Here is a 57,671-nt window from a genome sequence, read left to right on the forward strand (position 1 = left end):
TTGATGCAATGCATCAGGGGTAGGGGAGCGTTGAATGCGGGTTGAAGGTGTACCGTAAGGAGCGCTGGACTGCATTCAAGTGAGAATGCCGGTATGAGTAACGAAAAGATCTGTGAGAATCAGATCCGCCGAAAGCCTAAGGGTTCCTGAGGAAGGTTCGTCCGCTCAGGGTAAGTCGGGACCTAAGGCGAGGCCGATAGGCGTAGTCGAAGGACAACAGGTCGAAATTCCTGTACCACCGTAATCCGCTATGAGCAATGGGGTGACGCAGTAGGGTAGTGACGCGGACTGATGGATGTCCGTCTAAGCAGTGAGGCTGATGTGTAGGCAAATCCGCACATCGTTAAGGCTGGGCTGTGATGGGGAGCGAAAATTATAGTAGCGAAGGTCATGATCTCAGACTGCCAAGAAAAGCCTCTAGCCAGGAGAAGGTGCCCGTACCGCAAACCGACACAGGTAGGCGAGAAGAGAATTCTAAGGCGCGCGGAAGAACTCTCGTTAAGGAACTCGGCAAAATGACCCCGTAACTTCGGGAGAAGGGGTGCCTCGGTAGGGTGAATAGCCCGAGGGGGCCGCAGTGAAAAGGCCCAAGCGACTGTTTAGCAAAAACACAGGTCTGTGCGAAGCCGCAAGGCGAAGTATACGGGCTGACGCCTGCCCGGTGCTGGAAGGTTAAGGGGAGTGGTAAGCCCTTCGGGGCGAAGCTATGAACCGAAGCCCCAGTAAACGGCGGCCGTAACTATAACGGTCCTAAGGTAGCGAAATTCCTTGTCAGGTAAATTCTGACCCGCACGAATGGCGTAACGACTTGGGCGCTGTCTCAACGAGAGATCCGGTGAAATTTTAATACCTGTGAAGATGCAGGTTACCCGCGACAAGACGGAAAGACCCCATGGAGCTTTACTGCAGCTTGATATTGAATTTGGGTACGATCTGTACAGGATAGGTGGGAGCCGTAGAACTTTGAGCGCCAGCTTGAAGGGAGGCATCCTTGGGATACCACCCTGATCGTATCTAGGTTCTAACTTGGTACCGTAATCCGGTGCGAGGACAGTGTCAGGTGGGCAGTTTGACTGGGGCGGTCGCCTCCTAAAGAGTAACGGAGGCGCCCCAAGGTTCCCTCAGAATGGTTGGAAATCATTCGAAGAGTGCAAAGGCAGAAGGGAGCTTGACTGCGAGACCTACAAGTCGAGCAGGGACGAAAGTCGGGCTTAGTGATCCGGTGGTACCGCATGGAAGGGCCATCGCTCAACGGATAAAAGCTACCCTGGGGATAACAGGCTTATCTCCCCCAAGAGTCCACATCGACGGGGAGGTTTGGCACCTCGATGTCGGCTCATCGCATCCTGGGGCTGAAGTAGGTCCCAAGGGTTGGGCTGTTCGCCCATTAAAGCGGTACGCGAGCTGGGTTCAGAACGTCGTGAGACAGTTCGGTCCCTATCTGTCGTGGGCGTAGGAAATTTGAGAGGAGCTGTCCTTAGTACGAGAGGACCGGGATGGACGTACCGCTGGTGTACCAGTTGTTCCGCCAGGAGCACCGCTGGGTAGCTATGTACGGAAGGGATAAGCGCTGAAAGCATCTAAGCGTGAAGCCCCCCTCAAGATGAGATTTCCCAGTATGTAAGACCCCTTGAAGACGACGAGGTAGATAGGTTGGGGGTGGAAGTGCAGTAATGCATGGAGCTGACCAATACTAATCGGTCGAGGGCTTATCCTAAGATAAGACGCAAATGAGTTTCGGATCCAGTTTTCAGGGTGTAACCTTGAAAGTATGTACAAGTGACATACAATAAGCGCATGGCTATTCATTCACACGATAAGTGATGAAGCGAATAACCGTACGGAAGAATTTGCGTAGCAAATTCATGTTTGGTGGCGATAGCGGAGGGGTTCCACACGTACCCATCCCGAACACGACCGTTAAGCCCTCCAGCGCCGATGGTACTTGGACCGCAGGGTCCTGGGAGAGTAGGACGTCGCCAAGCAACAGGTAAAGAGGACCATGATCTCAATGAGATCATGGTCCTCTTTTGCATATACGTATATTTTAGAAATACCCTTACAAAAGGAAGGTAACATTTTTGTTACGGAATGTAAGAGTAAACCCTGTATAATATAGGTATTGAATCCCATACACACACGCTGCATTGTTGCAGAATTATGCAAACTCCATCATAGGATTTTTGTATAATCAATCAGGCTGGTAAGGAGGGAAGATCATGCGGCGAAATAAATGGCTTGCTCTATTGGTGCTATTCAGTGTCGCTGTCGCGATTCTTACCGGGTGCGTGGAAGAGGAGCCTTCTTGGACATCGTTTGAGGGTGCTGCCAACGAGAAGACGTTTCCGGTTCCCAAAGAAGCTAGTAAAACCGATCGGGCCAGCAGTAATTCGGACATGGACTATGTTCGCTATGCACTGCCAGCGTTGAAGGAAAGTGATAGTCTACCTGCTCCTTATCTAGAGGAGATTGCAGCTTGGGGGTGGACTGAGGAACCGAATCTATCCACCTCCAATCAGAAGGTGTTTCAGAAAAATAAACACATGGTGCATTTGTCTGTGCATGATGGTTCTTTTACTGTATTGGTTCCAAAAGACAGAAAGGCTGTTGTGAAGAGCAAAAGCGTGGATCTTAATTAGGAGTACGGTTTTCAACCGGTAAGCAGCATAGGACTTAATGTAGATCATATTTATAGTAAACTCATAGCGTATCGTATGCTGTGTATAATGATGAATGATGAGATTGGATGTGGGGAAGCACTCAGGACTGCCGTTGAGTAGGGAGTAGCTTCCTTTTATATATTTGCATGTTGAATAATTGCTCTACATTAATAACGAGGATAAAGGTGAGGAAAAGTTTACTTGATAAGAGAATAAAGCGATTATGGTTGTTAAGTCGCAAAAAAAGGAGTAACCGATTGAGGTTGCTCCTTTTTGCTTCAGTCTAGATCGTTGTAGGTAGTTCAGATCCGAAATTTTTATCTGTACGGATATGAGTGGTTAGATTTACTGTTGATAATATGAGGCATCTTCATCGGTAAACTTCAACATGCCGTCTTTTCTCTCGCCCGTAAGCCGACTGAGGATGTATAGACGCGGTGCAATAAGCCATAGATGCCAGAAGAGTAAGGATACCGTAAAGGCTGGTGGAGACCAGAGAATGAATACGCCTGATAAGCAGATACCGATCCAGAGGGTATGTATGTGCACACGACGAAAGATGCTATAGCCTATGTACTGGTCTGTCATATAGCCTAGCCATGGTAACTTACGGTGGAATGCCCAGCGTTTGCGGAAGGATGCTCCGCCACCGATGTATAGGACAGATCGTGAGATTACGAAGTGTACCCATAAGGTAAGGAAAAAGGCAAGAGCAAACAAAAACACGCTAGTCCAGGAAAAGGCAAGAAGCAGAAAGAGAAGCATAATAATAGGCAGTGAAATATGACTCCATACTAGTTGACGCGGTATACTGATTTTTTTAATGAGCTTGTAGTGATAGTAGGTAGCTTTGGTTCCGGTTTCCTCTGTCATGCGAACAGTCCTTTCATTAATCTACTGCATCACAAGTGGCTTCCCGTCCACAGCCGGAAAAAGGGACGGTACTTCGCTCATGCCGCTTTAAATAAGCATTTAATCGTTTTTGTAGAAATACAGAATGATCGACATCCAGTGTTAGCTAGCCTACTCTATAATTACTGGAAAAGCTATCACTGATGAAGTGTTCAAGGCTCCGATGAAAGGGTATCCATACATAAGAGCTTTTCTTATTATATCGGCATAGACGGCTGTTTTTTAAACATACGGGGTACAAACACCATAATGGCCCAGGAGGAATATATATAGAGTATATCGTCAAACTGAGCTATGAAAAGGTTTAAAATAGTAGAAAGTGCCCCATACTAATAGTAAAAGAAACAAGGTGGGATGGATATGCATGATCAAGGCGGCCACCGCTGTATTATATGCGGACAGCACAAGCATGAAGGCATTTTTATCGTTTCCGAGTTTATCTGTGATACGTGTGAAGCTGAAATGGTACACACGGATGCAACTGATGCCAAATATCATTTTTTTATTGATCAACTAAAGCAAATCTGGGTACAGAAAAATGCATAATATCCTTTGCTAATTAGTCTTTGAAGGATTGGCATTCAAGGTCTGTCGATACGGGCCTTTTTTTCTGTGAGTAAAAGTAGGATTCCGCTTGATTTTACGATAAAATAAGGTAGATATAAAGCTTTGTTTGGAAGGATTGCAGAATGATGGGGAAAAAGGCGGTACACGCACCATTAATGGAAGCCCTAATACGTTACCGGACTCAGGGCAATGCTTCTTTCCATGTGCCCGGTCATAAAAATGGACAAGTATATGAGCATGAAAATATTGCATCTCTGTTGCAAGAAGTGATGTCTATTGATGCGACAGAAATTACTGGACTGGATGATTTGCATCACCCAGAAGATGTGATTCGTGAAGGGCAAGAGCTGGCTGCAAAGTGTTTTGGTGCTGAAGAGAGCTTTTGGCTAATTGGAGGAAGCACCGTCGGTAATTTGGCTATGATTTTAACTGTATGTACGGAGCCGGGAGATCTACTGCTGGTACAGAGAAATGTACACAAATCTGTCCTGAACGGTCTCATGCTGTCAGGGGCTAATGCGGTATTCCTGGATCCGGAAATAGATACACTGAGCGGATTGGCGGTTACCCCAACGACGGATACAATAAAGGCTGCACTGAAGACATATCCTTCGGCTAAAGGGGTGTTACTTACACTACCTAATTACTATGGGATGGGGCATGACCTGAAGGCAACGGCTAAGGCCTGTCATGCAGCCCATGTGCCGCTATTGATAGATGAGGCCCACGGTGCCCATTATGGGCTGCATCCTCGTTTGCCAGCCTCTGCGATATCCTGTGGGGCTGATGTAGTCGTCCAATCGACACATAAAATGCTCCCAGCCATGACCATGGGGGCCATGTTACATGTGCAGGGAAAGAGAATTCATCGGGAACTACTTCGTCAGCGGTTGGCGATGGTGCAAAGCTCTAGCCCTTCTTATCCGTTAATGGCTTCATTGGATTTGGCAAGATGGTATATAGAGGCGCATGGAGCAGATGCTTTTACCATGGGCTTAGCGGCGGTAGATACTTTTAGAAAGGGCCTGGAGCAGCTCCCGCGCTTTCGCTTGTTAGAACCTACACAGCAGGCACTAGAGGGGGAATACGCTCACAGAGGAATCTCTGAGGTCCTAGAAAGGGCTGAGGAGGGAATAAGCAGATATTCAACCCAGGATCCTTTTAAATTGGTGCTGTATGATACATGGGGTATACTGGATGGATTTGAACTCAAGCACGAATTGGAGACTTACGGATGTGTTCCAGAGATGAGCGACGAGAAACATGTTGTTTTATTGTTTACGTTAGGCTCTACGGCTAAGGATGCGAGTCACCTGTTGCAGACTCTTGTGCATATAAATAATGATATAAGATTTAAGGAGACGGCTGGTGAGCCGGGGCCAACGGAAAAAGAGCAGCAAAGACTCGAATTAGATTTTTCCACGTGGAACAATGATAGAATGAAGGGATACTCTATTCCGGTGCCGTTTGGGCTTCGACCGATTAGCCCCGATCAGATGGAGACGGTGCCTGTAGAGGAATGCGCTGGCAGGGTAGCGGCCGAAATGATTATCCCGTATCCTCCAGGTATTCCACTGCTATATGCAGGAGAAACGATCACAGAAGCGATTGCACTGCGGATGGGTCGTCTACGTAAGCTGGGAGCCAAATGGCACGGGGTAGCAGATGAAAGTATGCTTACAATTCGGGTATTCCGATTACAATAAAGATTAGATACTAGAGACTTAACAAATACAGAAGACTGAATAAAAGAAGCATACGTAGCCTGTGGGTGACTTTTATTTTTCAGACAGGAAAGCAGGGAATAACATGAATCGCAAAGGCATTTTTATTACACTGGAGGGGGGAGACGGCTCCGGTAAAACAACTATGATTCAACGGCTGGCGAAGTTTATGGAGGAAGAAGGCTACCCAGTCATCACGACAAGGGAGCCGGGTGGCATCGAAATTTCCGAAAAGATTCGTTCTATCATTTTGGACCCTGCTCATACCAGTATGGATGCTCGAACAGAGGCACTTTTATACGCGGCGGCACGGCGTCAGCATTTGGTGGAGAAGGTAAAGCCGGCTATTGAACAGGGAGCTATCGTATTATGTGATCGTTTTGTGGATAGTAGCTTAGTCTATCAAGGATTTGCAAGAGGAATCGGAATTGAAGAGGTAGCTTCAATTAATCGCTTTGCGGTAGATGATTGGGAGCCGGATGCCACATTTTATCTAGATATTGAGCCCGAACTGGGATTGGCAAGAATTAGTGCATCACGAGGAGCAGAAATGGACCGCCTCGACATGGAGAGTATATCGTTTCACCATAAGGTGCGAGAGGCATATTTGGAGTTGGCTCGCAAATTTCCGGAGCGAATTACAATTGTTGATGCATCTCCGGCGCCAGAGCAGGTGGAGCAAGTATTGAAGGATTTGCTGAAAACACGGTTTGCTCAGAATTTTAGCATATAATTGTCGAAGGATATACGGTAAAATTGAGCTAGGGACAAGGTTGTCTCTAATATGACTTGAAGGAGGAATACAGGATGAAGCTGATTATTGCGATTGTACAGGATAAGGACAGTAATAGATTATCCAGCGGACTGGTGAAAGCTAATTTCCGTGCTACCAAATTGGCGAGCACAGGAGGATTTCTGCGTGCAGGTAATACGACATTTATGATCGGTGTTGATGACAATCAGGTGGACTCATTAATGAACGTCATTCGCAGCAGTTGCAAGGTTCGTGAACAGCTGGTCACACCCGTTACCCCTATGAGCGGGACGACGGACTCCTATTTACCGTTGCCTGTTGAAGTGCAGGTGGGTGGAGCGACGGTATTCGTGATGCCTGTAGACCGTTTCGAGCATTTCTGAATCTACACAATAGGGCCTATTCTGCCGATATGATAGGGGAATCGCCTGTATCTTCCTGCATGATGGGAATGAGGGCAGATACACTAAAACGGCAGCGCTATAGCGCAGTCCCCGGAAAGCCGAAGAAACCCTGAGGTCTAGGTTGAACTGTTCATGAAGGGGGAAAGTGGAAGCATCCGGGGAGAAAGCAGGTTTATATGAAAATAAATCCGGGCTATCGCCCTTTACAAAGTACATTGTCTACAAATGAAATGAGTGCAAAGCCAATTCAGCCCAAGAGCTTCTCCGACGTTATGCAGCAAAATGGTGAGCAGGCTTCGCAGGAGGAATTGAATCGGCGCTTTAAGGAAATACAAATGCAGGGAGATCGTCTTGCACGTTCAATGACGATTCGTGAGCTGAAGGCCTATAAGATGCTGGTTAAACGGTTTTTGGAAGATACCGTTCGGCGAGGCGTGTCCATGAAGGACACGAAGGGCTGGGATCGCCGGGGACGCAGCAAACGTTATAAGCTGATTGATGAAGTGGATGAGCTGTTGCTCAAAATGGCAGATGAACTGCTCGAAACCGAGCAAGGCAAGATTGAGCTTTTGCAAGGGGTCGGTGAGATCAGAGGATTGCTAATTAATCTCTCATTTTAATGCAGACTTATGTTATAAATGAATACAGACGGGCTATTGCCACGAAGAAATAATCTGCTTGCTGATCATGCTGGCAGATTATTTTTGACTATGTACATGCCTGGAAGAACAACGATTTGCCGATGGATCACAGTTGTTTTCAGTGGAGAAAGTGAGGAAATATGTCTTTTCAACATATAATGGGCCAGGATGTAGCCAAAAAAATGCTGCAAAGTGCACTACGGAATCATACGGTCAACCATGCCTATGTTTTTAGCGGGCCGCCGGGAAGCGGGCAGATGAACATGGCGCAGATCTTTGCTAAGGCTTTATTTTGTGAGCGACAGACAGATGATGCATGTGGGGAGTGTTTGTCATGCCGCAAGGTAGAGCACGGGAATCATCCAGATTTGCATATTGTAGAGCCGGATGGAGCTACGATTAAAATTGATCAGATTCGCGGGCTTCAACGTATATTTTCTTACAAATCTGAAAGCTCCAATCCGAAGGTATATATCATTCGACAGGCGGATACCATGACAGTGCAAGCTGCTAATAGCTTACTTAAATTTCTGGAGGAGCCCCAAATTCCAGTGGTCGGTATACTCATTTCTGAAAATGGACAGGCGTTGCTGCCTACGATTCAATCACGGACGCAGCAGGTTCCTTTCCACGCTTTACAGCCGGAGGTGATGATGCAGGCATTAATTGGGGAAGGCTATACGGCAGGGCTTGTCCGGTCGGTCGTTCATATTGCTTCAGGACTGGAATCATGTAGAGAAATTCTCCAGCAGAATTGGTTTGCAGAAATTAGAAACGTAGTGTTACAATTAGTGAAGGAGTCCATGAGTCGGGGGAGCTCGTCTATTATTCTGGCTCAACAGAAGATTTTTAAAACTGGACTTTCTGAACACCTGGATATTCTGTTTCATCTGTTTCATTTGTGGTTTAAGGATATGCTTCATTTCCGTTACGGAAGGCACGAAAGCATTGTTTTCATAGATCATTTGGAGTCCGTCTCCAAATTGGCAATCACCCGCAGCACGGAACAATGGGTCTCTTATATGGATTTGGCCGCGAATTGCAGGAAGAAGCTCCGTTTTCACGTCAACGGGCAGTTATGCGTGGAGCAGCTTCTGATTGGGTTGTCCGATACAAGCGGTTCTATCACCGGCTAACAGGAAGGCGCGCTTGTTCCACTCTGCACAATCCGCGACGCCAGGTTCCCGGTTTGTGCGACAGTGAGACTTCAATTGCGGCCATTCGTACAATGTCGGCTTCAAATGAGGTTTAGTGGCATACAAGGGGGTTAATTTTTGTATAGTGTAGTGGGTGTCCGTTTCAAGAAGGCGGGCAAGACTTATTATTTTGATCCGCTGGATCTTCCAGTGGAGAAAGAAAACTGTGTCATTGTAGAGACCGCGCGCGGTATTGAATATGGCAAGGTTGTAGTGGGCAAAAAAGAGGTAAATGATTCGGATGTTGTCCTGCCCTTAAAAAAAGTCATTCGTATTGCTGGGGATGATGACGCTCTTGTGGTAGAAGAGAATAAATTAGCGGCCAAGGATGCATTCGGCACGTGTTTAAATAAAATTAAAGACCATGGCCTTAAAATGAAGTTGGTAGATGTAGAATTTACATTTGACCGCAATAAGATCATTTTTTATTTTACGGCAGAGGGTCGAGTAGATTTTCGAGAGCTTGTAAAGGACTTGGCCAGTATTTTTCGTACACGGATCGAGCTGCGGCAGATCGGCGTACGGGATGAGGCTAAAATGCTTGGCGGAATTGGACCTTGTGGACGTATTCTGTGTTGCTCCTCATGGCTGGGGGATTTTGAGCCGGTATCTATTAAGATGGCGAAGGATCAGAGTTTGTCGCTGAATCCGACGAAGATTTCCGGGTTGTGCGGGAGATTGATGTGCTGTCTCAAGTTTGAACATGATAACTACGAAAGTATGCGAGAAGAGCTACCTCAGGTGGGTAAGATGGTTATCACCTCTTTGGGGGAAGGTAAAGTCGTAGGTGTGAATGCAGGTCATCGCACGGTGCATGTTCAACTGTTTGAGATCAGTAAGGTCAAGGAACTTCCAATGGACGATGTAGTCGTCAAGTAAACCATTAGGTTGCTTCGGGGTGGAAACTTGGATAAATTAAATGTTTTTGCGCGTATTCACGAAATGGAAACCCAAATGGGACAGTTGCATAGCGATCTGGGTGAATTGAAACTGGCAGTAAAAGAGCTGCTGGAGGAAAATCAACGACTAACGATTGAAAACGAACAGGTGCGCAAGATGCTCAAACGTGAAACCTCTGGAGAAGAAAAGACGGCAAACAAGCCGAAGCTTCCTCCTCCGATCGTCATTAAGGATGAAGGGCAAACGGGTGAGGTCGTGGGCGAAGGCTACGACAATCTAGCAAGGCTGTATCATGAAGGATTTCATATATGCAACGTGTATTACGGACATTTGCGAACGGAAGGCGATTGCCTCTTCTGTCTGTCATTTTTGAATAAATAAAAACAAGCCGTAGGAGCAAGATGCCTACGGCTTTTTTTGTAGGGAAGTATGAGTGAAAAGCGACTTTGGTTATAAAAGATGGGAGAGCACTATGGAGGAAAAAGAAAAGAAGTCTGAACGAATTGATGATCTGCTTTCACATAATTTGCGCATTATCCAGAGTGATGAAGTATTCAGCTTCTCGATGGATGCGGTCTTGCTGGCACGTTTTGCTGGTATTCCGCAGCGTGGAAAGATTCTGGATCTGTGTACAGGCAATGGGGTTGTCCCCCTGCTGCTAACGACACGAACAAAAGCGTCTATTGAAGGAATTGAGATTCAACCACGCTTGGCAGATATGGCTAGACGCAGTGTCAGCTTGAATGGATTAGAAGCAGCAATTCAGATTCGGGAAGGGGACCTGCGTGAGCTGGTTCACATCACGGGACATGGTGTTTATGATGCGATTACCGTGAATCCCCCCTATATGCCGCTAAATGGTAGCGATATCAAGCTGAATCCTCACCAGGCAATTGCCCGTCATGAAGTGAACTGCACACTGGAAGAAGTCATTCAGGCATCCACCCGGCTTGTCCGTAATGGGGGAAAAGTATCCATGGTTCATCGCCCGCAGCGGCTGGGCGAGATTATAACCTTGATGCGTAAACATAGTTTGGAACCCAAACGAATACGTTTTGTTCACCCACGAGTTCATATGGAAGCCAATATGGTACTGGTTGAAGCATTACGTGATGGTAAACCGGAGGTTCGTTTGTTGCCTCCGCTCATTGTATATCAGGAAAATGGGAATTATACTCAGGAGATAAGAGATATCTATGGAGAAGTAAGCAAGGGGGATTCTGTGTGAAAGCAGCTGTACAAAAAAGCTTTAGTAACAGCGAAGAAGAGTGGGGAAAGTTGTATCTTGTTGCAACACCCATTGGGAATCTGGAAGATATGACCTTTAGGGCAATTAACACCTTAAAGTCGTGTAGTATTATCGCTGCCGAAGATACGCGGCAGACACGTAAACTGCTCACTCATTTCGAAATCACACCGGATATGCTCTTTAGTTATCATGAACATAATAAGGTTGCCAGTGGGCCTGAACTGATACGTTACATAATAGAAGGGAAAAATTTGGCGCTGGTTAGCGATGCAGGTCTACCGGCCATTTCTGACCCTGGTTCGGATCTGGTCAAGCTGGCACTGGAAGCGGGAATTAGCGTCATCCCCATCCCAGGAGCGAATGCGGCACTATCTGCTTTAATTGCCTCAGGACTGGATACAGAAAGGTTCACCTTCGCTGGTTTTCCACCACGGGAGAAAAAGGACCTGGAGAAGCTGTTGCTATCGTTTCAGGTATCTCACGGCACAATTATTTTTTATGAATCGCCTCATCGTATTATGAAGACATTGATGGTGTTGAAGGAAACATTAGGTTCACGCAAAGTGGTGCTTGCGCGTGAGCTGACCAAGCTGCATGAGGAATGGGTACGAGGAACCGTGGAGCAATGCCTTGCTAAACTAGAGGAAAATCCACCGATTGGTGAATATTGTCTAGTGGTTGAAGGAAAAGACGAAGAGGAAGAAGAACAGGAACGTCAGGCATGGTGGCAGTCCTTATCTTTGGAGTCCCACGTCGCACATTACGAGCAAGAGGGACTTACACGCAAGGACGCAATGAAGCGTACAGCCACAGATCGTGCAATCTCCAAGAGAGATGTCTACAACGCACTCTTATGAATATCTGCCTAAACAAAAAAGGGCCTTCCAACGGTTGGGTTCAAACCGTGGAAGGCAACAAGGAGTGTATATGAAAAAGGTTAGAATTAACAATATCTGATAAGTCTATTATATACTAAAATTCTCAGTTTGTCACAGGTGTTGGGATTTCAGAAATGCAATCTTGGCAAACAATTTTCCCTTTGAAGTAAATTACGTTCTCAGCATTACCGCAGAAGATACAAGCAGGCTCGTATTTTTTAAGCATGATGCGTTCGCCATCAACATAAATTTCCAACGCGTCTTTTTCCCCGATTCCCAGGGTACGGCGCAATTCGATTGGAATAACAACACGTCCGAGCTCGTCGACTTTTCTTACAATACCAGTGGATTTCATCATAATAAATCAGGCTCCTCTCGCCGTTTAAAATAATATAAGTGTCATGATTCGACAAAATTTTCTCTTTTCTGATATTTACTATACCAACGATTCCCAAAACAGTCAACCTAAAAAATGTAGTAACAGTCTGATTATGCAAAAGTATTTAGATTAAAGAGCTTTACTCATGTGCATTGCCTTATCTTATTGATGATTTATTGAATTTGTCGATTTGGAAATGTCGAAAAACTATAATTCGACATATTACGACAAAGAATGTCGAATGAGGGAAATGCTTTAGGATTTTATTGTATTTTAATCCATTATTCCGAATATTAAAGGAGCTGATATCTTGCACCAGCCACTCAGTGAAGAAAAAGTATTTAAAGACCCGGTACATAATTACATCCATGTTCAGGATACTGTGATATGGCGGTTGATCAACACGCCGGAGTTCCAACGTTTACGCCGCATACGGCAGCTAGGCACGTCGTATCTTACGTTTCATGGAGCGGAGCATAGCCGGTTTTCACACTCATTGGGCGTATATGAGATTACGAGAAGTATTATTTCTCAATTTGAACGTGGAGATTTCCCAGATTGGCCGAAGGAGGAAAGGCTGGTTGCTCTGTGTGCGGCTCTATTGCATGATGTGGGGCACGGCCCATTTTCACATTCAATTGAGGAAGCCTTTCATATGAACCATGAGGATTGGACATGCCGCATTGTACTGGGAGACACGAAGATCAACGCCGTGCTACGGCAAGTCGACGAGAAGCTTCCACAAAAGGTGGCTGCGGTTATAGCCAAAACGTATGATAAGCCGATTGTTGTTAACTTGGTGACCAGTCCGCTAGATGCCGATCGTATGGATTATTTGTTGCGGGATGCTCATTCGACAGGTGTCAACTACGGCACGATTGATTTGGATCGTATTTTACGACTGTTGCGTCCTCATAATGGGAGAATTGTTGTGAAGGAATCAGGCATGCATGCAGTAGAAGATTATTTAATGTCACGCTATCAGATGTATTGGCAAATTTATTTTCATCCTGTAACACGCAGCTCGGAGATCCTTTTACGTAAAATTTTCAAGCGAGCAAAGGAATTGTTTAAAAATGGATATGAGTTTGGTTTTCTGCTGGACCCGCTGCCGGATCTGTTGAAAGGAGAGCTTACAGTAGAGCAATATCTGATGCTCGATGAGTCATTAATTCAGACCGTATTTAGCCAGTGGAAACGAGAAAAGGACGAAATTTTAAGTGATTTGAGCAGCCGCTTTATGGACCGTAGATTGTATAAATATGTAGAGATTGAAAATATGGATACAGATACCATTGACAGTATTCGGAAAGCTTTGGAAGAGGCTGGTTTGCACCCTGAATATGATTTTGAAATTGATTTTCCGACGGATCTTCCTTATGATGTGTTTCGGCAGGGTGGCTCGACGGACAACCAGATTTTACTGCTTGGACGTCAGGGCGAGGTGAGCGAAATTTCCGAAGTTTCGGAAATTGTACGCTCCATAAGTGGTATTCACCGAGGAAAATATCATATGTATTTTCCTCAGAATAAATTGAACGCGGTAAAAGACAGGCTTCCTGCCGAAATAAGGAATTATTTTGTCAAAGAATAGACAACTATATAGAAATGTAAGTAAAAAAAGGAGATGTAGACCTTGGATTTATTCGACACTCATACTCACTTGGATGCGCCACAATTTGACGAAGATCGTGAAGAAGTTATAGCACGTGCTGTCGAATCAGGAGTAACGCGGATGATCAATATCGGATTTAATCGTGAGACCATTCCATCCACCATGAAATTGGCCGAGACGTATGATTTTATTTATGCGGCAGTTGGATGGCACCCACAGGATGCGATTACAATGCAGGAGGGCGATCTAGAATGGATTGCATCGTTATGCAGTCATAAGAAGGTCGTAGCCATAGGAGAGATCGGTCTGGATTATTATTGGGATACATCACCGAAGGATGTTCAGCATCGGGTGTTTCGAAATCAAATTGGTCTGGCTCGTGAGCTCAAAATGCCCATTGTTATTCATAACCGGGATGCCCATGAAGATATTGTTAAGATTTTGCGTGAGGAAAAAGCGAGTGAGATTGGCGGAGTCATGCACTCCTTTTCTGGGAGCTGGGAGACAGCCCAAATGGTGCTGGATATGGGATTTCACCTTTCCTTCGGTGGTCCAATAACGTTTAAAAATGCCAAGCAGCCCAAAGAGGTGCTCGCACAGGTGCCACTGGACCGTCTGCTCATTGAAACGGACGCGCCCTACCTGACGCCGCATCCGTTTCGCGGGAAGCGAAATGAGTCTGCGCATGTGAGACTGGTAGCAGAGGCTGCAGCCCAAATCAAGGGGATTACAGTGGAGGAATTAGTGTCAATAACGACCCAAAATGCCTTGGAACGATTTGACATTCAATAAAAAAGCGAAGAAATCGATCAAAATAAAGAGATAGACGAAGCTAATCATGAATTTGTTGCAGGAAACTCGAGAATATTACAATATTTTAACCGAATATTTTGAAAAATGTACTTGAAACCTGCTTTACAACATGCATGGAAACAGGATATCATCTTTTCAGTGAATTGTTGTTTGAATGTAAACATCAACAAGTCATTTCATGAACCAGTCTCGCTGAGTCCCTTTTACAGGGAACGGGGGAACCGATATGGCTTACAGTACGTCCGGCTTATGTGCAAGAAGGGAACGTCTCTTCCGCCAGCCGGCTCGACCTTAAATTCTTTTCCCAGATGGGATTGAACAGGTAGAGGAGCCGTATTTCGATTTCTTTCTGGGTCTTTGGGGTGAATGTGAAGGCGACCGCCATGAGCGGTTGACCCAAGCTAGGGCGACTCTCTACGTCCGAACCCGACAGCTAACCCCGTAAGCGTAACAAGAGAGAAGCCATCTCGTGCATGAGTTTTCCCGCATATTCACACATGCCGGAAGCCACGAAAGAGCTCTCTAGTCTCTTTCTTTGGCTTTTTTTGTTGTGAATAAAAGAAAATCTGTCATCATACTGTGGTTAAACAGGGGAGGACAGCATGCCGCGAAGACGGGTACATGGTGCAGGACAGTCGCAGTTTGGGCTTGTCTTGTAGAAAATCTGTTATAGTCACGTCAAATCTCAACTATGTCTTACTCCAGACGGCGGGCTATGTAAGGAGGACGGAGGAAATGGGCATTTTCCAAAAAGAGGAGACCCATGAGTCACGCTCATCCAGCATGTCTTACGTATTGCGTTGGAAGCAAGAGAATGTGCGCCAGGCTGCTTTGGTTGCTATTTTTCTAATCGCGCTAACGATTATGATTTCAATTCTGATGTACACGCAATCTAAAAAACAAGTCTTTTTTGTCATTGATGGCAAGGCATCTGCGGTAGAAACCCGGGAATCCAAGCTTCAAGATTTGCTGAGCGAGCATTCCATTTCACTTCAGCCGCATGATACAATTTCTATGCCGCTAAATGGAGCAGTACAGGATGGGGATCGCGTAGTCATTAAACGTGCCAATCAAGTTAAAGTATCTTCAGGCAATGAGACGAAAAAGCTGTACACAACAGAAAATACAGTAGAAGGTGCCATTCGTACCTCGGGCTATAAATTATCGTCAACGGATAAAGTTTATCCTGCGTTGGATGCCTCTGTTTCGTCTAACATGGACATAAAAATCGTCCGTGTGAAGAAACAGCAGGTCGAACAGAAAAAACAGGTGCCTTATCAGGTCATCAAAACGGCCGATCCGAGTCTTTATAAAGGCGATAATCGGGTCATTCAAAGCGGCAAATCGGGTGTGGTAGTCCAGCACGTTCAAAAGGTATATCATGATGGAAAGTTGGTATCCAAACAGCTGGTTAACAAGGAAGTTGCACAGAACCGTGTGGATAAGGTTATAGCGGTAGGAACGAAGAAAAAGCCGGTCGTTCTTGCTGCTTCCGTCGGTCCCAATGATGCGGTTAGGGCAACAACGGTTAGTTCGGGCAATGCTGTCCGTAAAGCAGGCGTCAATTTTAAATATAGCAAAGTTTTACAAAATGTCTCCATGACGGCGTATTCCTCACAGGAGCCAGGTATCGGTACACGTACTGCATCCGGCACGCGCGTGACGGAAGGCCGTACCATCGCTGTCGATCCGAGTATAATTCCAATCGGCTGGTGGGTGTATATCGAAGGGGTGGGCTTCCGCCGTGCGGAGGATACCGGTGGCGCGATTAAAGGCCACAAAATCGATGTGTATTATGAGAGTTTGAGCCGAGCCAACCAATTTGGTCGTAAGCACGGTAAAACCGTATATGTTATCGGACCGGTAAAGCCTGAAATCAACTAAAACAGGTTGTGTATGTTGAGGGCAATGCGATAGTATTAACAACATAGTTATGCCATGCTAAGAAGAGGATATCCTCTTCTTATTTTGTTTTCAAAAGCAGGGAAAGATAAATATAGCTTGCTGTGTAGCAGTGGAGGGAAATGCAAATGATCAAGGAAGTGATCGTGGTAGAGGGCCGGGATGATACGGTGGCCATTCGCCGCGCTGTTGAAGCGGATACGATAGAAACTGGCGGCTCAGCCATTAATAAAATGACGCTGCGTAAAATTGCATTGGCGCAGGAGCGGCGGGGGGTCATCATTTTAACCGATCCCGATCATGCAGGGGAGCGCATCCGTAAGATTATCGCTTCCAAGGTACCCGGCTGCAAGCAGGCCTTTATACCCGAGGCAGAAGCGACGCGCAAAGGAGATATTGGTGTGGAGAATGCCTCACCGGAAGCGATCAGACACGCTCTCGCACGGGTTCATACGACAGTAGAAGGCGCCGATCCGCTGATTGAGTGGGCGGACCTGATTGATGCTGGACTTATCACCCACCCCAATGCTGCTGCACGCCGTATGGCCTTAGGGAATGTGCTGGGTATTGGTTATTGTAACGGAAAGCAGCTACATAAACGGCTCTCTGTATTTCAGATCAGCCGCGAGGAATTTGCCGGAGCGCTGGCACAAATTGAAAGTGAAGGATTGTGATATTCGTATGACAGGGATTCAAGATATAGCAACACCGCGGCGTACGAAGGAAATTATTCAACGGCACGGTTTTTCGTTCAAAAAGAGTTTGGGACAAAATTTCCTGATTGATCAAAATATTCTCAATAAGATTGTGAATGCTGCCGGATTGGATGAGACGAAAGGCGCACTTGAGATTGGTCCTGGAATTGGCGCCTTGACCGAGAAGCTGGCGCAATCGGCCAAGGTAGTTACCGCTGTCGAGATTGACCAGCGGCTGCTGCCAATTCTCGAAGAAGTGTTGGCCCCTTATGAGCATGTGAAGGTACGTCATGGAGACGTGCTGAAGCTGGATTTACGCGAGGTGTTTGCAGCTGACTTTGCAGACGTGAGTAAAGTAAGTGTCGTGGCTAATCTGCCGTATTACGTTACTACACCGATTCTGATGAGGCTACTGGAGGACAAGCTCCCTTTGGAGAATATCGTCGTTATGATCCAAAAAGAAGTGGCTGAGCGTATGGCTGCGTCTCCTGGAACGAAGGATTACGGCAGTCTGAGCATTGCAGTACAATATTACAGCGAACCTGAATTAGTCTGTATTGTGCCGAATACAGTATTTATTCCCCAGCCGAATGTGGAGTCTGCAGTCATTCGGTTGCGTGTACGGGAAGCCCCTCCGGTGGAAGTGGTGGATGAGAAGCACTTCTTTGAAGTGGTTCATGCTGCTTTTGCCCAGCGTCGTAAAACCATCTCCAATAACTTAAAAAGCCGTTTCTTCACCAAAGAGAACAGGGACACGCTGGAGCCGCTGTTGCAACAAGCTGGTATTGAACCCTCCCGTCGAGGAGAAACGCTAAGTATTGAGGAATTTGCGCGTCTCAGTGCTGTTCTGTTGGAGGCAGGTATATCCTAAGCTGGAACCAAACTGTGCATTTACCCATACGATATACGAGGGGTGATACAGTGTGATGAGTTTAGGAGACTTGGTCGTTCGGAAATCGTACGGCGGAGATGTCACGTTTCGCGTTGAGGACATCCAGCGGGATAAAGCGATCATTAAGGGAATAGAATTTCGGTTGCTGGCCGATTCCCCAGTGAACGATCTGGTCAGAGTGCCTGCAGACCAGATTAGCGGTAAGACTCAGCAGGCACACATTAAGGCTGGTGAGTCTCTTAATCTGTTGCAACGGGCCCGCCAGCAGCAAGCTGCTCGTAGTCAGGCAGCTCTGGTTGGGGACTGGAGTGATCCGGTCGAGTCAACGTATTTTGAAATGCCGGGAAAGGTTCTTCATCTGGATGGAGATCCCGGCTATTTGAAAAAATGTCTCAGTTTATATGAACAGCTCCGTGTTCCTGCAGAGGGACATCACGTTCATGAATCGGCAATGGCGGATACGTTGTACCGGCTGCTTCCCCGTATCCGTCCGGATATTGTAGTGATTACCGGACATGATGGCGTGCTAAAGCAGCCACAGCCTTACGATTTGTACAGCTTGAAAAGTTATAAAAATTCGCAAAATTTTGTGGCGGCAATTCAGGTAGCAAGACAATATGAACGTCATCTGGATTCGCTGACCATTGTAGCGGGGGCGTGCCAGTCCCATTTTGAGGCGCTGCTGCGTGCGGGAGCGAACTTCGCCAGCTCACCAGGGCGTATCCTGATTCACGCGCTGGATCCCGTTTACGTGGCTGCCAAGGCAGCCTTTACTTCGATCCGTGATACGGTGAATATGGGGGACCTGTTTCACCAGACAATCAGCGGCAGTCGCGGAGTGGGTGGAATTGAAACTAGGGGAAGCTATCGCATCGGCCTGCCGAAGCTTGAAAATTTGTCAACGCTTAAAGTAACGCCTTCAGCAATCTAGGATTCAAATGTGCCAATAGGATTGACTTGAACAAAAAGCCTCTGTTTTCAGAGGCTTTTTGTCATTTTTTATATAAATTATTCCTGTTCGCAAAAAATTAAATTGACAACTTATTTTTCGTGTTGTTATAATATTTAGCTCGATTTGACAATCCCTCTAAAATTCGTTATAATGGACAAGGAAAGAGGTGGTCGTTAGGCAATGGCTAAAAATACGCTGTTGGAAATCAAACGCAGTCTCGACGCACATGTAGGGCAAAAAATTTTGCTGCGGGCTAACGGCGGACGCCGTAAGACCGTCGAACGAACTGGTGTCTTGGAAGAAACGTACCCTTCTGTTTTTATCGTCAAGCTGGATCAGGAGCAACAGACGTTTAAACGTGTCTCCTACAGCTATGCTGACATTCTTACCGAGTCGGTGGAAGTCAGCGTATATGATCCCGACTCCCATACAAGTGTAGTCGAATATTTTGAAACACCTTAATTCATTTCGTGATTTATACCAGCTTTGCAGGTTTAACGACGGCTTCGTCATTTCAAATGACGGGGCCGTTTTGTATATACAGAGCAGGATGAAGCATGACATCTCTGCACATACTAAGCCGGGAATGATCTTCCTTATTCCATTTCCGAAGGGGGCGTATGTATGAGCAGAAGAAGACGGAGTGTCATGTCGGAGGAGCTAAAGTACGAGCTGGCCAAAGATCTTGGATTTTACGACACGGTCAAGGAAGAGGGCTGGGGAGGCATTAAAGCCAAGGATGCGGGCAATATGGTCAAGCGGGCCATCCAGCTTGCTGAGCAGGCTGCTTCTCGCAAATCGTAGCCATCGGTGGTGCTGATGAAAAGCGGGGATATCCGGGATTAGACCGGGTCATCTCCGCTTTTTTGAACCTCATGACTTGACACGCTGAGTCTGATATAATATGTTAAGCTGTCTTGAGGGAAAAGTTGAAGGTGGGTGAACGCCTTGAAAATATATGAAAAAGCACCGGCGAAAATCAATTTAATGCTTGATGTTCTACGTAAGCGGGACGATGGTTATCACGAGGTCGAAATGATTATGACTATGGTCGATCTGTCTGACCGATTGACGATGTCCGAGTTACCGCGTGATACCATTATTATTTCAAGTCAAGCCGGGTACATACCATTGGATGAAAAGAATTTGGCTTTTCAGGCTGCGCGTCTGATCAAAGAACGTTATAACGTGTCTACTGGCGTCCACATCCATCTGGATAAGCATATCCCGGTGGCAGCAGGGTTGGCGGGTGGAAGTAGTGATGCTGCAGCAGCGCTGCGTGGACTGAACAAGCTATGGAAGCTTGGTATCTCGGATGCCGAATTAAGGGTGCTGGGTGCGGAGCTGGGCTCAGATGTACCTTTCTGTATTACAGGGGGTACAGCTTTAGCGAGTGGACGCGGAGAACTGCTCAAGCCACTTCCGAATCCGCCACAATGCTGGGTGATCCTTGCGAAGCCGCCGATTAATGTATCGACGGCTGAAGTGTATGGTCGTGTCAAAGCAGATCAGATTACGCACCACCCGTCTGCCCGCCAGATGGAGCATGCGATCCGTAACGCTTCTTTTACCGATGTATGCAACGCGCTGGGGAATGTACTGGAGGATGTAACACTAAAGCTGTATCCAGAGGTAGAGCATCTTAAAAACTCCATGATCCGCTTAGGAGCAGACGGTGTGCTGATGTCAGGTAGTGGACCCACGGTGTTCGGACTGGTATCGAAGGAAGCCAAAGTGCCACGGATTTACAATGGACTAAGAGGGTTTTGTAAAGATGTGTACGCAGTACGACTTTTGACCTGATTTTAGATATTTCTTTCTTATTATAGTGGCAATTGTTGTACAAATACGTACGAAGATGATATATTTACTATTAAATATTCGGATTTCACTATATCACTTACATTCCGCCAGCAACCGGCCAGTCCGCCGGTGCTTTACTGTACGAAGCGGGCGGCAGGAGAATAGATCGCGAGGAATTGTTGTGAAAAAACTTAAAAGAAGCTCACGATTGGTGGAAATGACGCAATTTTTATTGTCACGGCCGCATACGCTGGTGCCTCTTACTCATTTTGCGGATCGCTATGGGGCAGCTAAGTCGTCCATAAGCGAGGATCTGGCCATCATCAAGGAAGTATTTGAGGATGAAGGTACTGGCGAGCTTCTGACGCTGGCGGGAGCGGCAGGGGGCGTGAAACTGATCCCGAGGCTTTCCAAGCAGCATGCGCTTGCGTTTGCGAACGACCTGTGTGCGCAACTGGAGCAGCCTGACCGCATATTACCAGGAGGGTACCTGTATTTGTCCGATTTGCTGGGCCAACCTGCGATGATGAACGAAGCTGGTAAAATATTCGCGACCGCTTTTGCCAATCGTCAGATTGATGTGGTTATGACGGTGGAGACCAAGGGTATTCCACTTGCCTATGCAACCGGAGCACAGCTGAATTTGCCAGTCGTTCTCGTACGGCGTGATCATCAGGTGACAGAAGGCTCGGCTGTAAGTATTAATTATGTTTCAGGATCACAAAAGAGCCTGCATACGATGTCTTTATCCAGACGTGCGATGCGTGAGAAGTCGCGTGTGCTCATCGTAGATGATTTTATGAAGGCCGGTGGCACGATTCAGGGGATGGTCGACTTGCTGGCTGAGTTTGATGCTGAGGTGGCCGGTGTAGGTGTGCTGGTAGAATCGGGCGAGGTGGAGAACGAAGAGCGCCTGCTGCACGATTATATTTCACTGGCGAATCTGACCGCAGTCGATTCTCGAAGCAAGCAAATTACGGTCAAGCTGGGCAATTATTTTGATGAGTGAACAGGGCAGTAAATTGTCACAATCCATCATAAAATACCTAAATATGTCGAAAAGAAATCTTTTCAAAAAAATTACCTGAATTTAGGATACGAATTGCCGAAAAAAAGAAGGATTTCGAACTGCTGTGTGGAATGTATACACCAAGTCCTATTTGGAAAAAGGTGGTGAAACACACATGCAGATTACGGATGTTAGACTCCGCCGAGTGAACTCAGAAGGAAGAATGAAGGCGATTGCATCCATTACGATTGATAACGAGTTCGTTGTTCATGACATCCGAGTTATCGACGGTAATAACGGGATGTTCGTAGCTATGCCAAGCAAACGAACTCCAGACGGAGAGTTTCGCGATATCGCTCACCCGATATCTTCAGGAACCCGTGAGAAGATCCAAGCTGCTGTATTGACTGAGTACGAACGTGCGGCTGTGGATGAAGAAGTTGCTATTGAAGAAGGCGCTTAATTCGCCTAAAGCAGGATTGGGGAACAAAAGAAAAAGAGAGCCACTAACTGTGGCTCTCTTTTCTTTTTGTCTGGAATGAGATATATTCTTTAGTGAGTTAACAGTCAGTTTTAAGGCAACTTGGAGCCATCCGGGCTGCCGAAGCGGCTTTTTCATAAGACAGGGACTAGGCAGCGATGCGTCCCGGGGATGAATGTCCAGCACAAGCTGGCCTGAAAAAATAGCCATTAACCAAAGGTTCACCGTTATTTTTCAGGAGGATTGTGAAAAGTTAAGCAAAATCTGATCTGGGAATTAACGTTTTAGCCAAGGGGTAACTGTTATTTTCAGGATAGGAGGTTGGACTTGTTGGAAAGGTTGGCAGTCATTCTTGCCGCAGGGCAGGGAAAACGTATGAAATCCAAATTATATAAAGTTCTGCATCCGGTGTGCGGAAAACCGATGGTTGGGCATGTGCTCGACACGGTTCGTGAAATCGGTGTGTCCCGAAGTGTAGTCGTCGTGGGTCATGGAGCAGAGGCGGTACAGTCTTATTTGGGACCGTCGGCAGAATATGCGCTTCAGGCAGAGCAGTTGGGAACGGGCCATGCTGTTAAGCAAGCCAAGGACTTGCTCGGTCAGGAAAAAGGTACAACCATTGTCATTTGTGGGGATACTCCTTTGATCACAGCGGAAACGCTGGAAGGCCTGGTGCAATTGCACGAGAGCCGTGGGGCAGCTGCGACGATTTTGACCGCTGAGTTGGACGACCCGAAAGGATATGGACGAGTTATCCGTGATGCCTCCGGGGCCGTGCTCAAGATCGTGGAACAGAAAGATTGTTCACCTGAGGAGGATGCTGTCCGGGAGATCAATACGGGAACGTACTGCTTTGACAATGCCAAGCTGTTTGCAGCGCTGGACAAGGTAACGAACACCAATGCACAGCAGGAATATTATCTGACAGATGTCATTGGTATTTTGCATGGTGAAGGTGAACAGGTTGAGGCGTATTTGACAGATGATGTGTCTGAATCCATCGGTGTTAACGACAGAATCGCTTTGTCGGTAGCTGAGGGCTATATGCGTGAGCGCATCGTTCGCAAGCATATGCTGAATGGTGTCACTGTCATTGATCCGTCTTCTACCTATATCGGGAGCGAGGTTGTTATTGGTTCCGATACGGTACTGTATCCAAACACATGGCTGCATGGTCAAACACAAATCGGAGAAGATTGTGTGATTGGTCCGCAGGCTGAGATTCAGAATACGATTATCCATTCAGGCGCAACGGTAAAACATTCGGTGTTGAACGAAGCGGAAGTGGGAAGCAGTACATCTGTGGGGCCGTTTGCTTATCTGCGTCCAGGCGCGAAGCTTGGCGAACATGTGAAAATTGGTGATTTTGTTGAGGTGAAAAATGCGACCATTGGAGATCATTCCAAGGTGTCTCATTTGAGCTATGTCGGTGATGCCAAGGTGGGTACAAACGTAAATATTGGCTGCGGGGCAATAACGGTCAATTATGATGGATATAATAAATCCATTACAGAAATTGAAGACGATGCCTTTATTGGTAGCAACGTGAATCTGATCGCCCCGATTAAGATTGGAAAAGGTGCTTATGTTGTAGCAGGCTCCACTGTAACACATGCTGTCCCTGATAACGATCTGGCCATTGCCAGACCACGTCAAGAGAACAAAGTCGGATATGCGGACAAAATCCGCGCACGTGCCAAAGCGAAGAAGAAAAGATCGGAATGACCTTAATCAGCAAGCTAATGAATCTGTAATGAATGAACCAGCACGGAGGGTTTCTATTAATGACTTATTGCGATTCCAAACTCAAAATATTTACTTGTAACTCCAATCCGAAGTTAGCCCACCAGATTGCGGACTACATCGGCATCCCAATGGGGGAATCCCATACCACATCGTTTAGTGACGGTGAAATCCAGGTGAAGCTGTCGGAAAGTGTACGCGGCTGCCATGTGTATATTGTGCAGTCAACTTGTCTGCCGGTTAACGACAACTTGATGGAGTTATTGGTTATGATTGATGCACTTAAACGCGCTTCTGCCAAAAGTATCAATGTCGTTATGCCATATTATGGTTACGCTCGTCAGGATCGTAAAGCTCGTTCACGTGATCCGATTACAGCGAAACTTGTCGCTAACTTGATTGAAAAGGCGGGGGCTCACCGCGTAATCAGTATGGATTTGCATGCGATGCAGATTCAGGGGTTCTTTGATATTCCAGTGGATCATATGCTGGGAGCACCAATTCTGGCCCAATATTTCCGTTCCAAGCAAATTGAGAACCCGATTGTCGTTTCACCCGATCATGGCGGGGTTGTTCGTGCGCGCAAGCTGGCGGACTTCCTGAGTGCGCCGCTCGCTATTATTGATAAGCGTCGTCCAGAGCCAAATGTCAGTGAAGTGATGAACATCATCGGGAACATTGAGGGTAAAACGGCTATTTTAATTGATGATATCATTGATACAGCCGGAACGATTGTATTAGGTGCAAATGCGCTTAAAGAAGGCGGCGTAAAAGATGTGTATGCGTGTTGTACACATGCCGTACTGTCTGGTCCTGCGATGGAAAGACTGGAGAATTCGCCATTAAAAGAGGTGGTTGTGACGGATACAATCCCGATCGTTCACCCGAATCCGACAAGCAAGCTGAAGGTATTGTCTGTGGCTCCATTAATGGGAGAAGCTATCATCCGTGTGCATGAAGAATTGTCGATCAGCAAACTGTTTGAAATCGAATAAGCGCTGGCTCATTAAAAAGGGGTTGCCTTTTCCATGTGGAAAAGGTAACCCCTATCAGCATGTCAGGCTAAAAGCCTGGGCGAGATATGAATGTGAAACGTTGACGATTGTATAGTGTGTCCTCTATTTCGACGAAATGCTCATTAAAACGCGCAACGATGCCAATCTGGATATGTACATTCCCGTCATAAACCTGGACAGGAACGGAATGTTTTAAATGATATAGAAAATGGCTGTCATATAAGAGGATATCACCTTGATTGAGCATACCGGCACGCACCTTCCTATTCATAACAGGATTTTACAAAATTCGATTCCAGTCGCTCCAAAGTGCAATATATAGACGAACTAGACCATTTCGATCTATATATTGTTCATTGAAAGTCGCTTATTAGATTTTTGCAAAATCCTCAATACAACTATTTTACCAAAAAATCCAGACTGTGAAAGAGGGTGTCAAGGTTATGAAGTGGATTGTAGGATTGGGCAACCCCGGTCCCCAATACGAGAAAACGAGACATAATGTCGGATTTATGGCATTGGATGCTCTTGCCTCGCGTCATAACATCCAGATTAACCAAAGTAAATGCAAGGCGTTGATTGGAGAGGGCCACATTGGTGGCGTAAAAACCGTACTGATTAAGCCAATGACCTATATGAATCTATCAGGCGAGTCTCTACGTGCTTATATGGACTATTATAAGGCCGATATGGAAGATCTGATTGTCGTGTACGATGATCTGGATACAGAAGTCGGTAAAATAAGATTGCGTTATCAAGGTAGCGCAGGCGGCCATAACGGCATTAAATCGATCATTCAACATACCGGCACGCAGTCCTTCAATCGGATTCGCATGGGCATTTCCCGCCCGGAGCCTGGACATGCTATTGTCGATTATGTTCTAGGTACCTTTCCAAAGAAGGAAAAAGAATTGCTGGCCGGAATGATCGAGGACACGTGCAACGCCTTAGAATACAGCTTGAGTCATCCGTTTGAACGGACGATGGCTGAATTCAACAAGTAAGTTTAGACGTAGGTAGACGGGCTTAAATGGAAGATTGTTGGACATACTGAAAGGTATAGAAAACTTTCAGGAGGCATATACATTACATGGTTGTTAATTATGTATGCAGACATTGTCGAACTTTCTTGGGACGGATTGATTCCGCTGCAATAACCGAAGAAAGGTTAGGCTTCCATTCCTTGACCCCTGCCGAACGTAGAGATATAATAGCGTATAATTCGGGCGGTGAAGTGACCGTCAAAGTCATTTGCGAGCATTGCAGTCAGGCACTGGAGAATAATCCAGAGCTGAGTCTGCTCGTTAATCCGCTCCAATAACAGGTATTCAACTGGTCCGATGTACCAGCTTGAGAGGTGAAGCGGCAATTCCGCTTATGGAGCCTTGGCAGCATTGCTGAGGCTTCTTTTTCGGTTTACATGTAACTATTTATAAGCATAAAGGGGTGCCTTTTTTGTTACAAGCACTTATTCAGGCTTTTACGAAGGATGCTGATTATGCATCCATTGCAGCAGGCATATCATCAGGGATGAAGGAACAACTGATATCAGGTTTATCAGGCTCTTCCCGACAGGTACTGATGGCCGCGCTTGCCGAAGATACCGGACGACCGTTAATGGTCATGACGCACAATATGTTTGCCGCTCAAAAAATAGCAGATGACTTACAGGAAGCGCTTTCTCCTGATCAGGTTTTATTGTATCCTGCCAATGAGCTGGTAGCTGCTGAAGCAGCCATATCCAGTCCAGAGACCTTATCCCAACGAATTGATGTATTGATACGCTGCGCCCAGGGTTTTCGTGGGATTGTTGTCGTGCCGTTTTCTGGTGTCCGACGTTTATTGCCAATGCCGGAAACATGGCGTGAGGCTCGTATTGAGCTGAAAGAAGGCGAAACGATTCAGCTGGAAGCATTTTTGCTACATATGGTCGAGATGGGATACCAGCGTGTAGAACGTGTGGAATCACGTGGAGAGATGAGCGTACGCGGAGGAATTATTGATTTTTATCCAATGACAACCCGTTGGGGCTATCGTGTGGAGCTGTTTGACGATGAAATTGATTCGATCCGCAAGTTTGATCCGCAAGATCAGCGCTCGGTGGAAAAGGTTCAGGACGTTACCGTAACGCCATGTAAGGAAGTTATTGCGAATAACCAGCGTATGGATCAGGCGGCGGATGCCGCTGCTATTTTGTTGGAGGAGCAGCTGGGCAAAATGACGGATCGTCAAGCTAAGCAGCATCTGAAAGAAGAGATCCATCGTGAAATTGAGTTGCTGCGAGAGCATGTGTATTTTGACGAAATCTATAAATATATCTCCCTGCTGTATCCTGAACGTAAAACCCTGGCAGATTATATGCCGGAAGATACGATTCTGATTATTGACGAACCGGCGCGTATGCTAGAAACAGCCAAGCAACTGGAACGGGATGAGTCAGAATGGAATCTGCATTTGCTTCAAAACGGTAAAACGTTACCGCAGCTAGAACTGTCAGACGACGCGGACAATCTGCTGTACAACCGAAGATTTCAGACATTGTTCCTGTCGATTTTCCTCCGTCAGGTTCCTCATACCCAGCCGCAAAATATTTTGAACTTCATCTGCCGAGGCATGCAGGATTTCCACGGCCAAATGAATGTGCTCAAGGCGGAGATGGATCGTTGGCGCAAAGCTGGCACACAGGTTATGATGCTGGCGAGTGGAGATGAACGTCTGGACCGGATGCGCCGAGTGCTTGAGGATTACGGTATTGATGAGCCGACGATGGCTATCGGTAATCTGCAAAGCGGTTTTGAAATGCCGTCTATTCACCTGGCGGTCATTACCGAGGGTGAAATGTTTTCCCAGAAGCAGCGGAAAGCTCGTAAGCAGGGCCGCCATGTGGATAATGCAGAACGGATTAAAAGCTATAGCGAGCTGAAGGTGGGCGACTACGTCGTACACCAAAATCACGGGATCGGGAAGTACATGGGGATCGGCACGCTGGAGGTTGGCGGTATCCATAAGGATTACATGCATGTCCTCTACGCGGGTGGAGATAAGCTGTCAGTGCCGATTGAACAAATTGATCTAATTCAGAAATATGTTGGCTCAGAGGACAAGGAACCCAAGATTTATAAACTGGGTGGCAATGAGTGGACACGGGTTAAAAGTAAGGTGCGCAGCTCGGTTCAGGATATTGCGGATGACTTGATCAAGCTATATGCAGAACGACAGTCAGCACCAGGGTTTGCTTTTGAAAAGGATTCACCGGAGCAACAAGAGTTTGAGGATATGTTCCCGTATGATGAGACACGTGACCAGATTCGGGCGATTGAAGAGATTAAGAAGGACATGGAGCAGAGCCGCCCGATGGATCGTTTGCTATGCGGTGATGTAGGTTACGGCAAAACTGAAGTTGCGATTCGTGCTGCTTTTAAGTCTGCTATTGAAGGCAAACAAGTAGCGGTGCTGGTACCGACGACGATTTTGGCACAGCAACACTATGAGACGTTCCGTGAACGTTTTTCAGGGTATCCGTTCAATATTCAGGTATTGAGCCGTTTCCGCTCGCGCAAAGAGCAGAATGAAACGATTAAAGGGGTCCGGCAAGGCACGGTCGATATTGTCATTGGTACCCATCGTCTGTTGTCGCAGGATCTGGTGTTTAAGGACCTCGGAATGCTGATTGTCGATGAAGAACAGCGATTTGGCGTAACCCACAAGGAAAAGCTGAAGAAGCTGAAAACGAACGTAGATGTGCTGACGTTAACGGCAACACCTATTCCGCGTACGTTGCATATGTCCATGCTGGGTGTACGTGACTTGTCAGTCATTGAGACGCCACCGGAAAACCGTTTTCCAGTGCAAACGTATGTGGTTGAGCATAGCCAGACTCTAGTCCGTGAGGCCATTGAACGCGAGATGGCACGCGGAGGGCAGGTGTACTATCTGTATAATCGTGTGCAGGGTATTCAGGAGATGGCTGCAGAGATCAATGCGCTCGTACCGGAGGCCAAGGTGGGCGTGGGTCACGGACAAATGTCCGAAACCGAGCTGGAGAAAACTATTTTGGATTTCCTGGATGGTGAATATGATGTGCTGGTCAGCACCAGCATTATTGAAACTGGCGTGGATATTCCCAATGTGAATACACTCATTGTGCATGATGCCGATAAAATGGGGCTATCCCAGCTTTATCAGCTGCGTGGGCGTGTAGGTCGTTCCAATCGGATTGCCTATGCTTATTTCACGTACCAGCGGGATAAGGTGCTCACGGAAGTGGCGGAGAAGCGCCTTCAGTCGATTAAAGAATTTACGGAGCTGGGCTCCGGCTTCAAGATTGCAATGCGCGATTTGTCCATCCGCGGCGCGGGTAACTTGCTTGGCGCTGAGCAGCATGGATTCATCGCATCCGTCGGCTTTGATCTTTACTCGCAGATGCTGGCTGAGGAAATTAATAAACGTAAAGTCAGCGTACTTGGAGAAGAGGATCAGTCCAATCGCAATTGGAGTACGTCGATTGATTTAGGCGTCGATGCTTACCTGCCGGGTGACTATATTTATGACAGCATCCAGAAAATTGAGATTTATAAAAAGGTTGCAGCGGTCAGTACCTTTGACGAGGCTTCTGAACTGGAGGATGAACTGGTCGACCGATTTGGCGATCTGCCAGAGGCTGTGCGTCATTTGCTAGCCGTGGCCCGTCTCAAGGTATATGGACGCATGTATGGCATCGAGTCCATGGTACAACGGGATGACAATATCGTGTTGAAATTCCATGAAGGGCGCCAGCAGGCGGTACAGACCGCCAAACTTGCCGAGATTGGCAATCGCTTTGAAAGACGTGTACAATTTGAACAGGGCACTTCTATGAGCGCACGCATAAAGGGTAAAGGTCTAAGTGATCCACAGTTGTTAGAACTGCTGGAACAATTTTTGAGTGCATTGAAAGAAGCATTCACATTGAAGGAGGAACTGCAAAATGCCACAACTAAATAAAAGAAAACCTTGGAGAATGCTCTCCTTGGGAATGGCAGCGCTGCTAGCTATATCCGTTCTGGCAGCATGTACGAAGCAAGCGGATGAGAACAAGGTCAAGGATGAACCGAAGGACAACAGCAAGGTTGTCGTGACCTATAAGGGTGGAACGATTACCGAAAATGAGTTCAACCAAGAAATCAGCATGATGAAATTCCTGTACCCGGAATATGAGGCTGCGTTAGCTTCGGATCAGGTACGAGAGCAAATTGTAAAGCAGGAAGTGGTGTACAAGCTTCTGGCGGCTAAAGCGGACGACAAAGCCAAGGAGCAGGGTGCCAAAGAAGGGAACGAACAACTGGAGCAGTATAAAAAGTCAGTCGGAGAAGATAAGTTCAAGACATTTCTAAGTGATAAAAAACTGACCGAACAAGGTGTGAAAGATTACTTCACGCGTGTAATGACGGTAATCAACAGCGAAACTAACAAAGTAACAGATGACCAGCTAAAACAGGAATTTGAGAAAAATAAAGATCAATTCACGACAGCAACCGTGCGTCATGTATTGATTAACTTCCAAGATCCTAAAACAAAGAAAGAGCGCAAAAAAGAGGATGCTCTCAAGCTGGCGAAAGAAGTGAAAGCGAAGCTGGACGGAGGAGCGGATTTTGCGACGATTGCCAAGAAATATTCAGAAGACCCAGGTTCTGCGTCTAACGGAGGTCTGTATGAGAATGCATCCGTAGCGCAATGGGTACCTGCCTTTAAAGAGGCCGCTGAGACTCAACCGATTAACAAAATCGGTGAGCCGGTGGAAACGGAATACGGATATCACGTGATCAAAGTGGAGTCCCGCAATGAGCCAACGTTTGATAAATTGAAAGACAACGAAAAGGCTGCCCTGAAAAATAAATTGGCCGGGGAAAGTATCCAAAACTTTACCGAAAATGATTTGACGAAACTTGATTTGAAAATCAATCTGCCGAAGGTACCAGCTACGCAAGAGAAAAGCGGTGCAACTTCCGGTGCCGGTAGCACAACTACACCGGGCGCAGCAACAAACGGTACGGGCGATGCCAAGGCAGGAACAGCCAAAGATGGAGCTACAAACGAAGGTAAATAACTGAACATGCATAAGGAATTGGGAACAGATGAATACTATGGTCAGATATCACCATAAACACCATGACCGTGACGTTCTTCGTGACCGCTTCTGGGGGAGTGGAAGCGTCTTTCGATACCGTCAGTAGTTTACTAAATTCTTCTTGAGAAAGTGGGGCAACATGTGAAATGAAAGCTACTGGTATAGTTCGCCGTATTGATGACCTTGGGCGGGTAGTTATTCCAAAGGAAATTCGCCGCACCTTGAGAATTCGTGAAGGAGATCCGCTTGAGATTTTTGTGGATCGTGACGGAGAAGTCATTTTGAAAAAGTATTCACCTATTGGTGAACTTGGTGATTTCGCCAAAGAATATGCTGAGTCCCTGTTTGAAAGCACGGGCCATATTACAATGATTACCGATCGGGACACCATTATTACGGTGGCTGGAGGCTCTAAAAAAGAGTTTCTGGACAAGCCAATCGGTAGCATTATCGAAGGTAGTATGGATAATCGCAAAACTGTGCTGGAGACAGCCAGCGGCTCTTATGAGCTAACGCGAGACCACGAAGAAACACTCTCGTCCTTTGTGGCGGCTCCCATTGTTTCCGGTGGTGATCCCATTGGTTCCGTTGTATTGTTGAACAAGGACGAAAATGTAAAAATGTCCGAAATGGAGGTCAAAATGGCTGAAACAGCCGCTGGCTTCCTGGGCAAACAAATGGAACAGTAACATCCCGTTTCACCCCTGTATGACGTACAGAATGGCGAAAGCCGTACTACGTTGCACAGGGTTTTTTTTCTTTCCGTGAGAAGAGGCGGTATAATAGGACTCGGGTAAGATGCATATTTCAGGTGGGAGTGGAGACGGAGAATGCAGGAAAATCGCGCCGCTTCGCGGCTGCTACGAGGTGCTGTCATTTTGACACTGGCAGCGGTAGCGAGCAAGCTGATCGGCACAGTGCAAAAAATCCCGCTGCAGAATATCGGCGGCGACGGCGTGTTTGGCATTTATAATACGGTTTATCCTTTTTATACGCTGTTCATTACCATTGCAGCTGCTGGATTTCCGGCTGCAATATCCAAATTTGTAGCTGAGTTTGAGGCAGTGGGAAACCGAGCAGCGGGGCAACGTATTGCTCGGTTATCTTCGCTTGTCTTGGGTGTCTTCGGATTGATCCTGGGCGTGCTGATGTATACGTGTGCGCCGCTCATTGGTCAATGGATCGACAATGCTCATGTCATTCCGTCGGTGAGGGCGGCGGCGTTTGCCTTTTTGTTCGTGCCGGTTATGGCGGGACTGAGAGGATATTTTCAAGGTTTGCAAAATATGCTTCCGACTGCTGTTTCCCAAGTGACGGAGCAGGCGATACGGGTAAGCGTGATGATTATACTGTTGCTGCTCATGCTGTCACAAGGAGCGGGAGCAGATATGATTGCTGCCGGAGCCGTGTTTGGTTCAGCAGCAGGTGGAGCAGCGGGCTTGGTCGTCATGTTGCTATATTGGCGAAATCACAGGAAGAGGCTTAGAAGGCAAGGGACGGTCATGGCGACAGTGCAAGCACAAGCTGGAGAGCTACACCCAGCGGAAAGCAATGGTGCCTTGTTAAAGGCGCTACTGCGTTATGCCCTGCCTGTTTGCCTTGGAGCGCTAGCCGTTCCGTTAATTAGCCTAGTAGACACATTTACTGTACCTCGCTTGTTAAAGCAGGAGGGGTTGGACGATACTGCGGTTATGGTGGCCTTTGGCGTGTATAACCGAGGTCTGCCGCTGGTACAGCTAGTCATGATGTTTGCCACCACCCTGTCGGCATTATTCATTCCATCGCTGGCTGAGGCCCGGGTAACCGGCGGTACGGAACTGGCACGTCGCCAGTGCGAGCAATCGCTGCGCTGGTTTTGGCTACTGGGACTGGCCGCTGCGACAGGCTTGATCGTGCTGGCTGTGCCCGTCAATGTGATGCTGTATGCGGACGACACCGGCAGCGGGGTCATGCGCTGGATGGCGCTAACCGCCGTAGGCGGCACGCTCAGCATCATCTCGGCTGCGCTGCTGCAAGGGCTTGGCGCAGTTCGCGCGCCGGCTCTGGCGATGCTCGCGGCCGCAGCAGCCAAGGCGCTGCTAAACTGGCTGCTCGTGCCGCAGCTAGGCACGGCTGGAGCCGCCATTGCGGGGGCTGTCGCCTATCTGCTGGCGGCGGTGATCAACATCGTGCTGCTGGCTCGCTTGGTAGGCCTGCGCGCGAGCTGGTCCGCCAGCGTACTCAAGCCAGCGGCGCTGCTTATCGCCCTGGCTGGTGCGGCCGGGGCAGCGATGTGGGGCACCAGCGCTGTGCTGGGTGCCTTGGGGTGGGCTGCCGAAGGTCGTGCCACGGCAGCCGCGGAGAGCCTGCTGGGCGTAGCCGCAGGCGCCGTTGTATTCGTGATCGGCCTCGCACGCTTGAGACTGATCACGGAAGCCGAGCTTGTGGCGGTGCCCAAGCTCGGACGCCCGCTGGCAGCCGTGCTGCGCAGGCTACGTGTACTGGCTTAGCCAGGCATACGGCTTACGGCGTGAATCGGCACAGCCATTTTATGAGCCTATACCACTTTGTGGTATAGTAATGCCAAAGCAAAGGAAGCGGAAGCGGGGTTAGGCCGTGTATTTTTTCGAGCATGAGCCTTGTTTCTGCGAAACGGAGGATGGGATATGAGCGTAACATTAACGGTCGTAGGTCTGGGCTCGGGAGATCCGGATCAGCTTACGATAGGGATATTGAACAAAATGCGAGGCGCTTCAGCGCTGTACCTGCGGACCAAGGAGCATCCTGCGGTTCAAGTGCTGAATGAGTTTGAGGTGGCTTTTGAGTCGTTTGACGAGGTATATGAGACAAAGGAGTCTTTTCCAGAGGTATACGAGGAAATTACCAGCCAATTGATTACGACGGCTGCTAAGGCGGCAGACGGAAGCGAAATCGTCTATGCGGTTCCCGGTCACCCTATGGTGGCAGAAGCAGCGGTGCAGTTGCTTAAGGAGCGTTGTCCTGCGCAAGGGATTGAACTGAATATTCTGGGCGGCGAAAGTTTCCTGGATGAAGCTTTTGTGCGTCTTGGTTTTGATCCGATTGAGGGTTTTCAGCTGCTGGATGCAGGAACACTGGATGCCAGCTGGTTCCAGCCTCAGCTGCATACGCTGATCGGACAGGTGTATGACACCTTTACGGCTTCTGATGTGAAGCTGTGCCTGATGGAGCGGTATCCTGACGATTATGAGGTATATGTCGGTCACGCTCTTGGGGTAGAAGGGGAGGAAGCGGTGCACAAGGTGCCGCTGTACGAGCTGGATCGAGTAGAGGGCTACGGGAACCTATCCTTGATATACATACCTCGCAGTGAAGATGAGGCGCTGAAACGGCGTTCTTTTGACCGTCTACACGAGATTGTCGATATTTTGCGCAGCCCGGAAGGCTGTCCTTGGGATCGTGAACAGACACATCAGTCGATCCGCAAAAATCTGATCGAAGAAACGTATGAAGTCATCGAAACGATAGATGAGGACGACCCTGAGCATATGAAGGAAGAGCTGGGCGATCTGTTGTTGCAAATTTTGCTGCATGCCCAAATGGAAGAGGAAGTCGGAACCTTCAATGTGTATGATGTAATTCAGGGGCTGAATGATAAGCTTATTTTCCGTCATCCACATGTATTTGGTGACAATCAAGCGAATGATGCGGAAGAGGCGCTGCAAAACTGGGAGCAGATGAAGGCTGAGGAAAAACGGCTTAAAGGCACGACGGCAGCATATCCTTCTGTACTGGACGGGGTTCCGCGTGATCTGCCTGCTCTTATGAAATCGTACAAGCTCCAGAAGAAAGCAGCTAAAGTGGGCTTTAACTGGGATAGCATTGAGGGCGTATTCGATAAATTGGACGAAGAAGTGGCTGAGCTGAAGGAAGCGGTTCGTGAAGGGCATGCTGTGGAAGCCCAGTTGCTGGAGTTAGGCGATGTGTTATTTGTTGCCGTGAATGCAGCCCGGTTTATGGGAGTAGACCCGGAAGAGGCATTGTCGGCTACCAATCGCAAATTTGTCGACCGTTTCCAGTATATTGAGCAGAAATTACGCGAGCAGGGGCGTCGTCCCGAAGAAAGCAGCGTAGATGAAATGGAGACTTACTGGCAGGAAGCGAAAAAGCTCCTTGGTAAAGCGTGATTCCACATATTCGCTTTTGGATGCACAGAACAGTAAAATGAGACATATGCAGGGTTGAAAGAAGGCCCAGTTTGAGAGGACTTGCCAATGGGCAGAGTTTTGTAGTAGGATGTTGGCTTAACTGGGGTCGAATAAAAAAACGCCTGTCATTGCAGGATTTTTACGGACAAGCCAGAATAACTTGTAGTAATTCTGAAAATAACTGTAGCTTATAGTTAAGCGTGTTACAGTGACATTCAGAAGGGCTTCGGCCACAGTTGGACCTCACGTCTGCTCCATCAATGGACATGCAGCGTGATGATTATTTTTTGACATTTGGGAGGCTTTTATCTTATGAACAAGACAGATCTGATCAACAATATTTCCAGCAAAAGCGGTTTGAGCAAACGTGACGTTGAAGCTGTATTGAATGGCGTTCTTGGTGAAATTACAGATGCACTCGCTAGCGGTGACAAAGTGCAACTGATCGGCTTTGGTACTTTCGAAACACGCAAGCGTTCCAGCCGTACAGGCCGCAATCCACAAACCGGTAACACGATTGAAATTCCAGAATCGACCGTTCCTGCTTTTAAAGCCGGTAATAAGCTTAAAGAAGCCGTTAACTAATGCGTCTTGATAAATTCTTGAAAGTCTCGCGGCTGATTAAGCGGCGTACGGTAGCTAAGGACGTCTCCGAACAAGGGAGAGTGCTGGTGAACGGACGCGAAGCCAAGCCGAGCAGTGCGGTCAAAGTAGGCGATGAAATTACCGTCCAGTTTGGCCAGAAGCTGGTGACCGTGCGAGTGGAACGGCTCGCCGACACTACACGCAAGGACGAGGCTGCAAGTATGTACACGTTGGTAAAGGAAGAGCCTATTGCCAGGGACAATGGTTTGAACTGGTAAGCAGACATCTGATTTTCTCACAACTGTACATGAAAGCATTCCTTCATTATTTTATGAAGGAATGCTTTTTTTTCTTTAGATGACGAGTTTTCGTCCATCATATGCTGATTAACAGCAAAAGCGGTTCTAAATCATACGGCCCCCTTCATAAGCTAAGAACAGAAGGAGGGGTACATGCCATGATTGAACAAGGGAAGTCGAAGCACCATGATCTGCGCATGCAAAGCCGCAAGCAACTCGATATTTCAGGCGTCAGCAATGTGGAGAGCTTTGACAGTGAAGAATTTTTGCTTCAGACCGAGTTGGGGCATCTCACCATTCGCGGACAACATTTACATATCAAAAACCTCAGTCTAGAAGAGGGACTGTTGTCCATTGAAGGTCTGATTACTTCCCTCGTCTACCTGGAGCCCGGGGCCCCGGCTAAAAACGGAAAAAGCCTATTCGGCAAGATATTCAAATGAACCCTTACACGCAATGGCTGACGTTAACGTGGATGCTGTTGTCGGGCATAGCCATGGGAGTGGTGTTTGACAGCTACCGGGTGCTGTCCATCCGCTTTCATTTTGCCCGCTGGAGCGTTCATATATTGGACGTGCTGTACTGGGTGGCCTCGGCTTTGTTTATTTTCCGTGTGCTTTACGCGAGTAATCGCGGTGAGCTGCGGTTTTATGTCTTTTTAGGACTACTTTTGGGGGTTTGGCTCTATTTTTGGGTCTTTAGTGTTACAACCCAACGTTTTGTGGTAATGTTATTAGAGATAGTTCGCAGACTGACGTTGATCGTGAACAGCATACTGCGCATCCTGATTGTTCTTCCGGTGTTAGCGCTGTATCGGCTGTTACGCAAGCTAGTCGGATGGACATGGGCACTTATTGTGTTCCTGGGAAGGATGCTGATATACATCCTGATGCCGGTTTGGAAGCCGATCCTATGGCTGATCGGTCCACTTAAAGCGCGCTGGAGGACTCCAGAGTCGCTCGTAAAGCTGGGTATCAGACTGAAAAACACAGCGAAAAGATGGTTTGGAAGGAGGTAGTATCATGCGTAATTCGTCTGTAGATCGCCATTCATCTTCTACGTCCAAGTCCAACGCGGGCGGGCGCAGGCGAATCATGATTTGGTTGCTATCGCTTGCCGCCTTTGGTAGTTGGGCAATTTTTACCTTTTTTTCTCAAGGCATGATTATGGCCGATCGAAATGAACAGCTCATCCAGAAGGAAAAGCAGAAGCATGCTGCTACACAAACCGAACAACAGCTTCAAACCGAAGTGAATCGTCTCAAGGACCCTGAGTACATTGGCGAGATTGCCAGAAGCAAGTACGGTCTTTACAAACCGGAAGAGACGCCAATCATCGGAGATCAGAAATAGGAACATTATCGGGCCAATGCTTAGTTGACCTTGGTTCCGCCATTTTGTATAATCAAATCACCACAGCGGGATTTTTTTGCAAAAAAATCGGTTGTATATTTTAAGGGAGGATCATTTTATTCTATGGCAATTGAAGTGGGCACCAAGTTAGAGGGCAAAGTGACAGGCATCACGCATTTTGGAGCATTTGTGGATTTGTCTGGAGGTGTCACGGGTCTCGTTCACATCTCGGAAATCGCCGATAACTATGTTAAGGATGTTAACGACCACCTGAAGATTAATGATGTCGTGACGGTGAAAGTCATTAATGTTGACAAAGATGGCAAAATCGGACTTTCCATTAAGCAAACGATTGACAAGCCGGCAAGTGAAGCCCGTCCCCCAAGAGCTCCAAGACCGGAGCGTACAGGAGGACCAGGCGGAGGCGACCGTTTCGGCGGTGGAGGTTCAGGTCCAAGTCAAGGACGCGGTGGTGGTGGCGGTGGTTTCAACCGCGATCGTGGAGGCCGTTCTTTCAAGCCTGCACCGGGTAAACCTTCATTTGAGGATAAAATGTCACGCTTCCTGAAAGATAGTGAGGAACGCATTTCGTCGCTGAAAAAGAACACCGAAGGTAAACGCGGAGGACGCGGCGCGAAGCGTGTTTAATTCACTTTGACAACCGTATCAACCATACACGGAAAACCGTACAGTCGAAAGACTGCTACGGTTTTTTTGCGTTCTACCGACAATAGATGCGACATGCAATGGGTGTGGACGATAAATCCGGTTATCGTTATACATGTATTTTATGAGATTCGCAATTTTGATGAAGACGAGGAAAGCATTCGTGCTGGAAAGCGAATGTTTTTTTTGTCGTGAGGACATAATCGTCCGACAAACTCCAACGGTTTTCCGTCTATCTTCTGTGCAAATCGCTAGTCTTGGTCATAGTGATGGACGACATAGAGAGGTCAAGCAAGGAGTTAAGAGACACAACTTCCATCTGCTTCCATACGTGCGTAGCTTGATGTTTAAGGCGATGCTCTGTCCTTTCGCGCAGAACGTTTTTTTGTCGGAAATTTCTTGGAATAAGACGTGGGGTTCTGACAAACTTTCTCAGTCGTTCCGGTTTAAGATGGGAACATCAAATTGATGAATGGGGTGCCTGACGCATGATGGAGAAATGGAACGTGGTACATTTTCCGGGGTTAAAATCTAGAAAGTCCAAATCCAAAGAGCGTACGGAAGGGTGGTCTTCCAGACTCAAGAAACGGCTGGATTCACATAAAGTGGTGCAATGGGTAACGGCGCAAAGATGGATGCTGCTATTGTCAGCTATGGGAGTTCTACTGGGACGCGCCACTATTTTGGACGAGCTTTCTCCTTTTGCCCTCGCTTATTTTGCGGTCATAACGTTCCTTCGGCGTGACCTGATGCTGCCTGTAGCTGTATCAGTTGTGTTAGGCAGCCTGTTAGCTCCTTATCCATCGTTATTTATGATTGGTGGCGAGCTACTGGTATTTTATCTCCTGTATCGCGGACTACGAACCTTCGATCGTCTGGAACTATCCTATGCTCCGCTTATGGTTTTCTTGTCTGTGTTTATGGTCAATTTATTTAACGCGGTGATGGCTCCAACTTTCACATGGTATGAACTTATCATTGTGGGAACGGATGCGGTTCTCAGCTTTATGCTTACGCTGGTATTCACACAGGCCATACCGTTGTTTACGTACCGCAAGAAGACAAGCCAGCTCAAAAATGAGGAAATTTTATGTCTTATTATTTTATTAGCCTCTGTGATGACGGGAGCAGTAGGATGGACTGTTCATTCATTGTCTGTCGATCATGTACTGTCGCGATATTTGGTCTTGGTGTTTGCTTTGGTGGGAGGTGCTTCGCTGGGTGCATCGGTCGGTGTCATTACCGGTTTAATTTTAAGCTTGGCCAATATGTCTGCAATTGTGCAGATGAGTTTACTCGCTTTTGCAGGTTTGCTGGCAGGGATGCTGCGTGAAGGGAAAAAAGGTGCTGTTGCGCTTGGGATGCTGCTAGGCTCCTCCATTCTGACGATCTATTTGGATGGGACCGGAGACGTGCTGACATCAACCTGGGAGAGCTGTGCGGCGATTCTATTATTTTTAATGACCCCAAAAAGTTTCTTTAAAGCGGTTTCTACCTATGTTCCCGGTACGCAGGACCATGCTAAATCTCAGCATGAATATGCCAAAAGGGTCCGCGATCTCACCGCAGAGCGAGTAACGAAGTTTTCCCGTGTATTCAGTCAGCTATCCCGCAGCTTTCACCAGATATCTGCAAGTGAGAGCGCGAAGTCGGATGGTGAAATCGAACACTTTATGAATGCGGTGGCGGAAGGGACATGTGCCTCCTGCTTCAAGTGTGAGCAGTGCTGGGACGGCAAGTTCATGCAAACCCATCAGTATATGACGGAAATGATGAGCGCCATTGAGGATAACCCGGATTTGGAGCCGGAACAGATACCCCCGCAATGGAGTAAGGCATGTGCTAAAACGGCCGCTGTCCTGCAAGTGATGAAGCAGCAGTATAGCCTCTACCAACATAATATGCAGTGGAAGCGCCAAGTATACGATAGTCGTCAGCTTGTTGCTGACCAGCTATCGGGTGTATCACAAATCATGGAGGATTTAGCGCGAGAAATTCAGCGGGAAGGGCAGACCATGCATCGACAGGAAGAGCAAATACGGGAGGCTCTTGATAGACTGGGCTTGTCCATCCAATCTATTGAGATTATTAATCTGGATGCAGGTCAGGTAGAAATTGAGATTGTCCATGCCTATACAAGGGGATTTGATGAATGTCGGAAAATCATTGCTCCACTGCTGTCGGACATACTGGACGAGCATATAGCTGTGATGCGCGAAACGGAGGCAGATCGCCGCCAAGGCTTGGCTACAGTCATGTTCGGCTCTGCTAAAACGTATGAGATTGCTACAGGGGTAGCTAGTGCGGCCAAAGGAGGCGATTTTTTCTCAGGAGACAGCTACAGCATGATGGAGCTAGGGAACGGGACTTTTGCGGTCTCGTTAAGCGATGGTATGGGGAACGGAGAGCGCGCGCAGCAAGAGAGCAGTGCAGCACTTAACATTTTGGAGGAATTACTGCAATCGGGTATGGACGAAAAATTGGCGATCAAGTCGGTTAACTCTGTCCTGATGCTGCGATCACCTGAGGAAATGTATGCTACGGTCGATATGGCGCTGATTGATCAGTATACGGCCCAGACAACCTTTATGAAAATTGGGTCTACGCCAAGCTTTATTAAAAGAGGAGAGGAGGTCATTCCCGTATCTGCCAGCAATTTGCCGATTGGCATTATACAGGATATTGAAATTGATTTGGTATCCCTGCAGCTCCAGCCGGGTGATATTCTCATTATGATTACAGACGGTATATACGACTCACCGGGTTATGCGGTTAATAAGGAAATATGGATGAAACGCATGATTCAGGAAATTGAAAGCGAAGATCCACAGCAGTTGGCCGACTGTTTACTAGAAAGGGTTATCCGATACCAACAAAATCAAATCTATGATGATATGACTGTAGTCGTTAGTAAAATAGATCACTTCCGCCCAGAATGGGCAACTCTCCATGTACCTGGCATGAGGTGGTTGGAACGTCCACGGACGGTGAGCTAATCCGACATTGCCCGGGAAATTCCTTATTCGTTTTTTAAAAATCCGCATCCTTCGTTTGAATCGTTCCGGATTAGGCAAAGATAGAATCTATCGGAATAGATTAAGAGGAAGCGGAGGTCAAAAAACGATGAAGCAAATTTTGATCATTACAGACGGATGCTCAAATGTAGGTGTTAGTCCAGTCATGGCGGCTGCCCAAGCTTTACGGGAAGGTATTACAGTGAATGTCGCCGGAGTCATAGATTATGGAACTATTGGCGAGCTTGGCAGCGCAGAGATTCAAGAAATTGCTAAAGCAGGGGGAGGGTTTAGCCAAATCGTTGGGACGAAGCAGTTGGCACAGACCATGCAGATGATGACGCGCAAAACGGTGGTTCAAACCATTCAGCAGGCGGTTAATAGAGAGTTAACGCACATTTTGGGCGAGGGTGGCGCCAAACATATCGGTGAACTTCCTCCGGCAAAACGAGCCCAAGTAGTTGAGGTGATGGATGAGCTGACAGAAACAAGCACCCTGGAGATTGCCTTGCTCATTGATGCAAGTGCGAGCATGAAGCCCAAGCTGCCTGCTGTAGAGGACAGCATTCGCGATTTGCTGCTCAGCTTACAGTCCAGAAGCGGACACAGCCGTCTATCGGTATTTCATTTCCCAGGCGGCAAAATGGGAGAAGACGCAGTCATGGATATCGGTTGGACCTCTGAGCTTAACCAGATCAAATCGATATTTGGACGCTTGCGGATGAAAGGGGCGACGCCGACAGGTCCTGCCATTTTACAAGTGATTGATTATTACCGATATGGTACACTAGGAGAACAGAAAGATCTGGAAGAATCCTATGGCAAAGGAGAAGGGATGCTCGGTGACTACGTCGTCTGATCCCGTTCTTGCACCCGGAACGGTCATCAAGGGCAAGTGGAAGCGGAGCAGCTATGTCATCCAGCGCTTGCTGGGCCGGGGAGCGAACGGAACTGTATATTTGGTAAAAGAAGCACAGGCCGATCGGCAATTTGCTCTGAAAATGGGGAAGAACACGCTTGATCTGCAATCGGAGATTAATGTGCTGACCACATTGCAGTCTCAGGGCACTCAGGCCGCCCTCCAGCGAAATGGAAATCCTTCCTTTTTGTTTGAGGTGGATGATGTAGTGTTACGCAGTGGGGAGATACCCTTTTATGTTATGCGATACGTTAAAGGTGATCCACTTCATCGCTTTGTGGCAGCCAAAGGGCCGGAATGGTATGGCGTGGCTGGAACCGGTATACTGAATCGTCTGGCGGATCTCCATCAGGCAGGGTGGGTGTTTGGCGACCTGAAGCCGCAGAATATTTTGGTCAATGCCTATGGAGAGGCTGAATTAATTGACTACGGTGGGGTGTCTCTTGCTGGCCGGAGTGTTAAACAATTTACAGAATGGTATGACAGGGGATTTTGGAATGCTGGCAGCCGAAATGCTGATTCCCAGTATGACCTGTTTGCCTTCGCTCTTCTAACGATTCATATATTGGAGAGCGAATCGTTAAAGGCGGCTGCCAGCAGGCTGCCACAGTTGCGTAATACGGCAGAATTGACGGTCATCATTCGCCGCAGCCGTGTATTACGTCCCTATGCCGAATGGCTACTGGGTGCAGTGCGTGGAGAATATTCCGATACTCGTGCAGCGGCCCGGTCTTGGTCACGTTTGGCTTCCGCACATGTCAGGCAATCGTCGGTCAAAAGAGGGAATCCACGCTGGCTGGGATATGCTTTCACGGTATCGCTTTTGCTGCTTGCCGGAGCGCTCTGGATTGCGTTAAGGTAGCAGCATGACTTACATAAGATAACAGATGATCATCATTTTTACGGTAGGGAGAAAAGAGGGTCGGGAATGAGAACAACAAAACCGACCGGTGTTGTACAGGAAGTGCTCGCCTTGGCGCGAGATCATTCACTGTGGAGCCCCGGAGACCGCATTGTGGTTGCTGTATCCGGTGGGCCGGATTCGGTGGCCCTTTTGCACATTTTACATGAAATATCCGTTATACATATGCCTTTACAACTCGTCTGCGCTCACGTTCATCATGGATTCAGACCAGAGGAATCGGATGCGGAGGCTGAAGTGGTACGCAATATTGCCCGAAAGCTTGAACTTCCATTTGAAATGACTCGGGTTGATGTACCCGCTTATATGAAGGAGAGTGGGAAGGGTCCACAGGAAGCGGCACGCGAGCTGCGCTACAGCTTTTTACATGATATGGCTACAAAGTGGGAAGCACAGCATATTGCAATGGCTCACCACGGCGACGATCAAGCCGAAACGGTTCTCTTGCACTTGCTGCGTGGTAGCGGCCCAGCAGGTTTGGCGGGTATGCGTTTGGCACGCAATGAAAAAAATGTGCAACTCATTCGCCCGCTGCTACGTATGTACAAGGCTGACCTGATTGAGTTTTGTAACTTGTATGGTCTTTCCTACGTGATAGACAGCACTAATTTATCGTCCAAATACCGCCGTAACGCCATCCGCATGGATGTGCTTCCTTTTTTGGGGCAATATAATGAGCGACTGACACCATCCCTGAACCGGCTGGCCGAAACGATGGCTGACGAAAATGACTTTATGGAGGCATCTACGCTGTCAGCATACGAGAAAATGGTGAGCTTGGATAATGGCAGGTACATGTTTCCCATCGCTTTATACCGTAAGCTACCCGTTGCTTTACAACGGAGGTTGATTAAACTAATATTAAATTATCTGCCTTCGGACAGTGAAAATTTTGATTTTCGTAAAATTGAGACCGTTCGACTAAGACTTCTCCAAGAGGCATCGTCTACATGGAGTTTGGATTTGGGAGGCGGTGCGGTTGGAGTCCGCGAATATGACCAAGCGGTTTTGTTTGACCGTACGCAAGTCGTTATGGGCGAATGGTGCTATGGACTAAGTGTATTGCCTATTTCCGGTGAGCTAGAGTTGCCTGAAGCGGGTGGTATACTCCGGTGGCGAAGGGCTTCCTATTTGGATGGGGATCATCCGACCAATAAGGAGGAAGCATGGTTCGACGCAGATCAATTGAGTCTGCCTTTGACTGTACGCTCGCGATTACCTGGAGATACCATGTATGTAATGGGATTAAACGGAAGAAAAAAGGTTAAAGATATTTTTATTAATGAAAAAATACCTCCTTTAATGCGTTCCGTTGTTCCCATCGTCTGCGACCACTCTGGAGCTATTCTCTGGATTCCGGGCGTACGACGTTCTGTACATGCCGCGGTGCAAGAGCACACGTCTTCGGTTATATATATGTCATGGCAAAGACGAGAGAGTCCGGGGCACCGGTAATTGCACAGGAACGGCTTTCATAGTATAAACTTAGGAGGTTTACACCGTTGCAAAATGATATTCAGGAAATATTGATCAGCGAAGAAGAAATTCAGAGTAAAATTAAGGAATTGGGTGCACAGCTCAGCGTAAAATATGAAGGGAAAAATCCATTGGTGATTTGCGTACTGAAAGGTGCGTTTATCTTTATGGCTGATTTGGTTAAATCCATTACAGTGCCATTGGAGCTTGATTTCATGGCTGTATCAAGTTATGGAGCGTCCACAAAATCCTCAGGTATCATCAAAATCATTAAGGATTTGGACGCATCTGTGGAAGGACGCGACGTTCTGATTGTCGAAGATATTATCGACAGCGGCCTGACGCTGACACATTTGATTGAACTGCTCAAGAATCGTAATGCCAATTCGGTATGTGTCGTAACCTTGTTCGACAAGCCTGCACGCCGGACGGTTAATCTTGAAGCAGATTATACTGGATTTACGCTTCCAGATGCGTTTGTTGTCGGCTATGGTCTGGACTATGCCGAGCACTACCGGAACCTCCCATACATAGGGATTTTGAAGCCGGAAATCTATACCAGCTAATCTCAGCCTCCAGTCCTAGGACTAAATAAGGCCCTTTGTTGAGAAGGACTTACAGGCTATGGTAAAATAACTTAAGTGTCTCGAGAGGAGGTAGGGGATGAATCGGTTCATCCGGAATTCTGGTTTTTATTTGATTCTTTTTTTAGTTGTGGTGGGTATCGTTCAGTTTGTTAGTAACAGTAACGAAGCCTCCGATCTCCCTAGATATGACCAATTACGGCAAGAGGTTAAAGCTAATAACATCTCTAAAGTAACGGTCCAATTTGACGGTTACGCCTATCTTGTAACCGGTGCATATAAGAAGCAGCCGGCTAATGCTAAATCGACCAATTTTTCCGTATATGTTCCACCAACGGATCAAGCACTAAGTGAACTGGTAAATGCCAGTGAAACGAACGGGTTTGAATATGTACAGAAGAAAATGGAAGGCGAAAGCATCTGGCTGACGTTTTTGACTTCTATCATTCCTTTGGTGATCATGTTCCTGTTGTTCTTCTTCCTGTTTAATCAGGCACAGGGCGGTGGCGGCAAAGTTATGAACTTCGGCAAGAGCAAAGCCCGTCTGTATAACGAAGAGAAGAAGAAGGTTACGTTCGAGGACGTGGCAGGGGCTGACGAAGAGAAGCAGGAGCTTGTCGAAGTCGTAGAATTCTTGAAGGACCCACGCAAGTTTGCAGCTGTGGGCGCTCGTATTCCGAAAGGTGTTCTGTTAGTGGGCCCTCCAGGTACGGGTAAAACACTCTTGGCAAGAGCTGTTGCAGGCGAGGCTGGAGTACCGTTTTTCAGTATCTCAGGTTCTGATTTTGTAGAAATGTTCGTCGGGGTCGGTGCTTCCCGTGTTCGCGATTTGTTCGAGAACGCTAAGAAGAACGCACCTTGTATCATTTTCATTGATGAGATTGATGCCGTTGGACGTCAACGTGGCGCTGGATTGGGTGGCGGACATGATGAACGTGAGCAGACGCTCAACCAATTGCTCGTAGAGATGGATGGATTCGGCGCAAACGAAGGTATTATCATCGTAGCTGCTACAAACCGTCCGGATATTCTAGACCCGGCGTTGCTTCGTCCAGGACGTTTTGACCGTCAAATTACGGTTGACCGTCCAGATGTTAAAGGCCGTGAAGCAGTATTGTATGTACATGCTCGCAACAAGCCATTAACGAAGGATGTTAAATTGGACGTAATTGCGAAACGTACAACAGGCTTTACAGGCGCTGATCTGGAAAATCTGTTGAACGAAGCTGCCTTGTTGGCGGCTCGTCGTAACCGCAGGGATATTTCGATGCGAGAAGTAGATGAAGCCATCGACCGTGTTATCGTAGGTACAGAAAAACGCAGCCGCGTAATCAGTGACCGCGAGAAACGAATTGTTGCTTATCATGAAGCAGGCCATACGATTATCGGTTTCTTCTTGGAAAATGCCGATATGGTTCACAAGGTAACAATTATTCCACGTGGACGTGCAGGCGGATATGTTATCATGCTTCCGAAGGAAGACCGCATGCTGACAACCAAGCAGGAATTGCTGGACAAAATCACTGGATTGTTGGGTGGACGCGTATCCGAGGAACTGTTCATTGGTGAAATCGGAACAGGAGCCTATAGCGACTTCCAACAAGCAACAAGCATCGCACGTAGCATGATCGTAGAATATGGTATGAGTGAGAAACTTGGTCCGATGCAGTTCGGTACTTCACAAGGCCAAGTATTCCTTGGACGCGATATCGGTCATGAGCAGAACTACAGTGATCAGATCGCTTATCAGATTGACCAGGAGATGAATCGTTTCATCACTGAATCTTATGAGCGTGCTAGAGAACTCCTGACCAAGTATTCCAAAGAGGTTCATTTGATTGCTCAAACCTTGCTGGTAGAAGAAACCTTGGAACTTGAACAAATCAAACGTTTGATTGAGACAGGTTCTTTGGATGGTGGCACGACTGAGGGAGAAGGAACACCGGAAAACGGTGAGCCTGTGATCGACAACATTGGAGACGTCCGTGTACGTATTCAAGGTAAGGATGACGAGCCTAAGAATACAACAGATCAACCGAATGATATCCCTAATCTGCAAAAGCCAGAGGATGATAACAATTCGGGCAACTCCGGTGGTACTCCACCGACAACAACCTAATCATTCAATGGATAGTTGAATAAGCGTATATGCAAGCTCCGGGGAACCAGGTATTATTGGTTTTCCGGAGCTTTTTAAATGGAAGATTATTGCTAACGTGATTTGACAGACACCGGAACGTTGTGTACATTTATTGTTAAATAAACGGCTGTCGTCTTCTTAGCTTATAAAAGCCAACAGCTGCTGCAATCGACTTTCTATTATTTTGAACATATACGTGAGCGCATACTGTAGAACCTATGGTGTGCGCTATTCTTCTGTGAAATCAGGTGAAGGCATGATTCCAAGATATCTAGTTGATTTTGATGTAGCGGAATTGACCCGATTGGAAGCCGACGTGTTAATTATCGGCTCGGGCATTGCGGGCTTATATACAGCCATTAAGGCTGCAGAGAATCGGAAAGTGTTGCTGATCACCAAGAAGACTTTGATGGAAAGCAACACACGTTATGCTCAAGGCGGGATTGCTGCTGTCACATCGGATGAGGATACACCTGCTTATCATATGCAGGACACCCTGATTGCTGGTGCAGGTTTGTGCGAACCAGAGGCGGTCAGAACGCTTGTCCATGAAGGTCCAGGTGGTATTCAAGAGTTAATACGTATGGGAACGGCTTTTGATCGTGTGGATGGTGAACTAGCATTGACACGGGAAGGAGCGCATAGCCATCGGCGTATTTTGCATGCGAATGGAGACGCTACGGGTTATGAAATTGTTCGTGCGTTGTCAAAGCAGGTTGCTGCTCATCCCGGTATCGAAGTGTGGGAAGAGTGCATGGTCATCGACCTGCTGACTGAGCATGGTGAGTGTATTGGGGCCCTCGTCCAAAAGCCAGGTGGGGAAAGGTCGTATATAACTGCTAATGCAACGATTTTGTGCTCAGGAGGTAGCGGGCAATTATACCGTTATACGACCAACCCGGATATTGCAACCGGGGATGGTATTGCTATGGCGTATCGTGCTGGGGCGATTGTCCGGGATATGGAATTCATACAGTTTCATCCTACGGCGTTGTGCCATCCGGGCGCTCCAAGGTTTCTAATTTCCGAAGCTGTACGGGGAGAAGGAGCCGTGTTACGCAATATTCACGGAGAACGCTTCATGGACAAGTATGATTCACGGCAGGAGCTTGCACCCAGAGATATCGTAGCTCGTGCTATCATTCATGAGATGGAACGCACCCAAGCTGCGTTTGTATACTTGGATATTACGCATGAGCCGCCTGAGCGGGTGAAGCGACGTTTTCCAACCATTTATCGGACATGTCTGTCATTTGGTTTGGATATGACGACAGACTGGATTCCCATTGCGCCTGCTGCCCATTATATGATGGGTGGTGTTCAGACCAATTTACACGGGGAAAGCTCCATTGCGCGTTTATTCGCCTGCGGGGAGACCTCTTCTACAGGTGTTCACGGAGCTAATCGTCTTGCGAGCAATTCATTATCTGAAGCTATTGTATTCGCCAGCAGGATTATTGAGCGACTGCATTCATTGCCACCGCTGGTCGGCCATACGTTGATATCTTATAGCGATAACCGCACAGAGTTCCCGGCTTCATCCGTCACGGAGCAACGGCATAAGCTGCAAGAAGCAATGGTTCGTTATGCTGGAGTTCGTCGGCACGGCGAGGGGCTGCAAGCAGCATTAGATGAGCTGCAAGGGCAAATGCCTATTTTCGGGGCTGTGATCGCTAGCCGGGAAGAGATCGAGTTTGCCAATTTGCTCACATGTGCTTTATTAGTAACAGATAGTGCGCTACTGCGTGAGGAGAGCCGGGGAGCGCATTATCGCGAGGATTTTCCTGAGACAGATGATAGCGCCTGGCGAAAGCATGTTCAGCAGCGACGTGATCAAGGGATAACGGAGGAGTACGTTCATGACATCTAACAGCGAGCTTTATGGAGAGTTTAGTGGATATCAGGAGGAACTGACGGCACAAATTCGCAGCTGGCTGCGAGAAGATACGGGCTCTGGCGATGTGACCACGCGCTGGACGATTGAGCAGGGCCACCAATCCAAGGCTGTCATTCATGCCAAGGAGAGCGGCGTAGTTGCGGGTTTACCCGTGGCTGCCCTTGTATTTCAGGTAGTGGACCCTTCCTTGTCGTTTACTCCGCTGGTGACCGATGGACAGTGGATTGAAAAGGGAAGCGTTTTGGCTGAAGTAAATGGAAGTACCCATGCGATTTTGACTGGAGAGCGACTGGCGTTAAATTTGCTCCAACGAATGTCTGGCATTGCCACGCGGACACGAGCTTTTATAGATCAATTGCATGGTTTGTCCACCCGCTTGGTGGATACACGCAAAACAACACCGGGACATCGGCTGCTGGAGAAGTATGCTGTTCGTGTAGGCGGTGGCTCGAATCATCGCTTTGGCCTGTACGATGCTGTTATGATTAAGGATAATCATATTAAGGGCGCAGGTGGGATTGAACAAGCTGTGAGTCGAGCGCGCGCTAATATACCGCATACGATGACGATTGAAGTAGAGACGGAAAACATGAAACAAGTGCAGGAAGCCCTGGAAGCTGGGGCGGATATCATTATGCTGGATAACATGTCTGCCCCAGATATGAAGGAAGCCGTTCGGTTCATTCGGGAACGGGCACCACATGTCAAAACAGAAGCCTCGGGCAATGTATCGCTGGATACAGTGCGTGAGATGGCTGAGAGTGGCGTAGATGTGATTTCTGTAGGCAGGCTGACATACTCTTTTCATAGTCTGGATATCAGCCTTGACCTTAACGCAAAGAAAGATAGGTGACACCCATTGATTCTTGTAGTGGATGTAGGTAATACCAATATTGTTCTGGGGATGTACGAAGGGCGGGAGCTGTTGCACCATTACCGGATCAGTACCTCCAGACAGGCAACCGCAGATGAATACGGCGTACTCATACATAATCTTTTTAGTATGGGTGGCGTATTAAAGGATGACATCCAAGGAGTTATTATTTCCTCTGTCGTTCCGCCATTGGTCCGTGTATTAGAAGAAATGTGCGATAAATACATAGGCAAAACGCCGTTAATCGTCGGACCGGGAATCAAGACCGGTCTTAACCTGCGTTATGAGAATCCGCGTGAAGTAGGTGCGGATCGGATCGTGAACGCTGTTGCGGCTGTTGAACGGTTCGGTGGGCCGCTGGTTGTGGTGGATTTTGGAACAGCGACGACGTTTGATTGTATTGACGATAAGGGAAACTACTTGGGTGGTGTAATAGTGCCGGGTATCGGGATTTCGACAGAGGCACTGTATCAACGGGCTTCCAAGCTGCCCCGTATCGAGTTGGAGAAGCCCAAAAAGGTTATTGGTCGTAATACGGTTCATGCCATGCAAGCTGGGATTATCTTCGGTTATGCTGGGCAAGTGGATGGCATTGTGAGGCGCATTAAGGAAGAAATGCAGGCGGAGCCTACGGTTATTGCTACGGGAGGTCTTGCAGAGCTAATCGCATCAGAGACAGAGAGCATTCAGAAAGTGTTGCCGATGTTGACGCTTGAAGGATTACGTATCATTTACCAACGTAACGCTGAATAAAAAAGTGGATATAAGCTGCCGCTGCGTCCAACCGATGATCTTATCGGTTTGGATTAGCGGCGTTTTTCGTCTATACTGAAATATGTTACGTTTTTGAACAATTCGCGTGATCTGTCGATGCAGGTTGTTTATATAGTAGGAAATTATGCTTCAATGATGAGCAATACTAACGAAAATAAGCAGCATAGCTGTCCTGGAGAATAGGGGAGGATATCAATATGGAAAATAAGCAGGATCGACTTATTCGTGGCACAGCCATGGATGGGAGGGTTAGAGCTTTTGCTGTTCGGACAACTCAATTGGTAGAGGAATTGCGGAGAAGACATGATACGTATCCAACGGCTACCGCTGCTTTAGGGCGAACCCTCACAGCAGGAGCTATTATGGGTTCTATGCTAAAAGGCAAAGAGCGATTGACCATTCAAGTTAAAGGTGATGGACCGATTGGGCAAATCATCGTGGATGCCAATGCTGTAGGGGAAGTACGAGGTTATGTTACTGAACCACATGTGCATTTGCCGAGCAATAGTATGGGCAAACTGGATGTAGCGGGTGCTGTAGGTACAGAGGGGTTCATTCATATCATCAAGGATTTGGGGTTAAAAGAACCGTATCGCGGCAGTACTCCGATTATTTCTGGTGAACTGGGTGAGGACTTTACCTATTATTTTGCCAAATCGGAACAAACCCCGTCAGCGGTGGGCTTGGGTGTGCTGGTAGATACTGATAACTCGGTTATTGTGGCCGGTGGATTTATTATTCAATTGCTTCCAGGCTTGAATGATGATGAGATAACTGCGATCGAAAATGCAGTCAGCTCCATTCCGCCCGTTACCGCTTTGCTGGATCAAGGGTTGGAACTTGATGAAATGCTGCGCTGGATGTTGCCGGACGTTCGGATTCTCGATGAATTGGATATCCATTTTCAATGTGAGTGTTCACGTGAGCGCGTGGAAAAAACATTGATCAGTTTGGGAGAAAGCGAATTAGAGCAGTTAATTGAGGAAGAAGGACAGGCTGAGGTCGTATGTCACTTTTGTAATGAGGCTTATCAGTTTAATAAAGATGAGCTGCAAAATCTGTTAGATCAAGCCAAAGCCTAACCGGATGGGCGGTGCAAGCGATGACTACACGGGAAAAGGGATTATGGACAGCTGTCATTATTCTGACCGTTAGCGTCGCCGCCTTGGGTGGTCTTATCATGCTTCGGGGGCTGTCAAAGCCGGGTGATGTAAGCAAGGATGACGGCGATCATACTGTGGCGGAGATGGGTCAGGAAGGCATATCGGAGGAACAGTGGGTAGCGGAACTGAAAAAGCGATATGGAACCAATACGCTGTTGCAAATGTTGAATCGTAAAGCCGTGCAGGCTGAAACCAAGCGTCTCGGTATCAAGATCACCCAAGAGGATTTACAGCAGGTGCTGGAGCAGGATAGTAAAGGGTATGACTCAGATCATACCTACTTTGATGAAATGCAGCGACAGTTTGGCTTAGATCCGGTTGATTTGCGGAATGAAGCGGAATACCGGATTGGTTTGGAGAAAATAGCTACGCAGGGTATTCAAGTTCAGGAAGCTGAGATTGACGAGTATTGGGAGCAGCATCCCGAGGAATTTGCCGTCGGTAAGCAGATCCAATTGGCAGCTCTTTATGTGGATAATGCGGAGGAAGCAGAAGCGCTGCTAGACCGGGTTAAGCAGGGGGAGAGCTTCGATGTGCTGATTCAAGAGCATTCAGGTAAGCCTTTCGACAAAGATAGTAGTGGACAGCTGGGATGGGTGGATGAATATGATCCATTGCAACCGGAGGCGATTATGAAGGCGGCGAGAGAGCTAAGCTCTGGGGATGTTGCGGGTCCAATCTCTGTTAACGATGGCTATGCTGTCATTTATGTACAGGATGTCCGGTTGAAGAATTCCCCGGATAAGCAGCAGATCCGGCAGCAAATTCGTCGATCACTTGCGCTTGCACAAGCCGCTCCTTTGGAAGAGGTTGAGAAGAGTCTGCGTGATAAGTATGGAGCGCGTATTTTATCTGGAAAGAATGCATCCTCCGCTTCTCTGTAACGTAGTGAAAGAATATTGGTTTGAAGGAAGCGCGATGCTGATAACGCGGGTTGACAGCATCGCAGCTTACTCACTCGTATTGACATTGGAATTGAAGATTGTTATGATTAGCGTATAAAACCCACTATTTTTATCGGAAATTAAATGAGCGATACAAAATTAAAGTGATGACTAAGAATGATCTACAATATGATTTCGCATTTTTTTAATATATCATCTACAGTCAGGGAGGAATTATCATGGCTAAAGTTGTTAATAACATCACCGAACTTATCGGGGAAACCCCCCTCGTTCGCCTCAACCGGATCGTACCGGAAGATAGCGCCGAAATCTATTTGAAACTGGAATATCAGAACCCAGGCTCCAGTGTAAAAGACCGTATTGCGATTAGTATGGTAGAAGAAGCTGAACGTGAAGGTCTGCTTAAGCCAGGCGGTACCATTATTGAAGCAACTAGCGGTAATACAGGAATCGGCTTGGCTATGGTTGCTGCTGCGAAGGGCTATAAGGCAGTCATCGTTATGCCAGAAACGATGAGCATAGAGCGTCGTAATTTGTTGCGCGCTTATGGAGCCGAACTTGTGTTAACACCAGGATCAGAAGGCATGAACGGGTCCGTTAAGAAAATGGAAGAATTGCTGAGTGAAAATCCGGATTATTTTGCTGCTGAGCAGTTCAAGAACAAAGCTAATATCAAAATTCACCGTGAAACGACCGGTCCTGAGATTGTGGAAGCCATTCGTTCCATTGGCGGAACTCTGGACGCTTTTATAGCGGGAATAGGTACTGGCGGAACCATTTCTGGAGCCGGTGAAGTGCTTAAGAAAGAATTCCCTGATATTAAAGTTGTGGCCGTAGAACCTGCCTCTTCCCCGCTGTTAGCAGGCGGTAAGCCAGGACCCCACAAGATCCAAGGGTTGGGTGCCAACTTTATTCCTGAAATTTTAAACCGTGATATCTATGATGAAATTATTCATGTAGAAAACGACGAAGCTTTCGAGGTAGCACGTAGAGTGGCCAAGGAAGAGGGCATTTTGTCCGGTATTTCATCTGGCGCGGCTGTCCATGCGGCTTTGAAACTTGCTAAGCAATTGGGCAAGGGTAAACGGATCGTTGTCATTATTCCAAGTAATGGAGAACGTTACCTGAGTACACCATTATACAATTTCGAGCTGTAATTATGTCGTAATTGTGTATACTATACGTAAGGATTCCCTCATTTCCCTGTTGCAGGGGAGTGGGGGTTTCTTTTTAAGGAGAGAATGTAGACTTATTGAAAAGTAGGGAAGGGGAAGCACACACGGATGAAATCGACAGCTAGAGTGACGGAGGCGCAGTGGCAGGTTTGGCAGGAGGAAGGCTGGAGCATACTTCCCTATATCGCTGAGTACCCATTACCCGTGGGAGGGCTACCGTCATCGTGGCGGAAGGCTTGGGAGGATTCGTCGCCATATGCCTTTTTGCTGGAGAGCGCTAAAGGTGGGAGGTACACCTATCTGGCCTTAAATCCGGTTGCTGTATTGGAAGGCAAGGGAGAACATGCAGTTTGGACTGATTTGCAAAGTGGGAAGCATGGAGATATACATGGTCAACCTTTGAAAGTCATGAACAACTGGATCGCTCCTTACCGTGCACCGCGTGTACCTGGCATGCCCTTTTTCTCTGGAGGATTTGCGGGTTATCTTGGATACGATGTAGCTCGCTCGTTGGAGCGTTTGCCATCTCAAGCTGCAGACGATACGGGCATACCTGATTATGTATGGATGAGGGTGGATGAGCTATGGATTTATGATCACGAAAAATCCTGCATATATTGTGCTGTTCATATGCCCAATCCTGCCCGCTCCGGTGAATTCAGTAGCCAGACTGATTTGGCTAATGAGCTTATGGTGGATGAGACCATATCGATACTTGGCAAACTTTATGCGGAAGCGGTCCAACGTGCAGAACGCATGCTGACTCAGTGGAAGAACATCATACATGCGGGAGAGACTGATCCAGCTCATCCTCGCCGTTGTGCTCGGCTGTCCGAAAAAGAATTAGAGGCTGCTCATCAAGAATCTGAAGGATGGACAGCGGCATTCAACCAACAAGATTTTGAACATGCCGTGAAACGTGTGCAGGAATATATTGCCCAAGGGGATGTATTTCAGGTTAACTTGTCGATTCGTCAGCAACGTACGCTTGCAGCCCTTCCTGAGAATATATATGAATGGCTTCGTCTGCTGAATCCATCCCCTTATATGGGTATGCTGCGTATGCCAGATTTACGGATCGTCAGTGGATCGCCAGAATTGTTGGTGAAGCTGGAGGATGGACGTGTGAGCGCCCGACCTATTGCAGGTACGAGAAGAAGGGGGCTAACACCGGATGAAGATGCCGCTATGGCAGCAGAGCTTCTATCAAGCGAAAAAGAACGCGCCGAGCATATTATGCTCGTCGATCTGGAGCGTAACGATATCGGACGGATTGCCGAATACGGATCGGTGCATGTACCTGAACTGCTGACTGTCGAGTATTATTCGCACGTTATGCATTTGGTTTCTCAGGTGGAGGGGAAGTTAGCCTCAGGTCGTACAGCTATAGATGTAATTGCGGCTACTTTTCCAGGCGGAACCATTACCGGGGCACCCAAGGTGCGCACGATGGAAATCATCGAAGAATTAGAGCCTGTCCGGCGGGGGCCTTATACTGGGTCCCTTGGATGGATTGACTATAACGGTAATATGGAATTAAATATTATAATAAGAACACTAGCTGTTAAAGGCAGCACTGCCTATTTACAGACAGGTGCGGGGATCGTCATTGATTCAGACCCGTACAGGGAATATCGGGAATGTCGGAACAAGGCCAGAGCTGTCATGAAGGCGGTACAATGTGGTGAAGAAGAAGCCGCTTTGAGCAGAAGCGGTATCACAGGAGGGTGAGTCGTATGATTTTGGTGATTGATAATTATGATTCGTTTACGTACAATCTTGTTCAGTATTTGGGTGAACTTGGCGAAGAAGTAACCGTAAAACGGAACGATGAGATTGATGTGAAAGGCATAGAAGAGCTGGCACCAGAGCATATTTTGATCTCGCCGGGTCCATGCACGCCTAATGAGGCGGGGATATCACTGGATGTGATCAGCCATTTTAAAGGTCGCATTCCGATTTTTGGCGTTTGCCTCGGCCATCAGGCCATCGGACAGGCTTTTGGCGGTAAGGTTATCCGGGCTGAACGACTCATGCACGGTAAAACCTCACCGATTCTTCATCACAATACGTCAGTATTTGAAGGCTTGCCTTCTCCGTTCACAGCAACCCGGTATCACTCATTGCTGGTAGAGCGCGAGAGTCTGCCTGAGTGTCTAGAGATTACCGCTGAAACCGCAGAAGGTGAAATTATGGGTTTGCGGCATAAAGAATTTGCCGTAGAAGGAGTTCAGTTCCATCCAGAATCCATTATTACGGATTACGGGCATCAGCTGTTACGCAATTTCCTAAAACGCAAGGTAGGCGTTTGATTCATGAAATATATCGGAGTCAACGGCGTCCTCACGGAAGCCGCAAAAGCCGTGGTTCACGTAAGTGATCACGGCTTTTTATACGGAATGGGCTTGTTTGAAACATTCCGCACCTACAAGGGTGCCCCATTCTTGCTGGATCGGCATCTGCATCGACTACAGGAAGGCTGCCGAATGCTCGGCATTCCTTTTCAACCTGATGAGGAGCAGCTTACGAAACACATTCAGCATCTGATGGTGGCAAATGGGTTGGATGAAGCCTACATCCGTTACACCGTATCAGCGGGTGAAGAGGTGCTAGGATTGCCGACGGGTGACTATACGCGTCCCAACCATATTTTGTTTGCCAAACCGTTGCCCTCTACCAATACACAAATCGGGCAATCGACTTCCCCATCGGTGCTTCAGTTGTTGCGAATCCCCAGAAACACTCCAGAGGGCGAGGTTCGCTTAAAGTCGCTCCATTATATGAATAATATTCTTGCGAAACGGGAACTTCAGCAGTATGCCGAAGCTGTCCGTTATAAGGCTGAAGGAATGATGCTTACGGCCAATGGTTTCCTGGCAGAGGGAATGGTCAGCAATCTGTTCTTTGTGCGGAATAATACGCTGTATACCCCTGACTTGTCTACAGGGATTCTGCCAGGCATTACGCGTGAATTCATTTTGGAGCTGGCGCATCTGCGAGACATTCCTTGTGAGCAGGGCCTGTACCGCTGGGACGAGTTGAAACAGGCTGATGAAATTTTTATGACCAACTCTATACAAGAAATACGGCCCGTGAATTTGTTGTTGGAGCCGGGAGGAACAACGAATCATTTTTCGGTTCCCTTGACGCAGCCCAGGTCCATAACAGCTTTGCTGTTGCACGATTATAGACAGAAAGCAGGGATCAAGTGAACATACCGACCCTTTATCAACGTAGTTACCGAATGGGGGATGCCGAGCTTACACTCGGACATTCCACACAGATCATGGGTATACTGAATGTGACCCCGGATTCATTTTCCGATGGAGGATTACATTATAACCCGGAGATTGCTGTTTTACATGCATTGAAGCTGGTGGAAGATGGAGCCGATATCATTGACATTGGCGGGGAGTCTACCCGTCCCGGTCATGATCCAGTAGGTGTGGAAGAGGAGCTGGCTCGGGTC

At 47.5% G+C, this 57,671-nt stretch carries 56 protein-coding genes, 2 rRNA genes and 1 riboswitch (2 of these 59 only partly in view); of the genes, 55 read left to right on the forward strand and 3 right to left on the reverse strand.

Going from position 1 to position 57,671, the window contains the following annotated elements:
- From MKY35_RS00055 to MKY35_RS00065, 3 genes are all read left to right on the forward strand, one after another.
- Positions 1 to 1,717, forward strand: a 23S ribosomal RNA gene (locus tag MKY35_RS00055); it begins 1,214 nt to the left of the window's first position.
- 151 nt (positions 1,718 to 1,868) lie between these two features.
- Positions 1,869 to 1,985: ribosomal RNA gene (rrf, locus tag MKY35_RS00060) — 5S ribosomal RNA — on the forward strand.
- 234 nt (positions 1,986 to 2,219) lie between these two features.
- Entirely contained in the window at positions 2,220 to 2,639 is a 420-nt protein-coding gene (locus MKY35_RS00065) for a hypothetical protein (RefSeq protein WP_013308104.1), read from the forward strand.
- 366 nt (positions 2,640 to 3,005) lie between these two features.
- Here the strand turns inward: MKY35_RS00065 and MKY35_RS00070 are convergent, their stop codons facing one another.
- On the reverse strand, positions 3,006 to 3,533 hold the full coding sequence (locus MKY35_RS00070) for a hypothetical protein (RefSeq protein WP_029519392.1): 528 nt from the start codon (positions 3,531 to 3,533) through the stop codon (positions 3,006 to 3,008).
- Positions 3,534 to 3,932: 399 nt separating this feature from the next.
- On the opposite strand from MKY35_RS00070, the gene MKY35_RS00075 reads away from it, so the two are divergent.
- The 10 genes from MKY35_RS00075 to rsmI all read left to right on the forward strand — a co-directional run bounded on the left by MKY35_RS00075 (position 3,933) and on the right by rsmI (position 11,864).
- A complete protein-coding gene (locus MKY35_RS00075) occupies positions 3,933 to 4,118 on the forward strand; it encodes a sigma factor G inhibitor Gin (RefSeq protein ID WP_023986422.1) in 186 nt (61 codons plus the stop codon).
- A gap of 143 nt (positions 4,119 to 4,261) precedes the next feature.
- Positions 4,262 to 5,845, forward strand: a complete 1,584-nt coding sequence (locus MKY35_RS00080) for an amino acid decarboxylase (RefSeq protein WP_342445266.1) — start codon at positions 4,262 to 4,264, stop codon at positions 5,843 to 5,845.
- 103 nt (positions 5,846 to 5,948) lie between these two features.
- Positions 5,949 to 6,596, forward strand: a complete 648-nt coding sequence (tmk, locus tag MKY35_RS00085; RefSeq protein WP_209950309.1) for a dTMP kinase — start codon at positions 5,949 to 5,951, stop codon at positions 6,594 to 6,596.
- A 74-nt stretch (positions 6,597 to 6,670) separates the two neighbouring features.
- Positions 6,671 to 7,000 carry a cyclic-di-AMP receptor gene (locus MKY35_RS00090; RefSeq protein WP_007427998.1) on the forward strand — a complete coding sequence of 110 codons (330 nt, stop codon included), beginning with the start codon at positions 6,671 to 6,673 and terminating at the stop codon, positions 6,998 to 7,000.
- A 197-nt stretch (positions 7,001 to 7,197) separates the two neighbouring features.
- Positions 7,198 to 7,641, forward strand: coding sequence for a YaaR family protein (locus tag MKY35_RS00095; protein WP_013308108.1), 444 nt, complete (start codon positions 7,198 to 7,200; stop codon positions 7,639 to 7,641).
- A 161-nt stretch (positions 7,642 to 7,802) separates the two neighbouring features.
- The gene (gene holB, locus MKY35_RS00100; protein WP_023986424.1) at positions 7,803 to 8,798 is read left to right on the forward strand and encodes a DNA polymerase III subunit delta'; all 996 of its coding nucleotides are present in this window, start codon (positions 7,803 to 7,805) and stop codon (positions 8,796 to 8,798) included.
- A 138-nt stretch (positions 8,799 to 8,936) separates the two neighbouring features.
- The gene (locus MKY35_RS00105; protein WP_013308110.1) at positions 8,937 to 9,737 is read left to right on the forward strand and encodes a stage 0 sporulation family protein; all 801 of its coding nucleotides are present in this window, start codon (positions 8,937 to 8,939) and stop codon (positions 9,735 to 9,737) included.
- A gap of 27 nt (positions 9,738 to 9,764) precedes the next feature.
- Positions 9,765 to 10,139: a DNA replication initiation control protein YabA gene (gene yabA, locus MKY35_RS00110; RefSeq protein ID WP_025722558.1), complete on the forward strand. Its 375-nt coding sequence runs from the start codon at positions 9,765 to 9,767 to the stop codon at positions 10,137 to 10,139.
- 91 nt (positions 10,140 to 10,230) lie between these two features.
- Positions 10,231 to 10,986, forward strand: coding sequence for a tRNA1(Val) (adenine(37)-N6)-methyltransferase (locus MKY35_RS00115; RefSeq protein ID WP_029519389.1), 756 nt, complete (start codon positions 10,231 to 10,233; stop codon positions 10,984 to 10,986).
- On the forward strand, positions 10,983 to 11,864 hold the full coding sequence (gene rsmI, locus MKY35_RS00120; RefSeq protein ID WP_342445267.1) for a 16S rRNA (cytidine(1402)-2'-O)-methyltransferase: 882 nt from the start codon (positions 10,983 to 10,985) through the stop codon (positions 11,862 to 11,864). Before MKY35_RS00115 ends, rsmI begins: the two co-directional genes overlap by 4 nt.
- Positions 11,865 to 11,988: 124 nt before the next feature.
- On the opposite strand, the gene MKY35_RS00125 is transcribed toward rsmI, so the two are convergent.
- Positions 11,989 to 12,243 (reverse strand): AbrB/MazE/SpoVT family DNA-binding domain-containing protein, encoded by a 255-nt coding sequence (locus MKY35_RS00125; protein WP_007428005.1) that lies wholly within the window; start codon positions 12,241 to 12,243, stop codon positions 11,989 to 11,991.
- Positions 12,244 to 12,574: 331 nt separating this feature from the next.
- On the opposite strand from MKY35_RS00125, the gene MKY35_RS00130 reads away from it, so the two are divergent.
- The 13 genes from MKY35_RS00130 (at position 12,575) to MKY35_RS00190 (ending at position 25,164) form a co-directional block, all read left to right on the forward strand.
- Positions 12,575 to 13,858, forward strand: coding sequence for an HD domain-containing protein (locus MKY35_RS00130; protein WP_029519386.1), 1,284 nt, complete (start codon positions 12,575 to 12,577; stop codon positions 13,856 to 13,858).
- Between the two features lie 42 nt (positions 13,859 to 13,900).
- Entirely contained in the window at positions 13,901 to 14,671 is a 771-nt protein-coding gene (locus tag MKY35_RS00135) for a TatD family hydrolase (RefSeq protein ID WP_340953559.1), read from the forward strand.
- A gap of 201 nt (positions 14,672 to 14,872) precedes the next feature.
- Positions 14,873 to 15,156: riboswitch (cyclic di-AMP (ydaO/yuaA leader) on the forward strand.
- Positions 15,157 to 15,427: 271 nt separating this feature from the next.
- Positions 15,428 to 16,576: a G5 domain-containing protein gene (locus MKY35_RS00140; protein ID WP_342445268.1), complete on the forward strand. Its 1,149-nt coding sequence runs from the start codon at positions 15,428 to 15,430 to the stop codon at positions 16,574 to 16,576.
- Between the two features lie 146 nt (positions 16,577 to 16,722).
- Positions 16,723 to 17,268, forward strand: a complete 546-nt coding sequence (gene rnmV, locus MKY35_RS00145) for a ribonuclease M5 (protein ID WP_013308117.1) — start codon at positions 16,723 to 16,725, stop codon at positions 17,266 to 17,268.
- 7 nt (positions 17,269 to 17,275) lie between these two features.
- Positions 17,276 to 18,160 (forward strand): 16S rRNA (adenine(1518)-N(6)/adenine(1519)-N(6))-dimethyltransferase RsmA, encoded by an 885-nt coding sequence (gene rsmA, locus MKY35_RS00150; RefSeq protein WP_254351755.1) that lies wholly within the window; start codon positions 17,276 to 17,278, stop codon positions 18,158 to 18,160.
- Between the two features lie 55 nt (positions 18,161 to 18,215).
- Positions 18,216 to 19,112 (forward strand): sporulation peptidase YabG, encoded by an 897-nt coding sequence (gene yabG / locus MKY35_RS00155; protein WP_023986432.1) that lies wholly within the window; start codon positions 18,216 to 18,218, stop codon positions 19,110 to 19,112.
- Between the two features lie 201 nt (positions 19,113 to 19,313).
- The gene (locus tag MKY35_RS00160) at positions 19,314 to 19,595 is read left to right on the forward strand and encodes a Veg family protein (protein WP_013308120.1); all 282 of its coding nucleotides are present in this window, start codon (positions 19,314 to 19,316) and stop codon (positions 19,593 to 19,595) included.
- A 162-nt stretch (positions 19,596 to 19,757) separates the two neighbouring features.
- Positions 19,758 to 19,937: a small, acid-soluble spore protein, alpha/beta type gene (locus tag MKY35_RS00165; protein WP_007428013.1), complete on the forward strand. Its 180-nt coding sequence runs from the start codon at positions 19,758 to 19,760 to the stop codon at positions 19,935 to 19,937.
- Positions 19,938 to 20,081: 144 nt separating this feature from the next.
- On the forward strand, positions 20,082 to 20,936 hold the full coding sequence (ispE, locus tag MKY35_RS00170; RefSeq protein WP_029519377.1) for a 4-(cytidine 5'-diphospho)-2-C-methyl-D-erythritol kinase: 855 nt from the start codon (positions 20,082 to 20,084) through the stop codon (positions 20,934 to 20,936).
- A gap of 181 nt (positions 20,937 to 21,117) precedes the next feature.
- Positions 21,118 to 21,945 carry a pur operon repressor gene (gene purR, locus MKY35_RS00175; protein ID WP_013308122.1) on the forward strand — a complete coding sequence of 276 codons (828 nt, stop codon included), beginning with the start codon at positions 21,118 to 21,120 and terminating at the stop codon, positions 21,943 to 21,945.
- A 175-nt stretch (positions 21,946 to 22,120) separates the two neighbouring features.
- The gene (spoVG, locus tag MKY35_RS00180) at positions 22,121 to 22,408 is read left to right on the forward strand and encodes a septation regulator SpoVG (RefSeq protein WP_007428016.1); all 288 of its coding nucleotides are present in this window, start codon (positions 22,121 to 22,123) and stop codon (positions 22,406 to 22,408) included.
- Between the two features lie 345 nt (positions 22,409 to 22,753).
- Entirely contained in the window at positions 22,754 to 24,151 is a 1,398-nt protein-coding gene (gene glmU, locus MKY35_RS00185; protein WP_342445269.1) for a bifunctional UDP-N-acetylglucosamine diphosphorylase/glucosamine-1-phosphate N-acetyltransferase GlmU, read from the forward strand.
- A gap of 59 nt (positions 24,152 to 24,210) precedes the next feature.
- Positions 24,211 to 25,164 carry a ribose-phosphate diphosphokinase gene (locus MKY35_RS00190; RefSeq protein WP_013308125.1) on the forward strand — a complete coding sequence of 318 codons (954 nt, stop codon included), beginning with the start codon at positions 24,211 to 24,213 and terminating at the stop codon, positions 25,162 to 25,164.
- A 67-nt stretch (positions 25,165 to 25,231) separates the two neighbouring features.
- On the opposite strand, the gene MKY35_RS00195 is transcribed toward MKY35_RS00190, so the two are convergent.
- Entirely contained in the window at positions 25,232 to 25,432 is a 201-nt protein-coding gene (locus tag MKY35_RS00195) for a hypothetical protein (protein WP_029519375.1), read from the reverse strand.
- A gap of 196 nt (positions 25,433 to 25,628) precedes the next feature.
- Here MKY35_RS00195 and pth point away from each other — a divergent pair, with 196 nt between their 5' ends.
- The 29 genes from pth to folP form a co-directional block, all read left to right on the forward strand.
- Complete coding sequence (gene pth, locus MKY35_RS00200) at positions 25,629 to 26,189, forward strand: aminoacyl-tRNA hydrolase (protein ID WP_274483390.1); 561 nt, start codon at positions 25,629 to 25,631, stop codon at positions 26,187 to 26,189.
- A gap of 86 nt (positions 26,190 to 26,275) precedes the next feature.
- Positions 26,276 to 26,506, forward strand: a complete 231-nt coding sequence (locus tag MKY35_RS00205; RefSeq protein ID WP_007428020.1) for an anti-sigma-F factor Fin family protein — start codon at positions 26,276 to 26,278, stop codon at positions 26,504 to 26,506.
- 134 nt (positions 26,507 to 26,640) lie between these two features.
- The gene (mfd, locus tag MKY35_RS00210; RefSeq protein ID WP_342445270.1) at positions 26,641 to 30,168 is read left to right on the forward strand and encodes a transcription-repair coupling factor; all 3,528 of its coding nucleotides are present in this window, start codon (positions 26,641 to 26,643) and stop codon (positions 30,166 to 30,168) included.
- The gene (locus tag MKY35_RS00215) at positions 30,152 to 31,270 is read left to right on the forward strand and encodes a peptidylprolyl isomerase (RefSeq protein ID WP_342445271.1); all 1,119 of its coding nucleotides are present in this window, start codon (positions 30,152 to 30,154) and stop codon (positions 31,268 to 31,270) included. The genes mfd and MKY35_RS00215 overlap by 17 nt, the downstream gene beginning before the upstream one ends.
- Positions 31,271 to 31,437: 167 nt before the next feature.
- Positions 31,438 to 31,980: a stage V sporulation protein T gene (gene spoVT, locus MKY35_RS00220; RefSeq protein ID WP_029519371.1), complete on the forward strand. Its 543-nt coding sequence runs from the start codon at positions 31,438 to 31,440 to the stop codon at positions 31,978 to 31,980.
- A gap of 141 nt (positions 31,981 to 32,121) precedes the next feature.
- On the forward strand, positions 32,122 to 33,780 hold the full coding sequence (locus MKY35_RS00225; RefSeq protein WP_342445272.1) for a polysaccharide biosynthesis protein: 1,659 nt from the start codon (positions 32,122 to 32,124) through the stop codon (positions 33,778 to 33,780).
- A gap of 156 nt (positions 33,781 to 33,936) precedes the next feature.
- Positions 33,937 to 35,436 (forward strand): nucleoside triphosphate pyrophosphohydrolase, encoded by a 1,500-nt coding sequence (mazG, locus tag MKY35_RS00230; RefSeq protein WP_342445273.1) that lies wholly within the window; start codon positions 33,937 to 33,939, stop codon positions 35,434 to 35,436.
- A gap of 333 nt (positions 35,437 to 35,769) precedes the next feature.
- Positions 35,770 to 36,042, forward strand: coding sequence for an HU family DNA-binding protein (locus tag MKY35_RS00235; RefSeq protein WP_007428028.1), 273 nt, complete (start codon positions 35,770 to 35,772; stop codon positions 36,040 to 36,042).
- The gene (locus MKY35_RS00240) at positions 36,042 to 36,320 is read left to right on the forward strand and encodes an RNA-binding S4 domain-containing protein (RefSeq protein WP_016818913.1); all 279 of its coding nucleotides are present in this window, start codon (positions 36,042 to 36,044) and stop codon (positions 36,318 to 36,320) included. Before MKY35_RS00235 ends, MKY35_RS00240 begins: the two co-directional genes overlap by 1 nt.
- A gap of 179 nt (positions 36,321 to 36,499) precedes the next feature.
- A complete protein-coding gene (gene yabP / locus MKY35_RS00245) occupies positions 36,500 to 36,784 on the forward strand; it encodes a sporulation protein YabP (RefSeq protein ID WP_025721693.1) in 285 nt (94 codons plus the stop codon).
- Positions 36,781 to 37,359: a spore cortex biosynthesis protein YabQ gene (yabQ, locus tag MKY35_RS00250; RefSeq protein WP_342445274.1), complete on the forward strand. Its 579-nt coding sequence runs from the start codon at positions 36,781 to 36,783 to the stop codon at positions 37,357 to 37,359. Before yabP ends, yabQ begins: the two co-directional genes overlap by 4 nt.
- Positions 37,360 to 37,363: 4 nt before the next feature.
- Complete coding sequence (locus tag MKY35_RS00255) at positions 37,364 to 37,693, forward strand: septum formation initiator family protein (RefSeq protein ID WP_342445275.1); 330 nt, start codon at positions 37,364 to 37,366, stop codon at positions 37,691 to 37,693.
- Positions 37,694 to 37,816: 123 nt separating this feature from the next.
- Positions 37,817 to 38,341: a S1 domain-containing RNA-binding protein gene (locus MKY35_RS00260; RefSeq protein WP_014279051.1), complete on the forward strand. Its 525-nt coding sequence runs from the start codon at positions 37,817 to 37,819 to the stop codon at positions 38,339 to 38,341.
- A 506-nt stretch (positions 38,342 to 38,847) separates the two neighbouring features.
- Positions 38,848 to 41,355, forward strand: coding sequence for a stage II sporulation protein E (spoIIE, locus tag MKY35_RS00265; protein WP_342445276.1), 2,508 nt, complete (start codon positions 38,848 to 38,850; stop codon positions 41,353 to 41,355).
- Between the two features lie 127 nt (positions 41,356 to 41,482).
- Complete coding sequence (locus MKY35_RS00270) at positions 41,483 to 42,232, forward strand: vWA domain-containing protein (protein ID WP_342445277.1); 750 nt, start codon at positions 41,483 to 41,485, stop codon at positions 42,230 to 42,232.
- Positions 42,216 to 43,154 carry a serine/threonine protein kinase gene (locus MKY35_RS00275; protein WP_023986445.1) on the forward strand — a complete coding sequence of 313 codons (939 nt, stop codon included), beginning with the start codon at positions 42,216 to 42,218 and terminating at the stop codon, positions 43,152 to 43,154. The genes MKY35_RS00270 and MKY35_RS00275 overlap by 17 nt, the downstream gene beginning before the upstream one ends.
- Before the next feature lie 66 nt (positions 43,155 to 43,220).
- Positions 43,221 to 44,669, forward strand: a complete 1,449-nt coding sequence (tilS, locus tag MKY35_RS00280) for a tRNA lysidine(34) synthetase TilS (protein ID WP_342445278.1) — start codon at positions 43,221 to 43,223, stop codon at positions 44,667 to 44,669.
- A gap of 47 nt (positions 44,670 to 44,716) precedes the next feature.
- Positions 44,717 to 45,256, forward strand: a complete 540-nt coding sequence (hpt, locus tag MKY35_RS00285; RefSeq protein WP_023986447.1) for a hypoxanthine phosphoribosyltransferase — start codon at positions 44,717 to 44,719, stop codon at positions 45,254 to 45,256.
- Positions 45,257 to 45,353: 97 nt separating this feature from the next.
- Positions 45,354 to 47,393, forward strand: coding sequence for an ATP-dependent zinc metalloprotease FtsH (ftsH, locus tag MKY35_RS00290; RefSeq protein ID WP_028542511.1), 2,040 nt, complete (start codon positions 45,354 to 45,356; stop codon positions 47,391 to 47,393).
- Between the two features lie 277 nt (positions 47,394 to 47,670).
- Positions 47,671 to 49,284, forward strand: a complete 1,614-nt coding sequence (nadB, locus tag MKY35_RS00295) for an L-aspartate oxidase (RefSeq protein WP_342445279.1) — start codon at positions 47,671 to 47,673, stop codon at positions 49,282 to 49,284.
- Entirely contained in the window at positions 49,274 to 50,164 is an 891-nt protein-coding gene (nadC, locus tag MKY35_RS00300) for a carboxylating nicotinate-nucleotide diphosphorylase (RefSeq protein ID WP_039274023.1), read from the forward strand. The genes nadB and nadC overlap by 11 nt, the downstream gene beginning before the upstream one ends.
- A gap of 6 nt (positions 50,165 to 50,170) precedes the next feature.
- A complete protein-coding gene (locus MKY35_RS00305) occupies positions 50,171 to 50,938 on the forward strand; it encodes a type III pantothenate kinase (protein WP_013308148.1) in 768 nt (255 codons plus the stop codon).
- A gap of 218 nt (positions 50,939 to 51,156) precedes the next feature.
- Positions 51,157 to 52,041: an Hsp33 family molecular chaperone HslO gene (hslO, locus tag MKY35_RS00310; RefSeq protein ID WP_103049285.1), complete on the forward strand. Its 885-nt coding sequence runs from the start codon at positions 51,157 to 51,159 to the stop codon at positions 52,039 to 52,041.
- A gap of 20 nt (positions 52,042 to 52,061) precedes the next feature.
- Positions 52,062 to 53,006, forward strand: a complete 945-nt coding sequence (locus MKY35_RS00315) for a peptidyl-prolyl cis-trans isomerase (RefSeq protein WP_209950320.1) — start codon at positions 52,062 to 52,064, stop codon at positions 53,004 to 53,006.
- A gap of 239 nt (positions 53,007 to 53,245) precedes the next feature.
- Positions 53,246 to 54,184 carry a cysteine synthase A gene (gene cysK, locus MKY35_RS00320; protein WP_039274029.1) on the forward strand — a complete coding sequence of 313 codons (939 nt, stop codon included), beginning with the start codon at positions 53,246 to 53,248 and terminating at the stop codon, positions 54,182 to 54,184.
- Between the two features lie 126 nt (positions 54,185 to 54,310).
- Complete coding sequence (locus MKY35_RS00325) at positions 54,311 to 55,933, forward strand: anthranilate synthase component I family protein (RefSeq protein WP_342445280.1); 1,623 nt, start codon at positions 54,311 to 54,313, stop codon at positions 55,931 to 55,933.
- A 5-nt stretch (positions 55,934 to 55,938) separates the two neighbouring features.
- Entirely contained in the window at positions 55,939 to 56,514 is a 576-nt protein-coding gene (pabA, locus tag MKY35_RS00330; protein WP_013308153.1) for an aminodeoxychorismate/anthranilate synthase component II, read from the forward strand.
- 3 nt (positions 56,515 to 56,517) lie between these two features.
- Entirely contained in the window at positions 56,518 to 57,414 is an 897-nt protein-coding gene (locus MKY35_RS00335) for an aminotransferase class IV (protein WP_342445281.1), read from the forward strand.
- Positions 57,411 to 57,671 carry the 5' portion of a dihydropteroate synthase gene (folP, locus tag MKY35_RS00340; protein ID WP_342445282.1) on the forward strand. Its footprint extends 606 nt past the window's final position, so the window shows 261 of its 867 coding nt (coding positions 1-261); its start codon is at positions 57,411 to 57,413; the stop codon falls past the right edge of the window. The genes MKY35_RS00335 and folP overlap by 4 nt, the downstream gene beginning before the upstream one ends.

Source organism: Paenibacillus sp. FSL L8-0638 (genome assembly GCF_038593075.1).
GTDB lineage: Bacteria > Bacillota > Bacilli > Paenibacillales > Paenibacillaceae > Paenibacillus > Paenibacillus polymyxa_D.

Excerpts from the sequence above, each read along its gene's own strand:
- MKY35_RS00065 (WP_013308104.1), top strand. The coding sequence starts at position 2,220 with ATGCGGCGAAATAAATGGCTTGCTCTATTGGTGCTATTCAGTGTCGCT.
- MKY35_RS00070 (WP_029519392.1), bottom strand. The coding sequence starts at position 3,533 with ATGACAGAGGAAACCGGAACCAAAGCTACCTACTATCACTACAAGCTC.
- MKY35_RS00075 (WP_023986422.1), top strand. The coding sequence starts at position 3,933 with ATGCATGATCAAGGCGGCCACCGCTGTATTATATGCGGACAGCACAAG.
- MKY35_RS00080 (WP_342445266.1), top strand. The coding sequence starts at position 4,262 with ATGATGGGGAAAAAGGCGGTACACGCACCATTAATGGAAGCCCTAATA.
- tmk (WP_209950309.1), top strand. The coding sequence starts at position 5,949 with ATGAATCGCAAAGGCATTTTTATTACACTGGAGGGGGGAGACGGCTCC.
- MKY35_RS00090 (WP_007427998.1), top strand. The coding sequence starts at position 6,671 with ATGAAGCTGATTATTGCGATTGTACAGGATAAGGACAGTAATAGATTA.
- MKY35_RS00095 (WP_013308108.1), top strand. The coding sequence starts at position 7,198 with ATGAAAATAAATCCGGGCTATCGCCCTTTACAAAGTACATTGTCTACA.
- holB (WP_023986424.1), top strand. The coding sequence starts at position 7,803 with ATGTCTTTTCAACATATAATGGGCCAGGATGTAGCCAAAAAAATGCTG.
- MKY35_RS00115 (WP_029519389.1), top strand. The coding sequence starts at position 10,231 with ATGGAGGAAAAAGAAAAGAAGTCTGAACGAATTGATGATCTGCTTTCA.
- MKY35_RS00125 (WP_007428005.1), bottom strand. The coding sequence starts at position 12,243 with ATGATGAAATCCACTGGTATTGTAAGAAAAGTCGACGAGCTCGGACGT.
- MKY35_RS00140 (WP_342445268.1), top strand. The coding sequence starts at position 15,428 with ATGGGCATTTTCCAAAAAGAGGAGACCCATGAGTCACGCTCATCCAGC.
- rnmV (WP_013308117.1), top strand. The coding sequence starts at position 16,723 with ATGATCAAGGAAGTGATCGTGGTAGAGGGCCGGGATGATACGGTGGCC.
- rsmA (WP_254351755.1), top strand. The coding sequence starts at position 17,276 with ATGACAGGGATTCAAGATATAGCAACACCGCGGCGTACGAAGGAAATT.
- yabG (WP_023986432.1), top strand. The coding sequence starts at position 18,216 with ATGAGTTTAGGAGACTTGGTCGTTCGGAAATCGTACGGCGGAGATGTC.
- MKY35_RS00160 (WP_013308120.1), top strand. The coding sequence starts at position 19,314 with ATGGCTAAAAATACGCTGTTGGAAATCAAACGCAGTCTCGACGCACAT.
- MKY35_RS00165 (WP_007428013.1), top strand. The coding sequence starts at position 19,758 with ATGAGCAGAAGAAGACGGAGTGTCATGTCGGAGGAGCTAAAGTACGAG.
- spoVG (WP_007428016.1), top strand. The coding sequence starts at position 22,121 with ATGCAGATTACGGATGTTAGACTCCGCCGAGTGAACTCAGAAGGAAGA.
- MKY35_RS00190 (WP_013308125.1), top strand. The coding sequence starts at position 24,211 with ATGACTTATTGCGATTCCAAACTCAAAATATTTACTTGTAACTCCAAT.
- MKY35_RS00195 (WP_029519375.1), bottom strand. The coding sequence starts at position 25,432 with ATGCTCAATCAAGGTGATATCCTCTTATATGACAGCCATTTTCTATAT.
- pth (WP_274483390.1), top strand. The coding sequence starts at position 25,629 with ATGAAGTGGATTGTAGGATTGGGCAACCCCGGTCCCCAATACGAGAAA.
- MKY35_RS00205 (WP_007428020.1), top strand. The coding sequence starts at position 26,276 with ATGGTTGTTAATTATGTATGCAGACATTGTCGAACTTTCTTGGGACGG.
- MKY35_RS00215 (WP_342445271.1), top strand. The coding sequence starts at position 30,152 with ATGCCACAACTAAATAAAAGAAAACCTTGGAGAATGCTCTCCTTGGGA.
- spoVT (WP_029519371.1), top strand. The coding sequence starts at position 31,438 with ATGAAAGCTACTGGTATAGTTCGCCGTATTGATGACCTTGGGCGGGTA.
- MKY35_RS00225 (WP_342445272.1), top strand. The coding sequence starts at position 32,122 with ATGCAGGAAAATCGCGCCGCTTCGCGGCTGCTACGAGGTGCTGTCATT.
- mazG (WP_342445273.1), top strand. The coding sequence starts at position 33,937 with ATGAGCGTAACATTAACGGTCGTAGGTCTGGGCTCGGGAGATCCGGAT.
- MKY35_RS00235 (WP_007428028.1), top strand. The coding sequence starts at position 35,770 with ATGAACAAGACAGATCTGATCAACAATATTTCCAGCAAAAGCGGTTTG.
- MKY35_RS00240 (WP_016818913.1), top strand. The coding sequence starts at position 36,042 with ATGCGTCTTGATAAATTCTTGAAAGTCTCGCGGCTGATTAAGCGGCGT.
- yabP (WP_025721693.1), top strand. The coding sequence starts at position 36,500 with ATGATTGAACAAGGGAAGTCGAAGCACCATGATCTGCGCATGCAAAGC.
- yabQ (WP_342445274.1), top strand. The coding sequence starts at position 36,781 with ATGAACCCTTACACGCAATGGCTGACGTTAACGTGGATGCTGTTGTCG.
- MKY35_RS00255 (WP_342445275.1), top strand. The coding sequence starts at position 37,364 with ATGCGTAATTCGTCTGTAGATCGCCATTCATCTTCTACGTCCAAGTCC.
- MKY35_RS00260 (WP_014279051.1), top strand. The coding sequence starts at position 37,817 with ATGGCAATTGAAGTGGGCACCAAGTTAGAGGGCAAAGTGACAGGCATC.
- spoIIE (WP_342445276.1), top strand. The coding sequence starts at position 38,848 with ATGATGGAGAAATGGAACGTGGTACATTTTCCGGGGTTAAAATCTAGA.
- MKY35_RS00270 (WP_342445277.1), top strand. The coding sequence starts at position 41,483 with ATGAAGCAAATTTTGATCATTACAGACGGATGCTCAAATGTAGGTGTT.
- tilS (WP_342445278.1), top strand. The coding sequence starts at position 43,221 with ATGAGAACAACAAAACCGACCGGTGTTGTACAGGAAGTGCTCGCCTTG.
- ftsH (WP_028542511.1), top strand. The coding sequence starts at position 45,354 with ATGAATCGGTTCATCCGGAATTCTGGTTTTTATTTGATTCTTTTTTTA.
- nadB (WP_342445279.1), top strand. The coding sequence starts at position 47,671 with ATGATTCCAAGATATCTAGTTGATTTTGATGTAGCGGAATTGACCCGA.
- nadC (WP_039274023.1), top strand. The coding sequence starts at position 49,274 with ATGACATCTAACAGCGAGCTTTATGGAGAGTTTAGTGGATATCAGGAG.
- hslO (WP_103049285.1), top strand. The coding sequence starts at position 51,157 with ATGGAAAATAAGCAGGATCGACTTATTCGTGGCACAGCCATGGATGGG.
- MKY35_RS00315 (WP_209950320.1), top strand. The coding sequence starts at position 52,062 with ATGACTACACGGGAAAAGGGATTATGGACAGCTGTCATTATTCTGACC.
- cysK (WP_039274029.1), top strand. The coding sequence starts at position 53,246 with ATGGCTAAAGTTGTTAATAACATCACCGAACTTATCGGGGAAACCCCC.
- MKY35_RS00325 (WP_342445280.1), top strand. The coding sequence starts at position 54,311 with ATGAAATCGACAGCTAGAGTGACGGAGGCGCAGTGGCAGGTTTGGCAG.
- pabA (WP_013308153.1), top strand. The coding sequence starts at position 55,939 with ATGATTTTGGTGATTGATAATTATGATTCGTTTACGTACAATCTTGTT.
- MKY35_RS00335 (WP_342445281.1), top strand. The coding sequence starts at position 56,518 with ATGAAATATATCGGAGTCAACGGCGTCCTCACGGAAGCCGCAAAAGCC.